The 57,298-nt window shown below is 72.3% G+C and carries 51 protein-coding genes (1 of these 51 cut by a window edge); 32 read left to right on the top strand and 19 right to left on the bottom strand.

Going from position 1 to position 57,298, the window contains the following annotated elements:
* Window positions 1-131: 131 nt before the first annotated feature.
* The 11 genes from IG88_RS0110515 to IG88_RS0110465 all read left to right on the top strand — a co-directional run bounded on the left by IG88_RS0110515 (window position 132) and on the right by IG88_RS0110465 (window position 15,680).
* Window positions 132-5,618, top strand: coding sequence for a HAMP domain-containing protein (locus tag IG88_RS0110515; protein ID WP_031037958.1), 5,487 nt, complete (start codon window positions 132-134; stop codon window positions 5,616-5,618).
* Between the two features lie 426 nt (window positions 5,619-6,044).
* Complete coding sequence (locus tag IG88_RS0110510) at window positions 6,045-6,719, top strand: response regulator (RefSeq protein ID WP_030402665.1); 675 nt, start codon at window positions 6,045-6,047, stop codon at window positions 6,717-6,719.
* A gap of 202 nt (window positions 6,720-6,921) precedes the next feature.
* A complete protein-coding gene (locus IG88_RS0110505) occupies window positions 6,922-9,672 on the top strand; it encodes a DNA translocase FtsK (protein WP_031037955.1) in 2,751 nt (916 codons plus the stop codon).
* A gap of 262 nt (window positions 9,673-9,934) precedes the next feature.
* Window positions 9,935-10,792 carry a helix-turn-helix domain-containing protein gene (locus IG88_RS0110500; RefSeq protein WP_031037952.1) on the top strand — a complete coding sequence of 286 codons (858 nt, stop codon included), beginning with the start codon at window positions 9,935-9,937 and terminating at the stop codon, window positions 10,790-10,792.
* Between the two features lie 91 nt (window positions 10,793-10,883).
* Window positions 10,884-12,365: a 30S ribosomal protein S12 methylthiotransferase RimO gene (rimO, locus tag IG88_RS0110495; RefSeq protein ID WP_031037949.1), complete on the top strand. Its 1,482-nt coding sequence runs from the start codon at window positions 10,884-10,886 to the stop codon at window positions 12,363-12,365.
* Complete coding sequence (pgsA, locus tag IG88_RS0110490; protein ID WP_031037946.1) at window positions 12,362-13,150, top strand: CDP-diacylglycerol--glycerol-3-phosphate 3-phosphatidyltransferase; 789 nt, start codon at window positions 12,362-12,364, stop codon at window positions 13,148-13,150. Before rimO ends, pgsA begins: the two co-directional genes overlap by 4 nt.
* A complete protein-coding gene (locus tag IG88_RS0110485; RefSeq protein ID WP_031037944.1) occupies window positions 13,147-13,683 on the top strand; it encodes a CinA family protein in 537 nt (178 codons plus the stop codon). The genes pgsA and IG88_RS0110485 overlap by 4 nt, the downstream gene beginning before the upstream one ends.
* 109 nt (window positions 13,684-13,792) lie before the next feature.
* The gene (locus IG88_RS0110480) at window positions 13,793-14,173 is read left to right on the top strand and encodes a helix-turn-helix domain-containing protein (RefSeq protein ID WP_031037941.1); all 381 of its coding nucleotides are present in this window, start codon (window positions 13,793-13,795) and stop codon (window positions 14,171-14,173) included.
* Window positions 14,174-14,376: 203 nt separating this feature from the next.
* Window positions 14,377-14,847 carry a Dps family protein gene (locus IG88_RS0110475; RefSeq protein ID WP_031037937.1) on the top strand — a complete coding sequence of 157 codons (471 nt, stop codon included), beginning with the start codon at window positions 14,377-14,379 and terminating at the stop codon, window positions 14,845-14,847.
* Between the two features lie 6 nt (window positions 14,848-14,853).
* Window positions 14,854-15,195 carry a hypothetical protein gene (locus IG88_RS44235; RefSeq protein WP_078861461.1) on the top strand — a complete coding sequence of 114 codons (342 nt, stop codon included), beginning with the start codon at window positions 14,854-14,856 and terminating at the stop codon, window positions 15,193-15,195.
* Window positions 15,192-15,680 (top strand): SRPBCC family protein, encoded by a 489-nt coding sequence (locus tag IG88_RS0110465; protein ID WP_031037929.1) that lies wholly within the window; start codon window positions 15,192-15,194, stop codon window positions 15,678-15,680. Before IG88_RS44235 ends, IG88_RS0110465 begins: the two co-directional genes overlap by 4 nt.
* A gap of 16 nt (window positions 15,681-15,696) precedes the next feature.
* Here the strand turns inward: IG88_RS0110465 and IG88_RS0110460 are convergent, their stop codons facing one another.
* Window positions 15,697-16,539 (bottom strand): Fpg/Nei family DNA glycosylase, encoded by an 843-nt coding sequence (locus tag IG88_RS0110460; RefSeq protein ID WP_031037926.1) that lies wholly within the window; start codon window positions 16,537-16,539, stop codon window positions 15,697-15,699.
* A gap of 18 nt (window positions 16,540-16,557) precedes the next feature.
* Window positions 16,558-21,543, bottom strand: a complete 4,986-nt coding sequence (locus IG88_RS0110455) for an ATP-dependent helicase (RefSeq protein WP_031037924.1) — start codon at window positions 21,541-21,543, stop codon at window positions 16,558-16,560.
* 251 nt (window positions 21,544-21,794) lie between these two features.
* Between IG88_RS0110455 and IG88_RS0110450 the strand changes: the two genes are divergently transcribed.
* From IG88_RS0110450 to IG88_RS0110440, 3 genes are read left to right on the top strand one after another with little or no spacing between them, the layout of a single operon-like run.
* Window positions 21,795-22,661, top strand: coding sequence for an AraC family transcriptional regulator (locus tag IG88_RS0110450; protein ID WP_031037921.1), 867 nt, complete (start codon window positions 21,795-21,797; stop codon window positions 22,659-22,661).
* The gene (locus IG88_RS0110445; RefSeq protein ID WP_031037919.1) at window positions 22,658-23,413 is read left to right on the top strand and encodes an AzlC family ABC transporter permease; all 756 of its coding nucleotides are present in this window, start codon (window positions 22,658-22,660) and stop codon (window positions 23,411-23,413) included. The genes IG88_RS0110450 and IG88_RS0110445 overlap by 4 nt, the downstream gene beginning before the upstream one ends.
* Window positions 23,410-23,718: an AzlD domain-containing protein gene (locus tag IG88_RS0110440; RefSeq protein WP_031037918.1), complete on the top strand. Its 309-nt coding sequence runs from the start codon at window positions 23,410-23,412 to the stop codon at window positions 23,716-23,718. Before IG88_RS0110445 ends, IG88_RS0110440 begins: the two co-directional genes overlap by 4 nt.
* A 19-nt stretch (window positions 23,719-23,737) precedes the next feature.
* Here IG88_RS0110440 and IG88_RS0110435 read toward each other — a convergent pair whose 3' ends face one another.
* On the bottom strand, window positions 23,738-24,706 hold the full coding sequence (locus tag IG88_RS0110435) for a hypothetical protein (RefSeq protein WP_031037916.1): 969 nt from the start codon (window positions 24,704-24,706) through the stop codon (window positions 23,738-23,740).
* 81 nt (window positions 24,707-24,787) lie between these two features.
* On the opposite strand from IG88_RS0110435, the gene IG88_RS0110430 reads away from it, so the two are divergent.
* Together IG88_RS0110430 and IG88_RS0110425 are read left to right on the top strand one after the other, a co-directional pair.
* Window positions 24,788-24,982, top strand: a complete 195-nt coding sequence (locus IG88_RS0110430; protein ID WP_031037914.1) for a DUF3046 domain-containing protein — start codon at window positions 24,788-24,790, stop codon at window positions 24,980-24,982.
* Between the two features lie 60 nt (window positions 24,983-25,042).
* The gene (locus tag IG88_RS0110425; protein WP_199807437.1) at window positions 25,043-26,323 is read left to right on the top strand and encodes an AI-2E family transporter; all 1,281 of its coding nucleotides are present in this window, start codon (window positions 25,043-25,045) and stop codon (window positions 26,321-26,323) included.
* Between the two features lie 67 nt (window positions 26,324-26,390).
* Here the strand turns inward: IG88_RS0110425 and IG88_RS0110420 are convergent, their stop codons facing one another.
* Window positions 26,391-26,828: a VOC family protein gene (locus IG88_RS0110420; protein WP_031037903.1), complete on the bottom strand. Its 438-nt coding sequence runs from the start codon at window positions 26,826-26,828 to the stop codon at window positions 26,391-26,393.
* A 333-nt stretch (window positions 26,829-27,161) separates the two neighbouring features.
* Between IG88_RS0110420 and recA the strand changes: the two genes are divergently transcribed.
* The gene (gene recA / locus IG88_RS0110415) at window positions 27,162-28,286 is read left to right on the top strand and encodes a recombinase RecA (RefSeq protein WP_031037901.1); all 1,125 of its coding nucleotides are present in this window, start codon (window positions 27,162-27,164) and stop codon (window positions 28,284-28,286) included.
* A 3-nt stretch (window positions 28,287-28,289) separates the two neighbouring features.
* Window positions 28,290-29,072, top strand: a complete 783-nt coding sequence (gene recX / locus IG88_RS0110410; RefSeq protein ID WP_031037899.1) for a recombination regulator RecX — start codon at window positions 28,290-28,292, stop codon at window positions 29,070-29,072.
* Between the two features lie 111 nt (window positions 29,073-29,183).
* On the opposite strand, the gene IG88_RS0110405 is transcribed toward recX, so the two are convergent.
* The 8 genes from IG88_RS0110405 to IG88_RS0110375 form a co-directional block, all read right to left on the bottom strand.
* Entirely contained in the window at window positions 29,184-29,582 is a 399-nt protein-coding gene (locus IG88_RS0110405) for a rhodanese-like domain-containing protein (RefSeq protein WP_031037898.1), read from the bottom strand.
* On the bottom strand, window positions 29,579-30,112 hold the full coding sequence (locus IG88_RS0110400) for a cysteine dioxygenase (RefSeq protein ID WP_031037896.1): 534 nt from the start codon (window positions 30,110-30,112) through the stop codon (window positions 29,579-29,581). Before IG88_RS0110400 ends, IG88_RS0110405 begins: the two co-directional genes overlap by 4 nt.
* A 79-nt stretch (window positions 30,113-30,191) precedes the next feature.
* Window positions 30,192-30,263, bottom strand: a complete 72-nt coding sequence (locus tag IG88_RS45110; RefSeq protein ID WP_309544753.1) for a putative leader peptide — start codon at window positions 30,261-30,263, stop codon at window positions 30,192-30,194.
* A gap of 118 nt (window positions 30,264-30,381) precedes the next feature.
* A complete protein-coding gene (locus tag IG88_RS0110395; protein WP_031037894.1) occupies window positions 30,382-31,992 on the bottom strand; it encodes an FAD-dependent monooxygenase in 1,611 nt (536 codons plus the stop codon).
* Between the two features lie 185 nt (window positions 31,993-32,177).
* Window positions 32,178-33,065, bottom strand: a complete 888-nt coding sequence (locus tag IG88_RS0110390) for an amino acid ABC transporter permease (protein ID WP_031037893.1) — start codon at window positions 33,063-33,065, stop codon at window positions 32,178-32,180.
* The gene (locus IG88_RS0110385; RefSeq protein ID WP_030402641.1) at window positions 33,062-33,730 is read right to left on the bottom strand and encodes an amino acid ABC transporter permease; all 669 of its coding nucleotides are present in this window, start codon (window positions 33,728-33,730) and stop codon (window positions 33,062-33,064) included. The genes IG88_RS0110390 and IG88_RS0110385 overlap by 4 nt, the downstream gene beginning before the upstream one ends.
* Window positions 33,731-33,814: 84 nt before the next feature.
* Complete coding sequence (locus IG88_RS0110380; protein WP_031037889.1) at window positions 33,815-34,651, bottom strand: glutamate ABC transporter substrate-binding protein; 837 nt, start codon at window positions 34,649-34,651, stop codon at window positions 33,815-33,817.
* A 123-nt stretch (window positions 34,652-34,774) separates the two neighbouring features.
* Window positions 34,775-35,551 carry an amino acid ABC transporter ATP-binding protein gene (locus IG88_RS0110375; protein WP_030402639.1) on the bottom strand — a complete coding sequence of 259 codons (777 nt, stop codon included), beginning with the start codon at window positions 35,549-35,551 and terminating at the stop codon, window positions 34,775-34,777.
* A gap of 312 nt (window positions 35,552-35,863) precedes the next feature.
* On the opposite strand from IG88_RS0110375, the gene IG88_RS0110370 reads away from it, so the two are divergent.
* Window positions 35,864-36,562, top strand: coding sequence for a response regulator transcription factor (locus tag IG88_RS0110370; RefSeq protein WP_031037884.1), 699 nt, complete (start codon window positions 35,864-35,866; stop codon window positions 36,560-36,562).
* Entirely contained in the window at window positions 36,559-37,983 is a 1,425-nt protein-coding gene (locus tag IG88_RS0110365) for a sensor histidine kinase (protein ID WP_031037879.1), read from the top strand. Before IG88_RS0110370 ends, IG88_RS0110365 begins: the two co-directional genes overlap by 4 nt.
* Window positions 37,984-38,361: 378 nt before the next feature.
* Here IG88_RS0110365 and IG88_RS0110360 read toward each other — a convergent pair whose 3' ends face one another.
* Window positions 38,362-38,679, bottom strand: coding sequence for a hypothetical protein (locus IG88_RS0110360; protein WP_031037877.1), 318 nt, complete (start codon window positions 38,677-38,679; stop codon window positions 38,362-38,364).
* A 94-nt stretch (window positions 38,680-38,773) separates the two neighbouring features.
* On the opposite strand from IG88_RS0110360, the gene IG88_RS0110355 reads away from it, so the two are divergent.
* Both IG88_RS0110355 and IG88_RS0110350 read left to right on the top strand, forming a co-directional pair.
* Window positions 38,774-39,724: a LysR family transcriptional regulator gene (locus IG88_RS0110355; RefSeq protein WP_078861459.1), complete on the top strand. Its 951-nt coding sequence runs from the start codon at window positions 38,774-38,776 to the stop codon at window positions 39,722-39,724.
* A gap of 63 nt (window positions 39,725-39,787) precedes the next feature.
* Window positions 39,788-40,138: a hypothetical protein gene (locus IG88_RS0110350; protein ID WP_031037871.1), complete on the top strand. Its 351-nt coding sequence runs from the start codon at window positions 39,788-39,790 to the stop codon at window positions 40,136-40,138.
* Here the strand turns inward: IG88_RS0110350 and IG88_RS0110345 are convergent.
* The 3 genes from IG88_RS0110345 to IG88_RS0110335 all read right to left on the bottom strand — a co-directional run bounded on the left by IG88_RS0110345 (window position 40,128) and on the right by IG88_RS0110335 (window position 42,998).
* Window positions 40,128-41,123, bottom strand: coding sequence for a TAXI family TRAP transporter solute-binding subunit (locus tag IG88_RS0110345; RefSeq protein ID WP_031037867.1), 996 nt, complete (start codon window positions 41,121-41,123; stop codon window positions 40,128-40,130). The genes IG88_RS0110350 and IG88_RS0110345 overlap by 11 nt on opposite strands.
* A gap of 152 nt (window positions 41,124-41,275) precedes the next feature.
* A complete protein-coding gene (locus IG88_RS0110340) occupies window positions 41,276-42,508 on the bottom strand; it encodes a cation:proton antiporter (protein ID WP_030402635.1) in 1,233 nt (410 codons plus the stop codon).
* Window positions 42,509-42,512: 4 nt separating this feature from the next.
* A complete protein-coding gene (locus IG88_RS0110335) occupies window positions 42,513-42,998 on the bottom strand; it encodes a cation:proton antiporter regulatory subunit (protein ID WP_031037864.1) in 486 nt (161 codons plus the stop codon).
* Window positions 42,999-43,113: 115 nt separating this feature from the next.
* On the opposite strand from IG88_RS0110335, the gene IG88_RS0110330 reads away from it, so the two are divergent.
* Genes IG88_RS0110330 through IG88_RS0110315 form a run of 4 tightly spaced genes read left to right on the top strand, consistent with a single transcriptional unit; the run spans window position 43,114 to window position 47,185 of the window.
* The gene (locus IG88_RS0110330) at window positions 43,114-44,196 is read left to right on the top strand and encodes a HAMP domain-containing sensor histidine kinase (protein ID WP_031037860.1); all 1,083 of its coding nucleotides are present in this window, start codon (window positions 43,114-43,116) and stop codon (window positions 44,194-44,196) included.
* A complete protein-coding gene (locus IG88_RS0110325) occupies window positions 44,196-44,855 on the top strand; it encodes a response regulator (RefSeq protein WP_030402632.1) in 660 nt (219 codons plus the stop codon). Before IG88_RS0110330 ends, IG88_RS0110325 begins: the two co-directional genes overlap by 1 nt.
* A gap of 49 nt (window positions 44,856-44,904) precedes the next feature.
* Complete coding sequence (miaB, locus tag IG88_RS0110320; RefSeq protein WP_031037855.1) at window positions 44,905-46,422, top strand: tRNA (N6-isopentenyl adenosine(37)-C2)-methylthiotransferase MiaB; 1,518 nt, start codon at window positions 44,905-44,907, stop codon at window positions 46,420-46,422.
* A gap of 49 nt (window positions 46,423-46,471) precedes the next feature.
* A complete protein-coding gene (locus IG88_RS0110315) occupies window positions 46,472-47,185 on the top strand; it encodes a class III extradiol dioxygenase subunit B-like domain-containing protein (RefSeq protein WP_031037852.1) in 714 nt (237 codons plus the stop codon).
* Between the two features lie 116 nt (window positions 47,186-47,301).
* Here the strand turns inward: IG88_RS0110315 and IG88_RS0110310 are convergent, their stop codons facing one another.
* On the bottom strand, window positions 47,302-47,580 hold the full coding sequence (locus IG88_RS0110310) for an antitoxin (protein WP_031037849.1): 279 nt from the start codon (window positions 47,578-47,580) through the stop codon (window positions 47,302-47,304).
* A 24-nt stretch (window positions 47,581-47,604) separates the two neighbouring features.
* Window positions 47,605-47,892: a hypothetical protein gene (locus tag IG88_RS0110305; RefSeq protein ID WP_031037847.1), complete on the bottom strand. Its 288-nt coding sequence runs from the start codon at window positions 47,890-47,892 to the stop codon at window positions 47,605-47,607.
* Between the two features lie 182 nt (window positions 47,893-48,074).
* On the opposite strand from IG88_RS0110305, the gene miaA reads away from it, so the two are divergent.
* The 6 genes from miaA (at window position 48,075) to hflX (ending at window position 56,236) form a co-directional block, all read left to right on the top strand.
* A complete protein-coding gene (gene miaA / locus IG88_RS0110300; protein ID WP_031037843.1) occupies window positions 48,075-49,013 on the top strand; it encodes a tRNA (adenosine(37)-N6)-dimethylallyltransferase MiaA in 939 nt (312 codons plus the stop codon).
* Window positions 49,014-49,119: 106 nt separating this feature from the next.
* The gene (locus tag IG88_RS0110295) at window positions 49,120-49,620 is read left to right on the top strand and encodes a membrane protein (protein ID WP_031037841.1); all 501 of its coding nucleotides are present in this window, start codon (window positions 49,120-49,122) and stop codon (window positions 49,618-49,620) included.
* Between the two features lie 61 nt (window positions 49,621-49,681).
* The gene (gene dapF, locus IG88_RS0110290; RefSeq protein WP_031037837.1) at window positions 49,682-50,575 is read left to right on the top strand and encodes a diaminopimelate epimerase; all 894 of its coding nucleotides are present in this window, start codon (window positions 49,682-49,684) and stop codon (window positions 50,573-50,575) included.
* A gap of 261 nt (window positions 50,576-50,836) precedes the next feature.
* A complete protein-coding gene (locus IG88_RS0110285) occupies window positions 50,837-53,008 on the top strand; it encodes a RelA/SpoT family protein (protein WP_031037834.1) in 2,172 nt (723 codons plus the stop codon).
* A gap of 85 nt (window positions 53,009-53,093) precedes the next feature.
* Window positions 53,094-54,596, top strand: a complete 1,503-nt coding sequence (locus IG88_RS0110280; RefSeq protein WP_031037831.1) for a M1 family metallopeptidase — start codon at window positions 53,094-53,096, stop codon at window positions 54,594-54,596.
* 146 nt (window positions 54,597-54,742) lie between these two features.
* Window positions 54,743-56,236 (top strand): GTPase HflX, encoded by a 1,494-nt coding sequence (gene hflX / locus IG88_RS0110275; protein ID WP_031037828.1) that lies wholly within the window; start codon window positions 54,743-54,745, stop codon window positions 56,234-56,236.
* Window positions 56,237-56,323: 87 nt separating this feature from the next.
* Here hflX and IG88_RS0110270 read toward each other — a convergent pair whose 3' ends face one another.
* Window positions 56,324-57,298, bottom strand: the 3' portion of a protein-coding gene (locus IG88_RS0110270; RefSeq protein WP_031037825.1) for a trypsin-like serine peptidase. 240 nt of this gene lie beyond the right edge of the window; the window shows 975 of its 1,215 coding nt (coding positions 241-1,215); its start codon lies off the right edge, out of view; it ends in the stop codon at window positions 56,324-56,326.

Below are 57,298 nucleotides of genomic sequence, written 5' to 3'. Positions count from 1 at the left end.
CCCCTGGAGCGGTCCGGAGCACCGGGCCGCGGAGTGCCCGGCGGTGTCGGGACATGGGCGGCACAAGCCGGTCCGCCGAGTGCTGGCGGCCGGGCACAGCGGTATCGGTCGACCCCCGCGGGAGGGACACAGTGGAGTCTGGCGCAGCGACGCGGGCCACGAAGACGCGCGCGAAAGGCGGACAGTCCCTGAGTAACCAGGGCAAGTCGCGGGGCGGCGGTGCGCGGACCGGCAGTACGACGGTGGACACGGCGGCGCTGAACAGGCTGCTCGCGGCGCTCGTGTCCATGCGGGAGGGCAACTTCCGCAGGCGGCTCACGGTGTCCGGCGACGGCGTGATGTCGGAGATCGCGGCGGTCTTCAACGAGGTGGCCGACCGCAATCTGCACCTCACGGGCGAGCTGGCGCGGGTACGGCGCGTGGTCGGACGTGAGGGAAAGCTCACGGAGCGGCTGGAGACCGGGGCCTGCGAGGGGTCCTGGGCGGCCGCGATCGACCACTCGAACGCGCTGGTGGACGACCTGGTGCGGCCCGTCTCCGAGGTCAGCCGGGTGCTGTCGGCGGTCGCGGACGGTGATCTGTCGCCGCGCATGGAGCTGCGGACGCAGAGCGACGAGGGCACCGGGCAGCCGCTGCGCGGTGAGTTCCTGAAGGTCGGCCGGACCGTGAACAACCTGGTCGACCAGTTGTCGACGTTCACGGACGAGGTCACGCGGGTGGCCAGCGAGGTCGGCACCGAGGGCAAGCTGGGCGGTCAGGCGCGGGTGCGCGGCATGTCGGGTTCGTGGAAGGACCTGACGGACTCCGTCAACACGATGGCGTACCGACTCACCGCGCAGGTGCGGGACATCGCGCTGGTGACGACGGCCGTGGCCAAGGGCGATCTGTCCCGGAAGGTCACCGTGCACGTGGCCGGCGAGATGCTGGAGCTGAAGAACACCGTCAACACGATGGTGGACCAGCTCTCGGCGTTCTCGTCCGAGGTGACGCGCGTCGCACGCGAGGTGGGTACCGAGGGCGCCCTGGGCGGGCAGGCGCGGGTGCCGGGTGTGGCCGGGGTGTGGAAGGAGCTGACGGACTCCGTCAACACCATGGCCGGGAACCTGACGGCGCAGGTGCGGGAGATCTCCCACGTGACGACGGCGGTGGCCAACGGCGACCTGTCGAAGAAGGTGACGGTGCCGGCCCGGGGCGAGGTCGCGCAGCTCGCCGAGACGATCAACCAGATGACCGAGACGCTGCGGATCTTCGCGGACGAGGTCACGCGGGTGGCGAACGAGACCGGCGGCGAGGGACAGCTCGGCGGGCAGGCGAACGTGCCGGGCGCGGCCGGCATCTGGAAGGACCTCACCGACTCGGTCAACACGGTCTTCCGGAACCTGACCACACAGGTGCGCGACATCGCCGCCGTGACGACGGCCGTGGCCAGCGGCGACCTGTCGCAGAAGGTCACCGTGGACGTGGCCGGCGAGATGCTGGAGCTGAAGAACACCGTCAACACGATGGTGGACCAGCTCTCCGCCTTCGGTGCCGAGGTCACGCGGGTGGCGCGCGAGGTCGGCGTCGAGGGCGAGCTGGGCGGTCAGGCGCAGGTGCCGGGGGCCGCGGGGACCTGGAAGGACCTCACCGACTCCGTCAACACCGCGTTCCGCAACCTCACCGGTCAGGTGCGGAACATCGCCCAGGTGACGACGGCGGTGGCCAACGGCGACCTGTCGCAGAAGGTCACGGTGGACGTCTCCGGCGAGATGCTCCAACTGAAGAACACCGTGAACACGATGGTGGACCAGCTCTCCAGCTTCGCCGACCAGGTGACGCGGATGGCCCGGGACGTGGGCACGGAGGGCCGCCTGGGCGGTCAGGCCCGCGTCGACGGCGTCTCGGGGACCTGGAAGGAGCTGACGGACTCCGTCAACTCGATGGCCGGCAATCTCACCTCGCAGGTGCGCAACATCGCGCAGGTGACGACGGCGGTGGCGCGGGGCGACCTGTCGCAGAAGATTGACGTCGACGCGCGCGGCGAGATCCTGGAGCTGAAGAACACCATCAACACGATGGTCGACCAGCTCTCGTCGTTCGCGGAGCAGGTCACGCGGGTGGCCCGCGAGGTGGGTACCGAGGGCCGCCTCGGCGGGCAGGCCCAGGTGCCCGGGGTCGCGGGCGTGTGGCGGGACCTGACGGACTCCGTGAACGGCATGGCCGGCAATCTCACCGCGCAGGTGCGCAACATCGCGCAGGTCGCGACGGCGGTGGCGCGCGGCGACCTGTCGCAGAAGATCACCGTGGACGCGCGCGGGGAGATCCTGGAGCTGAAGAACACCCTGAACACGATGGTGGACCAGCTCTCTTCGTTCGCCCAGGAGGTCACGCGGGTCGCGCGCGAGGTGGGCACCGAGGGCATCCTCGGCGGCCAGGCGGAGGTGCAGGGCGTCTCGGGCACCTGGAAGGACCTCACGCAGTCCGTGAACGGCATGGCCAACAACCTGACCCTGCAGGTGCGCAACATCGCCGAGGTGACGACCGCGGTCGCCAAGGGTGACCTGTCGAAGAAGATCACCGTCGACGCCAAGGGCGAGATCCTCGAGCTGGTCACGACCGTGAACACGATGGTGGACCAGCTCTCGTCGTTCGCCGAGCAGGTCACGCGGGTGGCCCGCGAGGTGGGTACGGAGGGCATCCTCGGCGGCCAGGCGAGCGTGCCCGGCGTCGTGGGCATCTGGAAGGACCTCAACGACAACGTCAACCTGATGGCCAAGAACCTCACGGTCCAGGTGCGGAACATCTCCCAGGTGGCCGCGGCCGTCGCCAACGGCGACCTGACGCGGACGGTGACGATCGAGGCGCGCGGCGAAGTCGCCCAGCTCGCCGACACCTTCAACACCATGGTGCGGACGCTGCGGTCCTTCGCCGACCAGGTGACCAAGGTGGCCCGCGAGGTGGGCACCGACGGCATCCTGGGCGGCCAGGCACAGGTGCCGGGCGTGTCGGGGACGTGGAAGGACCTCACCGAGTCGGTGAACCAGATGGCGTCCAACCTGACCGGCCAGGTGCGCAACATCGCCATGGTGACCACGGCGATCGCGAAGGGCGACCTGACCAAGAAGATCGACATCGACGCGCGCGGCGAGATCCTGGAGCTGAAGACGACCATCAACACGATGGTCGACCAGCTCTCCTCCTTCGCCGAGGAGGTCACCCGCGTCGCCCGTGAGGTGGGCACGGAGGGCCAGCTCGGCGGTCAGGCCCGTGTGCGGGACGTCGACGGCACCTGGCGCGACCTGACGGAGTCGGTGAACGAGATGGCCGGGAACCTCACCCGGCAGGTACGGGCCATCGCGCGCGTGGCGACCGCGGTGACCCGCGGCGACCTGAACCTGAAGATCGACGTGGATGCCTCCGGCGAGATCTCGGAGCTGCAGGACTACATCAACAAGATGATCGCCAACCTGCGCGACACCACGATCGCCAACAAGGAGCAGGACTGGCTCAAGGGCAATCTGGCGCGGATCTCGGGCCTGATGCAGGGCCGCCGGGACCTCCAGGACGTGGCCTCGCTGATCATGAGCGAGCTGACCCCCGTGGTCTCGGCGCAGCACGGGGCGTTCTTCCTCGCCATGCCGCTGGTCGACGGGCAGGAGCAGGCGGGTGCCGAGGGCGACGCGTACGAGCTGCGGATGCTCGGGTCGTACGGCTACTCGATGGGGTCCATGCCGACCTCGTTCCGGCCGGGGGAGGCGCTGGTGGGCACCGCGGCCAAGGAGAAGCGCACGATCCTGGTGGAGAACGCGCCGACCGGCTACCTGAAGATCTCCTCCGGGCTCGGCGAGGCCCCGCCGGCGCAGGTGATCGTGCTGCCGGTGCTGTTCGAGGGGCAGGTGCTCGGTGTCATCGAGCTGGCGTCGTTCACGCCGTTCACGCACATCCAGAAGGACTTCCTCAACCAGATCGCCGAGATGATCGCGACCAGCGTCAACACGATCTCCGTCAACACCAAGACGGAGGTGCTGCTGAAGCAGTCCCAGGAGCTGACCGAGCAACTGCGGGACCGCTCGGAGGAGTTGGAGCAGCGGCAGAAGGCGCTCCAGTCGTCCAACGCCGAACTGGAGGAGAAGGCCGAGCTGCTGGCGCAGCAGAACCGCGACATCGAGGTGAAGAACACCGAGATCGAGGAGGCGCGCCAGGTCCTGGAGGAGCGCGCCGAGCAGCTCGCGGTCTCCATGCGCTACAAGAGCGAGTTCCTGGCCAACATGTCGCACGAGCTGCGTACGCCCCTCAACTCCCTGCTGATCCTGGCCAAGTTGCTCGCCGACAACGCGGACGCGAACCTGACCCCGAAGCAGGTCGAGTTCGCCGAGACGATCCACGGCGCGGGCTCCGACCTGCTCCAGCTGATCAACGACATCCTCGACCTGTCGAAGGTCGACGCGGGGAAGATGGACGTCTCCCCGACGCGCATCGCGCTCGTCCAGCTCGTGGACTACGTGGAGGCCACCTTCCGGCCGCTGAGCGCGGAGAAGGGCCTGGACCTGTCGGTGCGGGTGTCGCCGGGGCTGCCCGCGACGATGCACACCGACGAGCAGCGGCTGCTCCAGGTGCTGCGCAACCTGCTGTCCAACGCGGTGAAGTTCACCGACTCGGGCTCGGTCGAGCTGGTCATCCGGCCGGCCCGGGACGAGGTTCCGCAGGCGATCCGGGAGCAGTTGCTGGAGGCCGGTTCGATGACCGACCCGGACGGCGAGCTGATCGCGTTCTCCGTGAGCGACACGGGCATCGGGATCGCGGCCAGCAAGATGCAGGTGATCTTCGAGGCGTTCAAGCAGGCCGACGGCACCACCAGCCGCAAGTACGGCGGTACGGGGCTCGGGCTGTCCATCTCGCGGGAGATCGCGCAGTTGCTCGGCGGTGAGATCCACGCGCAGAGCGAGCCGGGCCGCGGTTCGACGTTCACGCTCTACCTGCCGCTGCACCCGAGCGAGCTGCCGCCCCACGGGTACCAGCAGCCGCTGCCCTCGGCGGAGGACGGTGAGCCGGCGGCGTCCTCCGGTGCCGCGGCCGAACTCCCGGCTGCGGAGAGCGCGGCGACGGACGAGGCCAAGCCGTACCAGAAGGCACCGAACGGAGCGGCCACGCTGTTCCGGCACCGCCGCCGGCCGGCCGGGGCCGAACAGCCCCCGGGGGCGCGCGAGCGGCAGACGGACGCGGGGCAGGAGCCGGCGCCGCAGTCCAGCCGGGGGATCCGCTTCGGCGGGCAGAAGGTGCTGATCGTGGACGACGACATCCGCAACGTCTTCGCCCTCACCAGCGTCCTGGAACAGCACGGCCTGTCCGTGCTGTACGCCGAGAACGGGCGGGAGGGCATCGAGGTCCTGGAGCAGCACGAGGACGTGGCGGTCGTCCTGATGGACATCATGATGCCCGAGATGGACGGGTACGCCACGACCACGGCGATCCGCCGGATGCCCCAGTTCGCCGGTCTGCCGATCATCGCGCTGACCGCGAAGGCGATGAAGGGCGACCGGGAGAAGGCGATCGAGTCGGGCGCGTCCGACTACGTGACCAAGCCCGTCGACCCCGACCACCTGCTGACGGTGATGCAGCAGTGGATGCACGAGGAGTGAGCACGGCGGAGCCGGCGGGAGCCGCCGGGAAGCGGCCGGTACGTTCGGTCTGCGGGTCCGGAGTACCTTCGGGCACGGTGTCCTCGCACGTTCGGGCACCTTCCGTGCGGCTCGCTCGGACGGTGTGCGAACGTGGAGTGCGTGCCGACGGCGGGAACCTCCGGGCTCACGCGCGGTCGCGGCCCGGCGTGCCCGAAGCCGTGTAGGAACACGGGAAACGGGGAACCTTCTGGTCTCCCGCCGCGTTTCCGCTACGAGCACAGTGACATCACGGTGACAGGGTGTGGCGACAGGCGGGGTGCGGCTACGATGACCGGCACAAGGACGGACGGCGCAAGGGAGCCGTCCCCGGGGGCGGCACCCGCCGGTGCCGTGCCAAGTCCTGTGGACAGGGGAGGCCCCACGCCGGGGCGAGGAGGGCGGGCCATGGTGCAGAAGGCCAAGATCCTCCTGGTCGATGACCGGCCGGAGAATCTGCTGGCGCTGGAGGCGATCCTCTCGGCGCTCGATCAGACGCTGGTGCGGGCATCGTCCGGGGAGGAAGCGCTCAAAGCACTGCTCACGGACGACTTCGCGGTCATTCTGCTGGACGTCCAGATGCCGGGCATGGACGGTTTCGAGACCGCCGCGCACATCAAGCGGCGGGAGCGGACCCGGGACATCCCGATCATCTTCCTCACCGCGATCAACCACGGCCCCCACCACACCTTCCGCGGGTACGCGGCGGGGGCGGTGGACTACATCTCCAAGCCGTTCGATCCCTGGGTGCTGCGCGCCAAGGTCTCGGTCTTCGTCGAGCTGTACATGAAGAACTGCCAACTGCGCGAGCAGGCGGCCCTGCTGCGGCTCCAGCTCGAGGGCAACGGCAAGGCCGAGGCGGGCGAGGCCAAGGAACCTGCCGGGCTGCTCGCCGAACTGTCGGCGCGGCTCGCGGCCGTGGAGGAGCAGGCAGAGGCGCTGTCCAAGCAGCTCGGCGACGAGTCGACGGACGCGGCGGCGGTGGCGACGGCCGCCCACCTGGAACGCAAGCTCACCGGCCTGCGGCGGGCGCTGGACGCCCTGGAGCCGGGCTCCCCCGGAGGCCAGGCCGCCGTCAACTGACGGTCCTCGCCCCCCTGGTGCCGCGCGGGGCTCCGTACGGCGGCCCGCCGGTCCGGCGCAGCCGTCTGCGGGGCCGCCTCGGTGAGGGCTTGTCAGGCGCGGTACCGGAGCCGTCAGTTCTGTCACCGTTCGGGGGCGACACGAACGGGTGAAGCGGTAGGCACACGTGTCGACGGCCGCCTCCCCCGGTAACCTCGGACCCATGGCCTCACGTCCCTCCGCAGCCAAGAAGCAGCCCGCGAAGAAGGCGGCCGCTCCCGCGAAGGGTCCCGCCAAGAAGGCCGCCGCGAAAAAGGCACCCGCGAAGAAGGCGCCCGCCAAGAAGGCCGCGGCGAAGAAGCCCGCGCCCCAACCGGCTCCGAACCCCACCGGAGGCGTCTACCGGCTGGTGCGAGCGCTCTGGCTGGGCCTCGCGCACGGAGTCGGCGCCGTCTTCCGCGGCATAGGGCAGGGCGCCAAGAACCTCGACCCGGCCCACCGCAAGGACGGCGTCGCCCTGCTGCTGCTCGGCGTCGCGCTCATCGTCGCCGCGGGCACCTGGGCCGACCTCAAGGGACCCGTCGGCGACCTCGTCGAGATCCTCGTGACCGGCGCCTTCGGCCGCCTCGACCTGCTCGTGCCGATCCTGCTCGGCGCCGTCGCCGTACGCCTGATCCGGCATCCCGAGAAGCCGGAGGCCAACGGGCGGATCGTGATCGGCCTGTCCGCGCTCGTCGTCGGCGTGCTCGGCCAGGTGCACATCGCCTGCGGCTCACCGGCCCGCAGCGAGGGCATGCAGGCGATAAGGGACGCCGGGGGTCTGATCGGCTGGGGCGCGGCGACCCCGTTGTCGTACACGATGACCGACGTGCTGGCCGTGCCGCTGCTCGTGCTGCTCACGGTCTTCGGGCTGCTCGTCGTCACCGCCACCCCGGTCAACGCGATCCCGCAGCGGCTGCGGCAGCTCGGGGTGCGGCTCGGCGTGGTCCACGACCCGGAGGCCGACGGCTACACGGACGACGACGAGCGCTACGACGAACAGTGGCGCGAGGCGCTGCCCGCCCGGCCCCGCAGGCGCGGGACGCCGGCCGCCGCCGAGCCGTACGACCCGGACGCCGCCGAGCAGGAGGCGCTCAGGCGCCGCGGCAGGCCCCGGCGCTCCGCCGTGCCGCAGCCGGAGATGAACCGGTCGATGGACGCCGTGGACGTCGCCGCCGCGGCCGCCGCCGCGCTCGACGGCGCCGTGCTGCACGGGATGCCGCCCTCGCCGCTGGTCGCCGACCTCACCCAGGGCGTGAGCACGGGGGACCGCGAGTCCACGACGCCGACCCCCACCCCCGTGCCCGCGGCGCGTCCGCAGCCGGGGAAGCTCAAGAAGGACGCCGCCAGGACGCCCGAGGAGGCACCGGCGGGCGGCGGCGTCCCCGACCTGACGAAGACACCGCTGCCCAAGGAGCGCGACCTGCCGCCGCGAGCCGAGCAGCTCCAGCTCTCCGGCGACATCACCTACTCCCTGCCGTCCCTCGACTCCCTCACGCGCGGCGGCCCCGGCAAGGCACGCAGCGCCGCCAACGACGCCATAGTGGACTCGCTGACCACCGTCTTCACCGAGTTCAAGGTCGACGCCCGCGTCACCGGCTTCACCCGCGGACCGACGGTCACGCGCTACGAGGTCGAACTGGGCCCCGCCGTCAAGGTGGAGCGGATCACCGCGCTGACCAAGAACATCGCGTACGCCGTCGCCAGCCCCGACGTGCGGATCATCAGCCCGATCCCGGGCAAGTCCGCGGTCGGCATCGAGATCCCCAACACCGACCGGGAGATGGTCAACCTCGGCGACGTCCTGCGCCTCGCGGAGTCCGCCGAGGACGACGACCCGATGCTGGTCGCCTTCGGCAAGGACGTCGAGGGCGGCTACGTCATGCACTCGCTGGCGAAGATGCCGCACATGCTGGTCGCGGGCGCCACCGGTTCCGGCAAGTCGTCCTGCATCAACTGCCTGATCACCTCGATCATGATGCGGGCCACCCCGGAGGACGTCCGGATGATCCTGGTCGACCCCAAGCGCGTCGAACTGACCGCGTACGAGGGCATCCCGCACCTGATCACGCCGATCATCACCAACCCGAAGCGGGCCGCCGAGGCGCTCCAGTGGGTCGTGCGCGAGATGGACCTGCGCTACGACGACCTCGCCGCCTACGGCTACCGGCACATCGACGACTTCAACCGCGCGGTGCGCGAGGGCAAGGTCAAGCCGCCCGAGGGCAGCGAGCGCGAGCTCCAGCCGTACCCGTACCTGCTGGTGATCGTGGACGAGCTGGCCGACCTGATGATGGTGGCGCCGCGCGACGTCGAGGACGCGATCGTGCGGATCACACAGCTCGCCCGCGCGGCCGGCATCCACCTGGTGCTCGCCACCCAGCGGCCCTCCGTGGACGTCGTCACCGGTCTGATCAAGGCCAACGTGCCCTCGCGGCTCGCCTTCGCCACCTCCTCGCTCGCCGACTCGCGGGTCATCCTCGACCAGCCCGGCGCCGAGAAGCTGATCGGCAAGGGCGACGGCCTCTTCCTGCCGATGGGCGCGAACAAGCCGACCCGTATGCAGGGCGCGTTCGTGACCGAGGAGGAGGTCGCGCTCGTCGTCCAGCACTGCAAGGACCAGATGGCGCCGGTCTTCCGCGACGACGTCACGGTCGGCACCAAGCAGAAGAAGGAGATCGACGAGGACATCGGCGACGACCTCGACCTGCTGTGCCAGGCCGCCGAGCTGGTCGTCTCCACACAGTTCGGGTCGACCTCGATGCTCCAGCGCAAGCTGCGCGTGGGCTTCGCGAAGGCCGGGCGGCTGATGGACCTGATGGAGTCGCGGAGCATCGTCGGACCGAGCGAGGGTTCGAAGGCGCGGGACGTTCTGGTGAAGCCCGACGAGCTGGACGGCGTGCTCGCGGTGATCCGGGGGGAGTCCGAGGGATAGGAGCGGGTAGGAGAAGGGTTCCGCCGACGGAGGGACACGGCGGCCGGGCGGCCGATCGTGACTCACCCGTTAGGGATCATTGAGCAACCGTTTCCCCATGCCCTACGTCAAGTTGAGGGAAGTGACCGACAGATGGGCCACCATCGGGGTTCCGGGCCATTCCGATGGCGTAAAGGTCGTACCGCCCGGTTGCCCCACCCCTTCGCACCCCTCCTAGACTGAACGCCCAGCACAGGCGGCTAAACGCTCGAAAGGCGCCCCCGTGTCCAACGGCATCTCCCCCGAAGACGAGCGTCCGATCGAAGACGTGTCCCACGGCGTCCCCGAAGACGTTTCCGAGGAAGCCCGCCCCTCCGTCGGCCGCGCCCTCAAACAGGCCCGGATCGCCGCCGGGCTGACCGTCGACGACATCACCACCGCCACCCGGGTCCGCATCGCCATCGTGCACGCCATCGAGGCGGACGACTTCGCGCCCTGCGGCGGCGACGTCTACGCGCGCGGTCACATCCGCACCCTCGCCAAGGCCGTCGGGCTCGATCCGGCCGAACTGCTCGCCCAGTTCGACGCCCAGCACGGGGGACGCCCGGCACCGACCCCCGCCGCGCCCCTGTTCGAGGCGGAGCGCATCCGTCCCGAGCGGCGCGGCCCCAACTGGACCGCCGCCATGGTCGCCGCCATCGTCGCCGTGGTCGGCTTCGTGGGCTTCACCTTCGTCAAGGGCGGCGACGACGGCGGCCACGAGGCGAGCGTGGCCGAGGGGGCCCAGCCCTCGTCCGGCCGCTCCGCCTCCTCCAGCGCCGCGCCCAAGAAGCCCGCCGACCCCAAGCCGAGCGACAGCGCCATCGCCGCCGCGCCGGCGGACAAGGTGACCGTCAAGGTCAGCGCCAGCGACGGGCGGAGCTGGATCTCCGCCAAGGACCACAACGGCCGGCTGCTCTTCGACGGACTGCTCGACCAGGGCGACTCCAAGACCTTCCAGGACAACGAGAAGGTCGACCTCGTCCTCGGCGACGCCGGTGCCATAGAGCTGTACGTCAACGGCAAGAAGATCGAGGACGACTTCCAGCCCGGGGCCGTCGAGCGGCTGACGTACACGAAGGGCGATCCGCAGGTCGGATAGCGGATCGCGGCAGCGGGAGATCACGGGGCCGGCAGGGAACGGCCAACCCCGTCGACGTGGGCCGTCGGCGGGACGAAGTAGTCTTGAGCCCATGCCTGAAAGCCGCACCGTCGCACTCGTCACCCTTGGCTGCGCCCGTAACGAGGTGGACTCGGAGGAGCTCGCAGGCCGTCTGGAGGCGGACGGCTGGAAGCTCGTCGAGGACGCCGAGGAAGCGGACGTCGCCGTCGTGAACACGTGCGGCTTCGTCGAGGCCGCCAAGAAGGACTCCGTGGACGCCCTCCTGGAGGCCAACGACCTCAAGGGCCACGGGAGAACGCAGGCCGTGGTGGCCGTGGGCTGCATGGCCGAGCGGTACGGCAAGGAGCTGGCCGACGCCCTCCCGGAGGCCGACGGCGTCCTCGGCTTCGACGACTACGCCGACATCTCCGACCGGCTCCAGACCATCCTGAACGGCGGCATCCACGCCGCCCACACCCCGCGCGACCGGCGCAAGCTGCTGCCGATCAGCCCCGCCGAGCGCCAGGAGGCCGGCGCCGCCGTCGCCCTGCCGGGACACGGCCCGGCCGACCTCCCCGAGGGCGTCGCCCCCGCCTCCGGGCCCCGCGCGCCCCTGCGCCGCCGGCTGGACGGCTCCCCGGTCGCCTCGGTGAAGCTGGCCTCCGGCTGCGACCGGCGCTGCTCCTTCTGCGCCATCCCGTCCTTCCGCGGCTCCTTCATCTCGCGCCGCCCGAGCGACGTGCTCAACGAGACGCGGTGGCTGGCCGAGCAGGGCGTCAAGGAGATCATGCTGGTCTCCGAGAACAACACCTCCTACGGCAAGGACCTCGGCGACATCCGCCTCCTGGAGTCGCTGCTGCCGAACCTCGCCGAGGTCGACGGCATCGAGCGGGTGCGGGTCAGCTACCTCCAGCCCGCCGAGATGCGCCCCGGCCTGATCGACGTGCTGACCTCCACGCCGAAGGTCGTGCCCTACTTCGACCTCTCCTTCCAGCACTCCGCCCCGAACGTGCTGCGCGCGATGCGCCGCTTCGGCGACACCGACCGCTTCCTGGAGCTCCTCGACACCATCCGGGGCAAGGCCCCCGAGGCGGGCGTGCGCTCCAACTTCATCGTCGGCTTCCCCGGCGAGTCCGAGGCCGACCTCGCCGAGCTGGAGCGGTTCCTGAACCACGCCCGGCTCGACGCCATCGGCGTCTTCGGCTACTCCGACGAGGAGGGCACCGAGGCCGCGACCTACGCCGACAAGCTGGACGAGGACGTCGTCGCCGAGCGGCTGGCCCGGGTCTCCCGGCTCGCCGAGGAACTGGTCTCGCAGCGGGCCGACGAGCGTGTCGGAGCGACCGTGCGGGTACTGGTCGAGTCCGTGGACCCGGCCGACGAGGGCGACGGCGTCCGCGGCCGCGCGGAGCACCAGGCGCCCGAGACGGACGGCCAGGTGCTGCTCACGAGCGGCGAGGGCCTGAGTGTGGGTCGTATGGTCGACGCGAAGGTGGTCGGTACGGAGGGTGTCGACCTGGTGGCCGAGCCGCTCCAGGGCTCGCCCGAGTGGAGTGAGGAGGCCGGCAGATGACCGGAGTCCCGGCGTCCGCGGCGGGCGGCTCCTCCCGTGCGAGCAGGACCGGCCCGCGCGGCGGCACGGGGGCGGCACAGGAGCCGGGGGAGTGTACGACTCCGGCGGGCGCCGTGAACCGGGGCAGGGCGGAACGGGGCGCGACCGAGGGCGGAGCGCCCGGACGGGGTGGCAAGATCGCGGCCGCGGCCGTCAACCAGGCGAGCGTCTGGAATGTCGCCAATCTGCTGACGATGCTCCGGCTGCTCCTCGTGCCGGCCTTCGTCGCGCTGATGCTCGGCAACGGCGGGTACGACCCGGCCTGGCGCTCCTTCGCCTGGGCCGCCTTCGCCATCGCCATGATCACCGACCTGTTCGACGGGCATCTGGCGCGCACCTACAACCTCGTCACCGACTTCGGGAAGATCGCCGACCCCATCGCCGACAAGGCGATCATGGGAGCGGCGCTCATCTGCCTGTCCGCGCTGGGCGACCTGCCGTGGTGGGTGACGGCCGTCATCCTCGGCCGGGAACTCGGGATCACCGTCCTGCGTTTCGTGGTCATCCGGTACGGCGTCATCCCCGCCAGCCGGGGCGGCAAGCTGAAGACGCTCACCCAGGGCATCGCCGTCGGCATGTACGTCCTGGCGCTCACGGGGCCCCTGGCCACCCTGAGGTTCTGGGTGATGGCCGCGGCGGTCGTCCTGACCGTGGCGACCGGGCTGGACTATGTGAAGCAGGCCATTGTGCTGCGCCGCCGGGGAATCGCCGAACGCAGAGCGGCGTTGAAGGAGACGGAAGCTTGAGTTCTACGGCCGCCGACGTGGTGCGACTACTCACGGTCAGGGGCGAGACCCTCGCGGTCGCCGAGTCACTGACGGGTGGAATGGTCGCTGCCGCGCTCACGGCGGTCCCCGGGGCCTCCAAGGCCTTCCGGGGTTCCGTCACCGCGTACGCGACGGAACTCAAGCGGGAAGTGCTCGGCGTCGACGGCGGGCTGCTCGCGGCCCGGGGAGCGGTCGACCCGCAGGTCGCGGCCCAGATGGCGGCAGGTGTGCGCACGGCGCTGGGTGCCGACTGGGGGATCGCGACGACGGGCGTGGCCGGCCCGGACCCGCAGGACGGGAAGCCCGTCGGGACGGTCTTCGTGGCCGTGGACGGGGCCGGCGAGGGTTGCGCCGACGGCGGAAAAGTGGAGGCGCTGCGGTTGAACGGCGACCGCGCGGAAATTCGTATGGAGAGTGTACGGAGCGTACTCGCGCTTCTTCTGACGGAGCTTGCGAGCGAACAGACCGGGAATGAGCGGGCACAGGATACGGAACGGAACGGGGGGTTTTGATGTTTGCAGCCCTGAGTGAACACGACATCGCTCCCCGCACGGCCGCGGCGCGAGGCGGTACGGTGGGGCGTGAAGGATGCGGTTACACGGTCCGAGGAGGGAGCCACCGATGATTCTGCTCCGTCGCCTGCTGGGTGACGTGCTGCGTCGGCAGCGCCAACGCCAGGGCCGTACTCTGCGCGAAGTCTCCTCGTCCGCCCGAGTCTCACTCGGCTATCTCTCCGAGGTGGAGCGGGGGCAGAAGGAGGCTTCTTCCGAGCTGCTCTCCGCCATCTGCGACGCGCTGGACGTACGGATGTCCGAGCTCATGCGTGAAGTGAGCGACGAACTCGCCCTCGCCGAGCTGGCCCAGTCCGCTGCGGCGACGCCCAGCGAGACCGTACCGGCACCGGTGCGCCCGATGCTGGGTTCCGTCTCGGTGTCCGGTGTGCCACCGGAACGGGTCACCATCAAGGCGCCCGCCGAGGCAGTGGACGTCGTCGCCGCCTGAGCCCCCGAGAACGTGTGCGTGTGAGGCCCCGGCCGGGGTCGCTCCGGAGGACCGGAGTGACGTGGCCGGGGCTTTCGCACGCCTGGGGGCGTCCTGCGGGCCGTCGCGGGCGCCGTCGAAGCCGCCTGCGCCCGTTTGCCGGTCCGTGCGGGTGCGGTCATCGTGGAGGGAGATGGCCGGGGGACGAACCGACGGAGGCGTGCATGTACGTCGTGAAGAGCCCGTTGTCCGACGCGGACCTGAAGACCGTCTCCGAGGCGCTGCAGGGCGCCCTCGTCGACCTGGTCGACCTGGCCCTGGTGGCGAAGCAGATCCACTGGAACGTGGTCGGTCCGCGCTTTCGCTCCGTACACCTCCAGCTCGACGAACTCGTCGACACCGCCCGGGCGCACTCGGACACCGTGGCGGAGCGCGCGTCGGCGCTCGGCGTGTCCCCGGACGGGCGGGCCGCGACGGTCGCCGTCGGCAGCGGCATCGACGTGACGCCCGAGGGCTGGGTCGACGACACCGCCGCCGTGCAGACCATCGTGGACGCGCTGGGTGCGGTGATCGGGCGGATGCGCGAGCGGATAGCGGCGAGCGGGGAGCCCGATCCCGTGAGCCAGGACATCTTCATCCAGGTCACGGCCGATCTCGAGAAGCAGCATTGGATGTTCCAGGCCGGAAACGGATGACTCGGGATGGCGGCGCGGACGGCCCGCCGAGCGGTCGCGCTGGGTTGCTGCGCGCTGTGGTGGTGGGCCGTGCTGCGGCTGGCGCTGGCGCCCGGCGCCGGGGTGGTCGAAGGGGCGGTCGCGGTCGGCGGGTGGGGGCTGAGCGTGCTGCCGGTGCACTGCGTGCCGCGGCGCCGGGCCGTGGGTGCGCTGGAAGCCGGGCGGTGGCGACGGGCCCTGTGGGGGACGTGGCCGGATGACGGGCCGAACCTGCCGGGGAAAGCGAACCGGCTGGCGGAGGCGAACGGGGTGGCGGAGGCGAACCGGCCGGGGGAAGCGAACGGGCCGACGGAAGGACGGAGCCGATGACTGTCACCAGTGTGGACAAGGACCTCGACCGGCTGACCCTCACCCTGGTCGCCGACTTCGGCGCCCCCGTGGAACGGGTGTGGCGGCTGTGGGCCGATCCACGGCAACTGGAGCGCTGGTGGGGACCCCCGTCCTTCCCGGCGACGGTGGAGGAGCACGACCTGACGCCGGGCGGGGACGTCACGTACTACATGACCGGCCCGCAGGGCGAGAAGTACCGCGGCTGGTGGCGGGTGGCCACGGTCGACGAGCCTCGGTCGCTGGAGTTCACCGACGGGTTCGCCGACGAGCACGGGGTGCCGAACGCCGCGATGCCGACGACCGCGAACCGGGTGACGCTCACCGAGCACGACGGCGGCACCCGCCTGGAGATGCGGGCGGTCTTCGACACCCGGGAGCAGATGGACCAGCTCATGTCGATGGGCATGGACGAGGGCATGCGCGAGGCTGCCGGTCAGATGGACGCCCTCGTCACCGCCGGCTGAGCCTCTCCCGGCCCCCTCAGCCGCCCGTACGGCGCCGAATCCGTGGGGCCGGCGGGCTGCCGGGGCGCGGTGCGGGCCCCGGCTGGCAGGTCGGGCACCAGTACGTGGGGCGCTCGCGGGAGCCGTCGCCCTGGTCGGCCACCCGGACCGACGTGCCGCAGCGCAGGCAGGGGCGGGGCGCCCGGCCGTACACGAAGAGGTCGTGGCCGCGCAGACCCGTTGTGCGGCGGACCGGGCGGTCCCGGTTGGCGTCCAACAGCCTGTGCGCGAGTGCGGGAAGCCGCGCGGCTCGGTCGGCGGACAGCTCCCCGACCGGCAGCCAGGGCGTGACGCCGAGGAGGAAGCAGAGCTCGCACTTGTAGACGTTGCCGATACCGGCCAGATTGCGCTGGTCGAGCAGGGCCTCGCCGAGCGGACGGCCCGGGTCCGCGCGCAGGTTGTCGAGCGCGCGCACCGGGTCCCAGTCGGGGCCGAGCAGGTCCGGGCCCAGATGGCCGACGGCCCGCCGCTCGTCGGCGGTGCGCAGGATTTCCAGCACCGGGAGGCGGTAGCCGACGGCCGTGCGGTCGGCGGTGGCGAGGACGACCCTGATCTGGTGCGCGAGGCCGCCGCTCCAGCGCTGACCGGGCGCGAACACCTTCCAGGAGCCGTCCATGCGCAGGTGCGAGTGCACCGTCAGGCCGCCCTCGACGCGGGTGAGCAGGTGCTTGCCGCGCGGGGTGACGTCCAGGACCGTGCGGCCGGACAGGTCGGCCGTCGCGTACCGGGGGACGCGGAAGTCGCTGCGGGTCAGGACCTTGCCCGCGAGGGCGTCGTGCAGCCGTCGCGCCGCCTGCCAGACCGTGTCTCCTTCGGGCATGGTCCAAGGGTGACAGGGTCACGCCCTGATGCGCAGACCGCGCGGGGTGGCGACGAAGCCCGCTCCCTCCAGCAGGGGGCCGAAGGGGGACGTCAGGGCCGCCGCGCCGTTGATCCGCTCCACCGTGACCGTGCCGAGGGAACCGGCGCGGGCGGACTCGGCGAGCGCCTGGGCGGCGGCTCGCAGGCGGGCGTCCTCGGTGGGCAGCCGGTCGGAGTCGGAGGGCCACAGAAGGAGCGTCTTTCCGCCGCGTTCCATGTAGAGCGCCGGCTCACCCCCGACCAGCACCACCAGGGAGCCCGCCTTGCGACCGGGCTTGTGGGTGGCGCCGGCAGGCGGCTCGGGCCAGCCGAGGGCCGCGCCGTAGGCGTTCGCCGGATCGGCGGCGGCCAGGACGACAGCCCGCGGCCCGGGGGCGGTGCCCTCGCGCCGGCCGGGGAATCCGGTGCCGTACGCCCCGCGCGGGCCGCCGGGGCCGCTGTGCCCGCCGCCCCCGCGCGGGCCGCCGGCGCCCGGCTCGGCGTAGTCGCGCGGCGAGATGTAGTCGCCCCGGGAAGGAGAACGGCCCAGGCGGCCGGGGTCGGCGAAGACGTCGTCGGATGCGTCGAAGTCGTCGGGGGGATGGCTGGACGCGGGGTGCTCGAGGTCGCCGGGGGCAAAGTCGGGGAAGGAGGCGAAGGGGGGCTCGGCTGCGGGTGTGGCGGGGCCGCCCGGGTCGGGGGCGCCGGTCACTGGCATCGCGGGCGGGGGAGCGTCGTCCCCGCGGTCGCGGGCGTTCGCCACCGCGCGCAGCCGGTCCACGGCGCCCTCCATGGCGAACTGTGCCGCGCCCAGCCCCTCGACAACGTAGCCGCGCCGTGCCTGGCCGCTCTCCTCGAAGGCGGCCAGGATCCGGTACACCGCCGAGAAGCCCCCCTCCACGCCCTCGGCGGCGACGGCGCCGCGGGTCACCACACCGTGCCGGTCGAGGAGCGTGCGGGCCAGGGCGTGGGCCCGCACCGTGCCGTCGGCCTCGCGGGCGGGGAGCAGCGACCAGCGTCCCGCGACCGTCGGCGGGCCGGTGCGGGACGCCGGGCGGGCGGCGGCCGTCAGCGAGCCGTACCGCCCCCGGGGCACCGCGCGCTTGGCACGGTGGGCGGTGGACCCCGCGGTGCGTCCGGAGCCCAGCAGGGAGCGCAGGGGCGCGAGGGTGTCGTTCGTCAGCCGTCCGGACCAGGCCAGGTCCCACAGGGCGTCGGCCAACTGCGGATCGGTGGCCTCGGGGTGGGTGGTGGCGCGGACCTGGTCGGCGATCTGCCGGAAGAACAGGCCGTACCCGCCCGAGAGCGTGCTCAGCACGGACTCGTGCAGGGCGGTGGTCTCCAGGGGATGCGGGGGCGGCAGGAGCAGGGGGGCCGCGTCCGCCAGGTAGAGGGAGACCCAGCCGTCCTTGCCGGGCAGCGAACCCGCTCCCGCCCACACCACCTCACCGGCGGCCGTCAGCTCGTCCAGCATCGCCGGGCTGTAGCCCGCCACGCGGGAGGGCAGGACCAGCTTCTCCAGCGCGGAGGCGGGCACGGCGGCGCCCTGTAGCTGCTCCACGGCGCGGACCAGTCCGTCGGTGCCGCGCAGGGTGTGCCCCTTGCCGATGTGCTGCCACTGGGGGAGGAACTGGCCGAGCGCGGCCGGTGCCACCGGCTCCAGCTCGTGCCGGAGCGCGGCCAGGGAACGGCGGCGCAGCCTGCGCAGCACGGTCGCGTCGCACCACTCCTGGCCGATGCCCGCCGGATGGAACTCGCCCTGTACGACCCGTCCCGCCCCGGCGAGCCGCTGCAGGGCGCCCTCGGTGACCGCCACGCCCAGCCCGAAGCGGGCCGCCGCGGTGACCGACGTGAAGGGGCCGTGGGTGCGGGCATGGCGGGCCAGGAGGTCGCCGAGCGGGTCCTTGACCGGCTCGGTGAAGGCCTCGGGCACACCGACGGGCAGCGCCGTGCCCAGCGCGTCGCGCAGCCGGCCCGCGTCCTCGATCGCCGCCCAGTGGTCGGCGCCGGCGATCCGCACCCTGATCGCGCGGCGGGCCGCGGCCAGCTCGGGCGCCCACTGCGGCTCGGCGCCCCGCTCGGCCAGCTCCGCGTCCGTCAGCGGACCGAGCACCCGCAGCAGGTCGGCGACGCCTTCGGAGTCCTTGACCCGGCGGTCCTCGGTGAGCCACTGCAGCTCGCGCTCCAGCTCGGTGAGGACCTCGGCGTCGAGCAGCTCGCGCAGCTCCGCCTGGCCGAGCAGCTCGGCCAGCAGCCGGGAGTCCAGGGACAGGGCGGCGGCCCGGCGCTCGGCGAGCGGTGAGTCGCCCTCGTACAGGAACTGGGCGACGTAGCCGAACAGGAGCGAGCGGGCGAAGGGGGACGGTTCGGGGGTGGTCACCTCGACGAGGCGGACCTTGCGGGTCTCCACGTCGCCCATCAGCTCGACCAGACCGGGCACGTCGAAGACGTCCTGGAGGCACTCGCGGACGGCCTCCAGGACGATCGGGAACGAGCCGTACTCGCTCGCCACCTCCAGCAACTGCGCGGCCCGCTGTCGCTGCTGCCACAGCGGGGTGCGCCTGCCCGGGCTGCGGCGGGGCAGCAGCAGCGCGCGGGCGGCGCACTCACGGAAGCGGGACGCGAACAGCGCCGAGCCGCCCACCTGGTCGGTGACGACCCGGTCCACCTCGCCCTTGTCGAAGACGACGTCGGCCGCGCCCACCGGCGCCTTCTCGGCGTCGTACTCCAGGCCCGGCTTCGCAGGGTCCTGGTCGAGGAAGTCCAGGCCCATCAGGTCGGCGTCCGGCAGGCGCAGCACGATGCCGTCGTCGGCGTGCATGACCTGCGCGTCCATGCCGTAGCGCTCGGTCAGCCGGGCACCCAGGGCGAGGGCCCAGGGGGCGTGGACCTGGGCGCCGAAGGGGGAGTGGACCACGACGCGCCAGTCGCCCAGCTCGTCCCGGAAGCGCTCGACGACGACGGTGCGGTCGTCGGGGACGTGGCCGCAGGCCTCGCGCTGCTCGTCGAGGTACGACAGCACGTTGTCCGCGGCCCAGGCGTCCAGGCCCGCGGCGACCAGGCGCAGCCGGGCGTCCTCCCGCGACAGGGAACCGACCTCGCGCAGGAACGCGCCCAGCGCGCGGCCCAGCTCCAGGGGACGGCCGAGCTGGTCGCCCTTCCAGAACGGCAGCCTGCCCGGCACGCCCGGCGCCGGGGAGACCAGGACCCGGTCGCGCGTGATGTCCTCGATCCGCCAGGAGCTGGTGCCGAGCGTGAAGACGTCCCCCACGCGGGACTCGTACACCATCTCCTCGTCCAGCTCGCCGACCCGCCCGCCGCCCTTCTTCGGATCGGCACCGGCGAGGAACACGCCGAAGAGCCCGCGGTCGGGGATCGTGCCCCCGGACGTCACGGCGAGCCGCTGCGCTCCCGGGCGGCCGGTGACCGTACCGGCGACCCGGTCCCACACCACGCGCGGGCGCAGCTCGGCGAAGGCGTCGGAGGGATAGCGGCCCGCGAGCATGTCCAGGACGGCGGTGAAGGCCGACTCCGGCAGCGAGGCGAAGGGCGCGGCGCGGCGGACCGTGGCGAGGAGGTCGTCGACCTGCCAGGTGTCCAGCGCGGTCATCGCCACCAACTGCTGGGCCAGCACGTCCAGCGGGTTCGCGGGGATTCTCAGCGCCTCGATGGCGCCGCTGCGCATCCGCTCGGTGACCACCGCCGACTGCACCAGATCGCCGCGGTACTTGGGGAAGACGACGCCCGTGGAGACCGCGCCGACCTGGTGTCCCGCGCGGCCGACGCGCTGGAGGCCGGAGGCGACGGAGGGCGGCGACTCGACCTGGACGACCAGGTCGACGGCTCCCATGTCGATGCCCAGCTCCAGGCTGGAGGTCGCGACGACGGCGGGCAGCCGGCCGGCCTTGAGGTCCTCCTCGACCTGGGCGCGCTGCTCCTTGGAGACCGAGCCGTGGTGGGCGCGGGCGATCACGGGCGGCGCGCCCTGGGCGGCGCCCGAGCCGCCCATCAGCTCGGCGGGGGAGTGGTGCTCGTCGAGCGGTTCGCCGGTCGCGCGCTCGTACGCGATCTCGTTGAGCCGGTTGCACAGGCGCTCGGCCAGCCGCCGCGAGTTGGCGAAGACGATCGTGGAGCGGTGCGACTGGACCAGGTCGGTGATCCGTTCCTCGACGTGCGGCCAGATCGACGGGCGCTCCGCGCCGTCATTGCCGTCCGCGACCGGGGAACCGCCCAGCTCGCCGAGGTCCTCGACCGGGACGACGACGGACAGGTCGAACTCCTTGCCCGACTCCGGCTGGACGACCTCCACCCGGCCGCGCGGGGCGAGGAAGCGGGCGACCTCGTCCACCGGGCGGACCGTCGCCGACAGCCCGATGCGGCGGGCCGGCTTGGGCAGCAGCTCGTCCAGCCGCTCCAGGGTGAGCGCGAGATGGGCGCCGCGCTTGGTGCCCGCGACCGCGTGCACCTCGTCCAGGATCACCGTCTCGACGCCGGTCAGTGCCTCGCGCGTGGCCGACGTCAGCATCAGGAAGAGTGACTCCGGGGTGGTGATCAGGATGTCCGGCGGCCGGGTGGCCAGGGCACGGCGCTCGGCGGCCGGGGTGTCGCCGGAGCGGATGCCGACCTTGACCTCGGGTTCGGGCAGGCCGAGGCGCACGGACTCCTGGCGGATGCCGGTCAGCGGGCTGCGGAGGTTGCGCTCGACGTCGACGGCCAGGGCCTTGAGCGGCGAGACGTACAGGACGCGGCAGCGCTTCTTGGGGTCGGCGGGCGGGGGCGTCGAGGTGAGCTGGTCCAGCGCTGCGAGGAAGGCGGCCAGCGTCTTGCCCGACCCGGTGGGGGCGACCACGAGCACGTCCGAACCCTGCGAGATGGCCTGCCACGCGCCCGCCTGGGCGGACGTGGGCGCGGAGAAGGCCCCCGTGAACCAGCCGCGGGTCGCGGGGGAGAAGCCGTCGAGGGCTCGGTGTGCGGAGCTGACCATGGATCCATCGTGCACCCGGCCACTGACAATCGGCCCGAGCCGGGCGGACGGGCCGGTCGGCTCGGGCCGGGCGGACGAGCCGGTCGGACAGCCGGTCGGGGCCGGTCCGGAGGCGGGCGAGCGCCGGGCGGGAGGGGGACCGGGTCGGCTCGCGGCCGGTACGCGGGGCATGCATGGTGGGCGGGTCGGCGCCGTCACGTACACCCGGGCCCTCGCCCGAGGCCCGACCCGGTGGGCGGAGAATGGGGGACATGGCGGGATCGGGTGAGCGGGCACGGCACTGGCGCTACGCGGAGCTGCCCGACGTCGACCTGCTCCGCGCCCAGTACATCCGCAAGACCTTCGTGCGCCACACGCACGAGCACTTCGTCATCGCCGCCATCGCGGACGGCGTGGAGGTCTTCCACCACGGCGGGGGCGACCAGTACGCCGGTGCCGGTTCGCTCGCTCTGGTCAACCCCGACACCCCGCACACCGGTCGGGCGGGCGTGCCGGAGGGGTGGCGGTACGGGGCCGTCTACCCGGCGCCCGAGCTGGTGGCCCGGATAGCGGCGGAGACGACGACGCTGCGCGGTACCCCGGGGTTCGTCCGGCCGGTGCTCGACGACCCGTACGCCGTCGAGCTGGTGCACCGCGTGCTGCGGGCCGCCGACGACGGCAACGCGCTCGCCGCCGACACCCTGCTGCGCGTGGCGGTGACCCGGCTGCTGCGGCTGAACGGCGGGTCGCTGCCCCGGCGCCCGGTGCGTACGGCCGGTGCCGGGACGGCGGCACGCGCGCGTGCCGTGCTGGAGGAGCGGATGGCCGACCCGCCGAGCCTGGAGCGGCTCGCCGGGGAACTCGGGAGCAGCCCGTTCGCCCTGCTGCGCGCCTTCCGGGACGCCTACGGCATGCCGCCCCACGCCTGGCTGACGGACGCCCGGGTGCGCCGGGCGCGCCGGCTGCTGGACACCGGGACGTCCCCGGCCGAGGCGGCCGTCGCCGTGGGTTTCACCGACCAGCCCCACCTGAACCGGCACTTCGCGCGGATCGTCGGCGTACCGCCCGGTGCCTACCAGCGGGAGCGCAAGAACGTACAAGACACGCGGTCGGAGCTGCTCCTACCGTTCGAGGCGTGACAGAACAGACAGCCCTTCCCGACGCACCCGGCGCGGGCGCGGCCCCCGGTGGCAAGCCGGACGCCGCCGTCGTGCGGGACGCCCTCGGAGTCGGAGTCGCCGTCGGACTGTCCGGGTTCGCCTTCGGGGTGACCTCGGCCGGCAGCGGACTCACCCTCGCCCAGACCTGCGCCCTCAGCCTCCTGGTGTTCACCGGCGCGTCCCAGTTCGCACTCGTCGGCGCCCTCGCGGCCGGCGGGAACCCGCTCACCGCGGCGGCGGGGGCGTTCTTCCTGGGCGTGCGCAACGCCTTCTACGGGCTGCGGCTGTCGCAGTTGCTGGCCCTCCCGCGCGCGGTGCGGCCGCTGGCCGCCCAGTGGGTCATCGACGAGACGACGGCCGTGGCCCTCGCCCAGCCCACGCGGCGCGCCGTCCGGATCGGGTTCACCGTCACCGGACTCACCCTGTACGTCCTGTGGAACCTCACCACCCTGCTCGGCGCGCTCGGCGCGGAGGCCATCGGGGACACCGACGCCTGGGGGCTCGACGCGGCCGGTCCCGCGGTCTTCCTGGCGCTGCTCGCGCCGATGCTGAAGACCACGACGGAGCGCGCCGTCGCCGCCCTCGCCGTCCTCCTGGGGCTCGGTCTGCTGCCCGTGCTGCCCGCAGGCGTGCCCGTCCTGGTCGCGGCGCTGGCGGCGCCGCTCGTCCTGTGGGCGCGCGGACGCCGCGCGAGTGACGCCGGAACAGGCCGCGGGGAGGGTCGGCGATGAGCATATGGATCGCGATCGGCGTGACGGCGGTGGGTTGCTACGCCGTCAAGCTCCTGGGGCTGCTGGTGCCCGCCGGCGCGCTGGAGCGGCCCCTGGTCCGGCGCCTCGCCGCGCTGCTGCCCGTCGCCCTCCTGGCGGCGCTCACCGCCCAGCAGACCTTCGCCGACGGACAGGCACTCGTCCTGGACGCGCGGGCCGCGGGCGTCGCCGCGGCAGCCGTCGCGCTGCTGCTGCGCGCGCCCTTCCTGCTCGTCGTCGCGGCCGCCGTGGTCGTCACCGCGGGCGTACGGGCCATGGGCGGCTGACCGCCCGAGGACCGGCGGGTCAGCCAAGGGGACGGCCGTACGCCCGGAGCGTGCGCAGCGCCTCGACCGTCACCCGGCCGCGAGCCTCCAGGGTCGGGGCGGGGGCCCAGCGGGGCCTGCGGACGGGCCAGCCGCCGTCGTCCTCCTGCCCGGCCGCGAGGAGGTCGAGGGAGCGGGCCATCTCGTCGTCGGTGAACCACGCGCGCGCGAGCGAACGCGGATCCCGCGCGTAGTCGTACGGGAAAAGGTGCCCGTCCGGCGCGCAGCCGGGAGCGGCCGGGTAGGCGTCGCGAGCGTCCGGGGCCATGACGACGAGGTGCCGTTCGCGCACCAGTCGGCCCAGCCGGCCGGCCGCGGCCTGCGCGCGCCGCCGGTCCGGAGCGCTGTCCAGGAAGGCCACGGCGGCCTCCGCCTCGTACGGGCAGGAGGGCTCCAGCGACTCGGCCGCCCGCCAGCAGAAGTCGGTGGCGCGGAACAGCCAGGCGTGCCAGACCTCGTTGCGGTGCAGCAGACCGACCACCGGCCCCGTGGCGAGCAGCTCACCGGGAGGGCCCGTCACGAACGGCACGAAGGGCGCGGCCAGACCCGTCTCCCCGCCCGCGCGGACCAGCGGCAGGGCGCCGTCAGGGGTGGACACGGAGGTCAGGTAGCGGCACACGCGCTCGGCCCGCTGCCCGCCGCAGAGACCGACGGCGTCCAGGACGCCCAGGGCGCGGGCGGTGTGCAGCGGCTGACTGAGCGGGCCGCGCAGATCCGGTTCGAGCCCGTGGCCGTACCCGCCGTCCTCGTTCCGGTAGGCGTCCAGGGCGGCCTCCACCGGGCCGCGGTCCCCGCCGCGGAAATGATGGGCGAACAGCCGCTGCTCCAGTACGCGCGCGGTGAGCCACACGAAGCGCTCCGCGCGCGCGAGCGGCGACCGCGGGTCCGGGGTGCGGGGGGCGGCGGGCGGCGGGATCGCGGGGAGCGGAGACGCTCCGGTTTCGGCCATGGGACAGACCGTAGGCCGGAAAGCGGTTCCGTCCGGTGGTCCCGGCCCAAGGCCCACTCTCAGGGGCGGGATACTGGGGGCATGCGGTTGACGGTCTTCTGGGAGCGGATGACGGACCACTTCGGTCCGGGGTACGCCGACACCTTCGCGCGCGATCACGTGATGGCGGAGCTGGGCGGGCGTACGGTGCACGAGGCGCTGGACGCCGGCTGGGACGCCAAGGACGTGTGGCGGGTGGTGTGCACCGTCATGAACGTGCCGCGGGAGAAGCGGTGAACTCTCACGAAGATCGCCGGGCGGGGCCCGCCTGTCAGTCGCGTGGGCGACACTTGCTCCGTGCCATCCACTGACGAGACCGGGCAGGCGACCCGGCACGCATCCCCGGCCGGCTCGACGCCGCCCGCCGGGCCCCCGACCGACGGCGCTCCCGCCGGGCCGGGCGCCCGCATGCCGCGCTGGCTCCCGCGCGCCATGGTGCTGGCCCTCGCGCTCATCGCAGCCTTCCGGTTGGGCAGTTGGGCCTTCCACCAGCTCACCGGGCTGCTGATCAACATCCTCATCGCGTTCTTCCTGGCCCTGGCCATCGAACCGGCGGTGAGCTGGATGTCCGCGCGCGGTCTGCGCCGCGGGTTCGCCACCTTCCTCGTCTTCCTCGCCGTGCTGATCGCCGCCGCGGGGTTCGTGACGCTGCTCGGCTCCATGCTCGCCGGCCAGATCGTGAAGATGGTCGAGGAGTTCCCGGGCTACCTCGACTCCGTCATCAACTGGGTCAACAGCCACTTCCACACCGAGCTGAGACGGGTCGACATCCAGGAGGGGCTGCTGCGCTCCGACTGGCTGCGCAACTACGTGCAGAACAGCGCGACGGGCGTCCTGGACGTGTCGGCCCAGGTCCTCGGCGGTCTCTTCCAGTTGCTGACGATCGTGCTGTTCTCGTTCTACTTCGCCGCCGACGGCCCCCGGCTGCGGCGCGGGCTCTGCTCCGTCCTGCCGCCCGCCCGCCAGGCCGAGGTCCTGCGCGCGTGGGAGATCGCCGTGGACAAGACCGGCGGCTACCTGTACTCACGCGGGCTGATGGCGCTGATCTCCGGCATCGCGCACTACATCCTCCTGGAGATCCTCAAGGTGCCCTACGCCCCCGCGCTCGCCGTGTGGGTCGGCCTGGTGTCGCAGTTCATCCCGACCATCGGCACCTATCTCGCGGGCGCGCTGCCCATGCTGATCGCGTTCACGGTCAATCCCTGGTACGCGCTGTGGGTGCTGGTCTTCGTGGTGGTCTACCAGCAGTTCGAGAACTACATGCTGCAGCCCAAGCTGACGGCGAAGACCGTGGACATCCACCCCGCCGTCGCCTTCGGCTCCGTCATCGCGGGCACCGCCCTGCTCGGTGCCGTCGGCGCGCTGATCGCCATCCCGGCGGTCGCCACGCTGCAGGCGTTCCTGGGGGCCTACGTCAAGCGGTACGACGTCACGGACGACCCGCGTGTGCACGGGCGCCGGATACGCCGGACGGGGCCCGCGCGGCCCGCGCGTCTGCGCAGGCTGTGGGCCCGGGACCCGGAGCAGGACCGTTCGGGGGCGGACGGACCGGAGGAGACGGGGGACGAGGGGTCCTGATGACCGGCAGGTCGGCATGCCGGTCTCCGTGCGGAGCCCGGTGCCGAGCCCGCTTTGGCCGGGGCCGTCAGACCAGACAGAACTCGTTGCCCTCCGGGTCCGCCATCACCACGTGATCCGGTCTGCCCTGCAACAGCTCCTCGCGGACCACGGTCGCGCCCGCGGCGGTCAACCGCTCCACCGCCTCGACCACGCGCGGCCAGCGCACCTCCCACGGTGTCTCACGGCCGCCGCCGACCTGCACATCGAGGTGCAGCCGGTTCTTCACCACCTTCGGCTCCGGCACCTTCAGGAAGGACAGGGCGGGGCCCGCGCCGTCCGGATCCGACAGGTACGCCCCGTCGTCCCACTCGTCCCGCGGCACCTCGTGGTGCGAGAACCACTCCTCCCAGCTCCCGAACCCCGCGGGGGCCGGCTTCTCCGCGTAGCCCAGCGCCAGCGCCCAGAACGCCGCCAGGTCCGCCGGGTGCGCGCAGTCGATCGTCAAGCTCCACTTGGCCGCCATGAGTCCTCCCTGGCCGGAGGAGCGGACTGTACCCCGCCCTGCTGAGCCACGGGCGGAACCGTTGAACCACGGGCGGAACCGAGGACGCGGGCCCCAGGGGCCGGCGGCATGGAGAAGTACGCTCGGAGGTGCCGCGTGGTCGCTTGACACAAAAATCGAACATCCATTCTTATGGAGGCTCCGGCAGGGCACGCGACGGGTGATTCGAGTGGTTTCGGGTGGATATGCACCTGGGTTATCCACAGGCCGGACCCGCATCGGGGCCCATTGTCAGTGGCAGGCATTAGCGTCTTTGACGTGAAGCGATCGAATCAAGCAAACCGGGTGGAACCCATGGCAGGAACCGACCGCGAGAAGGCCCTGGACGCCGCGCTCGCACAGATTGAACGGCAGTTCGGCAAGGGCGCGGTCATGCGCATGGGCGAACGGTCGAGGGAGCCCATCGAGGTCATCTCGACCGGTTCGACGGCGCTCGACGTGGCCCTCGGCGTCGGCGGCATCCCGCGCGGCCGGGTCGTGGAGATCTACGGCCCCGAGTCCTCGGGCAAGACGACCCTGACCCTGCACGCCGTGGCGAACGCGCAGAAGGCCGGCGGCCAGGTCGCGTTCGTGGACGCCGAGCACGCCCTCGACCCCGAGTACGCCAAGAAGCTCGGCGTCGACATCGACAACCTGATCCTCTCCCAGCCGGACAACGGCGAGCAGGCCCTGGAGATCGTGGACATGCTGGTCCGCTCCGGCGCCCTCGACCTCATCGTCATCGACTCCGTCGCCGCGCTCGTCCCGCGCGCGGAGATCGAGGGCGAGATGGGCGACAGCCACGTCGGACTGCAGGCCCGCCTGATGAGCCAGGCCCTGCGGAAGATCACCAGTGCGCTCAACCAGTCCAAGACCACCGCGATCTTCATCAACCAGCTCCGCGAGAAGATCGGCGTGATGTTCGGCTCCCCGGAGACCACGACCGGTGGCCGGGCGCTGAAGTTCTACGCCTCGGTGCGCATCGACATCCGCCGCATCGAGACGCTGAAGGACGGCACGGAGGCGGTCGGCAACCGCACCCGCTGCAAGGTCGTCAAGAACAAGGTCGCGCCGCCCTTCAAGCAGGCCGAGTTCGACATCCTCTACGGCCAGGGCATCAGCCGTGAGGGCGGCCTGATCGACATGGGCGTGGAGCACGGCTTCGTCCGCAAGGCCGGCGCCTGGTACACGTACGAGGGCGACCAGCTCGGCCAGGGCAAGGAGAACGCGCGCAACTTCCTCAAGGACAACCCCGACCTGGCCAACGAGATCGAGAAGAAGATCAAGGAGAAGCTGGGCGTCGGCGTGCGTCCCGAGGAGCCGGCCACCGAGACCGGCACGGACGCCACCCCCGCCGCTCCGGCCGACACCGCACCGGCGGTGCCCGCGCCCACGACCGCCAAGGCCACCAAGTCCAAGGCCGCGGCAGCCAAGAGCTGACCCGTGACCCGACGAACCGACTGGGCCGAGTACACCGACGGCTCCGCCGGACCGGGCGACGGCGCGTACGGGGCGGCTGCGGCCCCGTACGAGACGGACCCCTTCGCCACGGGTGCCCGCGAGGACGACGAGGTGCGCCACGGTGACGGCGGGGCGCGCCGCGCAGGCGGACGGGGCCGGGGGGCGGGCGGCGCACGCGGACGCCGGCGGCGCGAGCGTGCGGAGCCGTCCGCCGAGGACGGAGGTGCCACTTCCTCGTCGAGGGCCGAGAAGGGGGAACCTCCGCGGGACCCGGTCGAGCAGGCACGGGCGCTCTGCCTGCGCCTGCTCACCGGGACCCCGCGCACCCGCAGACAACTGGCCGACGCCCTGCGCAAGCGGGAGATCCCCGACGAGGCCGCGGAGGAGGTGCTGTCCCGGTTCGAGGAGGTCGGCCTGATCAACGACAGTGCCTTCGCGGAGGCCTGGGTGGAGTCCCGGCACCACGGCCGGGGCCTGGCCAGACGGGCTCTCGCCCGGGAGCTGCGCACCAAGGGTGTCGACGGCGAGCTCATCGACGCGGCCGTGTCCCAGCTCGACTCCGAGCAGGAGGAGGAGACCGCACGCGACCTCGTCGACCGCAAGCTGCGAGCCACCCGGGGCCTCGACCGCGACAAGAGACTGCGCCGCCTCGCGGGCATGCTGGCCCGCAAGGGCTACCCCGAGGGCATGGCCCTGCGGGTGGTCCGCCAGGCGTTGGAGGAGGAGGGCGAGGACACGGAGTACCTCGGCGACGAGGGGTTCTGAGCGTCGTCCCTCCCGCCGCGACCTGCCCGCCCCGGCGCGCGCCCGCGGCCGGGCTGCCGGACCGGTCCCCGCAGGGCCGGCGAGAACGCGCAGGCCGACGTGTTCCGCGGGCTATGGCTTCTCGGCGGTCACCGGCAGGCCCGCCGCGCGCCACGCCTGGAAGCCGCCGATCAGATCGGTGGCCCGGTGCAGACCGAGCCGGTGCAGGGACTCCGCCGCCAGAGTGGAGGCGTAGCCCTCGTCGCACACCACGATCACCCGCACGTCGTGGTCCGTGGCCTCCGGGAGGCGGTGGCTGCCCTGCGGATCCAGCCGCCACTCCAGCTCGTTGCGCTCGATCACCAGAGCGCCGGGAAGCACACCGTCCCGCTCGCGCAGGGCCGCGTACCGGATGTCGACGAGCAGTGCCGCACCGGCCTCGGCGGCGTCGTACGCCTCGTCGGGTGCGATCCGCCGGTATCCGGAGCGCACCCGCTCCAGCAGGGCGTCGATGCCGACGGGCCCGGTCACTGCCAGTCCTGCGGGCGCTCGACCTGCTCCAGACGCAGCACCTGTCCGCTGCGGCTGTAGCGGCGGATCTGGGGCAGCGGCGGGTAGTAGGCGTGCACGGAGACCGCGTGGCGGTCGGACGACTCGTTGAGGACCTCGTGCACGTGGTGCCGGCCGAAGGCGCGGCCCTGGCCGGCGACCAGCCGGCGTTCCCGGTCCACGCCGTCGCTGAGTTCGAGGGTCTTCCAGCCGTCGGTGGGCAGGCGGGCGGCGAGCGCGTTCTCCTTGAGTTCGCCCGAGGCCGTGACGAAGGCGCCCACGGAGTTGGCGTGGTCGTGCCAGCCGGTGCCGGTGCCGGGCGGCCAGCCGATCAGCCAGGCCTCGCTGCCGCCGGGCCCGGCCAGCCGCACCCACGTGCGGCCCTCGGGGTCGAGCGGCAGGGAGGTGATCAGCTCGGCGTCGGCGGCCGCACGCCGGACGAAGCCGAGGAGTTCGGCCTGCGTCGGGGCGGCCGTGGAAGCGGAGGCAGGGGAAAGGGAGGGGAGGGACACGGGTACCGTCCTGGGAGTTCGCGAGGGAACGCGCGGCGGCAGGCAGGAGCTGCGGAGGGCGCGGAGAAGGGGATGCGAGTCAGCAGGACGGACGACACACGCAGCCCGCATAGCGGACGAGGTCCATATGGACCCTCCGCCACAGGCGCACACAGGTGTCGGTCACGATCCGGAGTAGACCACGACGGTGCGCACCGGTCAACTCAGCGTCACCATGCGGACAGCACGAGCCGCCGCCCGGTGGCCGGAGGCCCCGTGCGGCGGCCCGCTCAGCGGGACCCGGCTGCCGCCCCCGCCCCCTCCTCGGCCTCCGTGGCAGTGCCGCCCAGCGCGCTCTCCGCGGCGGCGTAGAGGTCGGCGGGGCGCACCCCGTTCAGCGCCGTGACCAGGTGACCGTCGGGCCGCACCAGCAGCACGGTGTGGGCCGCCGCCCCCGGATAGCTCTCGGCGACCAGCAGCTCGGCGCGGTGGGGCAGCGCCGTCACCGCCGCCGCCAGCCGTGGCATGATCCCGGCCGTCACCCAGTGCTTGCGTTCCCACACCCCCGTGCCCGGCGCGATCAGCACCACCAGCAGGGCCCCGCGGCCCAGCCGGTCGCGCAGCCGCACGAAGGTGCCGTCCTCCGCCGTGACCCGCACGTCGGCGACGGGCGCCCCGGGCGGTGTGCCGACGGACACCTCACCGGCGAGGCCCTCGGGTGCCAGCGGCGAGCCGGCGTACGACCCCGGCGCGCCCAGCGTCCCGCGCCCGAGGTGACCGTCGGCCAGCAGCGCGTCGTTGCCGCGGGCCGCGCCGGGGACGTAGGAGCGCAGCCCGCCGCCGCCACGGAGCAGGGGAAGCACCTGGTCGGCGGCGCGCAGCCGCGCGGAGACCGCTGCCCGCCGCTCCGTCTGGTAGCTGTCGAGCAGTGCCTCGCGGGGTCCGTGATGCCAGACCAGGGCCAGTTTCCAGGCGAGGTTGTCGGCGTCCAGCAGCCCCTCCTCCAGGCCCTGGGTGCCGAGCGCGCCCAGCAGGTGGGCCGCGTCCCCGGCGAGCAGCACGCGGCCCACCCGCCAGCGGCGCGCGAGCCGGTGGTGGACCGTGTGGACGCCGGTGTCGAGGAGCTCGTAGGCCGGGGTCGCGCCCTCGGCCCAGCCGGTGAGGGTCTCGCGGACCCGGTTCACCAGGAGCTCCGGCGTGACCAGGTCCTTGCCGGGCGGCAGCAGCCAGTCCAGGCGCCACACGCCGTCCGGCAGCGGGCGGCCGACCACCTCGCCGGCCGACGGCCCGGTCGTCCGCCACGGCGGCATGCGGTGCAGCAGTGCCTCGCCGGTCCACGGGAGTTCGGTGCGCAGGGCGGCGACGGCGTATCGTTCCACCGCCGTACGGCCGGGGAAGCGGATGTCCTGGAGCTTGCGGACGGTGGAGCGGGGCCCGTCGCAGCCGACCAGGTAACTGCCGCGCCACCAGGTGCCGGCGGGGCCGCGGGTGTGGGCCGTGACGCCGGACTTCTCCTGCTCGATGCCGTCCAGCCGGCTGTCCACGGCGACCCTGACCAGCCGTTCACGGGCGAGCGCCGTGCGCAGGACACCGGTCAGCTCGTGCTGGGCGATGTGCAGGGGGGACGGTTCGGCGTCGCCGAACGCGACCTCCCGCGTCACCTGCTTGCGCCGCATCGCCCGCCATCCGGCCCAACGCGACCCCAGCCCCGCCAGCGGTGCGCCGGTCAGCCGTTCGACGAGCGCGACGGCCTCCTCGCGCAGGACGACGGTGCGCGCGGGGCGCGGCTCGTCCTTGCCCGGGCCCTCGTCGAGGACGACACAGGGCACCTCCTGCCGCGCCAGCGCCAGGGCGAGCGTGAGCCCGACGGGCCCCGCTCCGGTGATGATCACCGGGTCCACGGTGCGGCGCCCCCTGCCCGTGTCGGTGTCCCGGGGGACGTGGGTGAACAGGACATTGGAGCAGGGTGCACGGTCACAGAACGTATGCAACCCATTGCCGCTGCCTGCGTCAAGCGACGGAGGCCGTGGCGATCATGCCACGGCCTCCGTTGACGGTCATACGAGATGACTGTGAGTCGGGTGAGTCAGATCTTGCCCACGGTGCCGGCGTCGGCGGTCTCCACGTCGTCCGCGCTCAGCACCGCACCGGTCGACTTCTTCGCCCGCCGCAGCCGGCGCTCCAGCCAGCTCGCGAAGCTCGTGAGGGCGAAGTTGAGCGCGATGTAGATCACGGCGACCACGGTGTAGCTGGCGATGACGTTGGCGCCGTAGTAGCCGCTCATCGTGTTGGCCGAGGCGAGCAGTTCGGGGAAGGTGAGGATCGCGCCGCCGAGCGCGGTGTCCTTGAGGATCACGACGAGCTGGCTGACGATGGCCGGCAGCATCGCCGTGACCGCCTGCGGCAGCAGGATGAGCCGCATGACCTGGCCCTTGCGCAGGCCGATCGCCATCGCGCCCTCCGCCTGGCCCTTGGGCAGGGACAGGATGCCGGAGCGGACGATCTCGGCGAGGACCGAGGCGTTGTACAGCACCAGGCCGGTGACGACGGCGTAGAGCGGGCGGTCGTCCGAGCTGACGTTGGTGTACTCGGCGAACAGCGCCAGACCGAAGATCATCAGGACCAGCACGGGGATGGACCGGAAGAACTCGACCACGATCGCGGCCGGCACCCGGACCCACCGGTGGTCGGAGAGCCGGGCGATGCCCAGCGCCGCGCCGAGGGGCAGCGCGATGACCACGGCGAGGACCGCGGCCTTCAGCGTGTTCTGCAGGCCCGGCCAGATGTACGTGGACCACGCCTCGGTGCCGGTGAAGAACGGCTTCCACAGGGCCCACTCCAACTGGCCCTTGTCGTTGAGGGTGCTGATCACCCACCACAGCAGGGCGGCGAGGGCGACCAGGAAGACGACCGTGAGGAGGACGTTGCGCCGCTTGGCGCGGGGGCCCTGGGCGTCGTAGAGAACGGAACTCATCGCTTCACCGCCACCTTCTTGCCCACCCAGCCCAGGATCAGGCCGGTCGGCAGCGTCAACACCACGAACACGAGAGCGATGACGGCGGAGATGAGCAGCAACTGCGCCTCGTTCTCGATCATCTCCTTCATCAGCAGCGCCGTTTCCGCCACACCGATGGCGGCGGCGACCGTGGTGTTCTTGATCAGCGCGATCAGCACGTTCGCCAGCGGGACGACGGACGAGCGGAACGCCTGCGGCAGCACCACCAGCCGGAGCACCTGGCCGAAGCTCAGGCCGAGGGCCCGGGCGGCCTCCGCCTGGCCGACCGGCACCGTGTTGATGCCGGAGCGCAGGGCCTCGCACACGAACGACGACGTGTAGAGGATCAGGCCGAGGACCGCGAGCCGGAAGTTGATCGTCTCGAAGTCGTTGCCTCCGCCGAGGGTGACCCCCAGCGTCTGGCTCAGTCCCAGTGACGCGAACAGGATGATCACGGTCAGCGGGATGTTCCGCACGATGTTCACATACGCGGTTCCGAAAGCGCGCATCAACGGAACCGGGCCGACCCGCATGGCGGCCAGCATGGTGCCCCAGATCAGGGAACCGACGGCCGAGAGCACAGCGAGCTGCACTGTCGTCCAGACGGCACCCGCCAGGTCGTAATCCTGAAGAAAGTCGAACACGATCTCCCGCGCTTCCGGGTGTAGGGATGCCCGCCCCGGTGCGCCGCCCCTGCGGTGGGGCGGCGCACCTCGTCAGGCCCGGCCTCAGCTCTTGATGTCGCCGATCTTGGGCGCCGGCTCGTTGTTGTAGTTGGCCGGGCCGAAGTTGTCCTTGACGGCCTTGTCCCAGGACTTGTCCGCGACCATCTCCTCAAGGGCCTTGTTGATCTTGTCCTTGAGGTCGCTGCCCTTCTTGACGCCGATGCCGTAGTTCTCGTTCGTCAGCTTGAAGCCGCCGAGCTTGAACTTGCCCTTGAACTGCGACTGGGAGGCGTAACCGGCGAGGATCGAGTCGTCGGTGGTCAGCGCGTCGATGGCGCCGTTCTGCAGGCCGGGCAGGCAGGCCGAGTACGTCGGGTACGGCTGGAGCTGGGCCTTGGGGGCCAGCTTGTCCTTGATGTTCTGGGCCGAGGTGGAGCCGGTGACCGAGCAGAGCTTGGCGTTGTTCAGGTCCTCCGGCGACTTGATCTTGTTGTCGTCGGCGCGGATCAGCACGTCCTGGTGGGCGAGCAGGTAGGGGCCGGCGAAGTCGACCTTCTCCTGGCGCTGCGGGGTGATCGAGTAGGTGGCGGCGATGAAGTCGACGTCGCCGCGCTGCAGCATGGTCTCGCGGTCGGCGCTCTTCGACTCCTTCCACTCGATCTGGTCCTCGGTGTAGCCGAGCTTCTTCGCGACGTACGTGGCGATGTCCACGTCGAAGCCCGCGTAGCCGTCCGGGGTCTTCTGGCCGAGGCCCGGCTGGTCGAACTTGATGCCGATGGTGATCTTCTTGCTGTCGCCGCCGGACGAACCGCTGTCCTTGTCGTCGCCGCCGCACGCGGTGGCGGTCAGGGCGAGGGCGAGCACGGCGGCCGAGGCGGCGGAGACCTTGCGAAGCTTCATGGTGAACATCCTTTGGCTGTGATCGAGCTGTGATCGGACGATCAGAGGATCAGGCGATCAGATGCGGCCGTCGGTGCGGGCCGCCACGGCGGGCGACGCGGGACCCGGGGCCGCCCCGGGAAATCAGTGGTGCAGGATCTTCGACAGGAAGTCCTTGGCACGGTCGCTGCGCGGGTTGCTGAAGAACTGGTCCGGAGCGGCCTCCTCGACGATGCGGCCGTCCGCCATGAACACCACGCGGTTGGCCGCCGAGCGGGCGAAGCCCATCTCGTGCGTGACCACGATCATGGTCATGCCGTCCTCGGCGAGCTGCTTCATGACCTCGAGGACCTCGTTGATCATCTCGGGGTCGAGGGCCGACGTCGGCTCGTCGAAGAGCATGACCTTCGGGTCCATGGCCAGCGCACGCGCGATGGCGACGCGCTGCTGCTGGCCGCCGGAGAGCTGCGCCGGGTACTTGTCCGCCTGGGCCCCCACGCCGACCCGGTCGAGCAGGGCGCGGGCCTTCTCCTCGGCCTTCTTGGCGTCGACCTTGCGGACCTTGACCTGGCCCAGGGTCACGTTCTCGAGCACCGTCTTGTGCGCGAAGAGGTTGAACGACTGGAAGACCATGCCGACATCGGCCCGCAGCCGGGCCAGCTCCTTGCCCTCGGCGGGCAGCGGCTTGCCGTCGATCGTGATCGAACCGGCGTCGATGGTCTCCAGACGGTTGATGGTGCGGCACAGAGTGGACTTGCCGGACCCCGAGGGTCCGATGACCACGACGACCTCGCCGCGGTGAATGGTCAGGTCGATGTCCTGGAGCACGTGCAACGCGCCGAAGTGCTTGTTGACACTGTCCAGGACGACCAGATCGCCGGTCGCAGCCTTGTCTTCCTTGGCCACCGATACTTCGGTCATCGCTCTCGGGCTCCGTCCTCCTGGGTTTCGCAGGACAGTAGTGACCCGGGACACGTCACGTCTCTACATCTGAGCGAGATCTGAGCATCACGATCCGATAGCAATCGGACACGAGTCGTAGCACTGGTGAGCTGGGCGCATATCGGCCGGATAACTTCGAGCGGCCGCACCCGGCAGCCTCTTGACGCCGCCCCCCTGCATCGGCGTCACTGCACAGGACGCACGCGCGCGTGCTCGCAGTTCCGACCTGCCCGAACCCACCCGATTCCTACCCGCGCCGAGCGAACGGCCGATGAACCGAAGGGAGCCCGGATGAGACTGCTGCTCGTCGAGGACGACAACCACGTGGCCGCCGCCCTGTCCGCGATCCTGACACGGCACGGTTTCGACGTCACCCACGCGCGCAGCGGCGAGGAGGCGCTCCAGGCGCTCGTCCCCGAGGTCGACGGCTTCGGCGTCGTCCTGCTCGACCTGGGCCTGCCCGACCAGGACGGCTACGAGGTCTGCGGCAAGATCCGCAAGCGCACGAGCACCCCGGTCATCATGGTCACCGCGCGCTCCGACGTCCGTTCCCGCATCCACGGCCTCAACCTCGGCGCCGACGACTACGTGGTCAAGCCGTACGACACCGGGGAACTGCTCGCCCGGATCCACGCCGTCAGCCGGCGCACCGCCCACGAGGAGGCCACCGGCGCCGTCGAGACCGTGGTCCGCCTCGGCGCGGTCCGCATCGAGCTGCCGACCCGCCAGGTGAGCGTGGAGGGCTCGCCGGTCCAGCTCACCCGCAAGGAGTTCGACCTGCTCGCCCTCCTCGCCCAGCGCCCCGGCGTGGTCTTCCGCCGGGAGCAGATCATCAGCGAGGTCTGGCGCACCAGTTGGGAGGGGACCGGGCGCACCCTGGAGGTGCACGTCGCGTCCCTGCGCTCCAAGCTGCACATGCCCACGCTGATCGAGACCGTCCGCGGCGTCGGCTACCGCCTCGTCGCCCCCACCGCCCGAGGGGCCGGGTGAGCACACGCCTGCTGCCGCTGCTCATCGTCCTGATGGCGGCCGTACTGCTCGCGCTCGGTGTGCCGCTCGGCGTCAGCGTCGCCCGCGCGGAGCAGCAGAAGGTCGTCATCGACCGCATCGACGACACGGCACGCTTCGCCGCGCTCGCCCAGTTCGTCACCGAGGACGGCTCGGGAGGCTCACGCCGGACGGACACCGACGAGCGCCTGGAGACCCTGCAGACGGAGCTGACCAGCTACTACGAGGTCTACGGCATCAAGGCCGGGGTCTTCTACCGCAACCACATCCCGATGGCCAACGCGCCGACGACCTGGTTCCTCCCCCAGGACGGCGAGGTCCGCGACTCCTTCGACGAGGCGCTGCTCAGCCGTCGCAGCCACGACCCCGAGCAGGTGTGGCCGTGGCAGGACGGCCGGCTGGTGGTGGCCTCGCCGGTCATCCGGGACGGCGACGTGGTCGCGGTCGTGGTCACCGAGTCGCCGACCGACTCGATGCGGTCGAGCACCCTGCGCGGCTGGCTGGTCATCGGCGCCGGGGAGTTCGCCGCGATGCTCCTCGCCGTCGGCGCGGCCCTGCGGCTGACCGGCTGGGTGCTCAGGCCGGTGCGGGTGCTCGACGCCACCACCCACGACATCGCCACCGGGCGGCTCAAGTCCCGGGTCGCGCCGTCCGGGGGGCCGCCGGAGCTGAGACGGCTGGCCAGGTCCTTCAACGAGATGGCGGACCACGTGGAGGACGTGCTGGAGCAGCAGCGCGCCTTCGTCGCCGACGCCTCGCACCAACTGCGCAACCCGCTCGCCGCGCTCCTGCTCCGCATCGAACTGCTCGCCCTCGAACTGCCCGAGGGCAACGAGGAGATCGCCTCCGTCCGGACCGAGGGCAAGCGCCTCGCCCAGGTCCTGGACGACCTGCTCGACCTGGCCCTGGCCGAGCACAGCCAGGCCGAACTCCAGCTCACCGACATCGGCGCGCTGAGCGCCGAGCGGGTGGCGGCCTGGGCTCCGACGGCCGAGGCCAAGGGCGTACGGCTGGTCGGCGACTGTCCGCCGACCACGGGCTGGGCCGACCCGGTGGCCCTGTCCAGCGCCCTGGACGCGGTCATCGACAACGCGGTGAAGTTCACGCCCCCCGACGAGACCGTCCGGGTCGAGGTCGCCTCCGCGGGGGACACCGCCACCGTCGTCGTCACCGACAACGGTCCCGGGCTCACCGACGAGGAACTCGCGCGCGTGGGCGACCGCTTCTGGCGCAGCGGGCGGCACCAGAACATCAAGGGCTCCGGGCTGGGCCTGTCCATCTGCCGGGCGCTGCTCGCGGCGGGCGACGGCTCGATCTCCTTCGGCCACCACGAGCCGCACGGCCTCGAGGTCACGGTCCGCGTACCCAGGAACGGCACGGCGCCCGCGCGGCCGCGCGGCTAGGGGGTGTTGTTCGGATCAGGCCGGCTCCGGGCGACGGTGCCCCGTGGGCCGGCCCACGGGGTCCGGCGCGTGCGGCTGCAAGGCGGAGGAGGGCGACAGGGCGGAGCCCCGGCAACCGACGACAACGCCGCCCAGCCCGACGAACCCGGCCGGACCGCCGCAGAAGTCCGGATCACCCGCACGACACCGCCGGCACTGCCCGACCGGCAACCGCCCGCGCCGCCTGCACCGAAACTGCCGGACCTTCCGGCCTACCAGCAGGTCCTGGCGGTGTCACCGAACGTCCACAACGTCCGCAGGCACAGCCAGGTGCGGCGGCGCGCCCGATCCCGCTGCCGGCGGCGGTGACCAGACCGGCGTCAAGGCGGCGTAGCTGTCTCACTCCAGCGGTTCGTGGTTGACCCAGACCGCCTTGTACGGGTGGCGGCGCTGCCAGCGCTTGATGAGGTCGGCCGCCCCGGGCATGGTGAAGGTCGCGTTCAAGGCATCGAGGTCGCGCACGCGCAGTTGCAGGACGGCGCTGGCGACAGCCACCGGGGCGTGGTCGTCGCCCGGGACGCGGATGTGAGGGCGGGTCGTGACCGACTCGACCGGATCGAATCCCTGCGCGAGTTCCTCGAACTCCTTGAGGTACTGGTCCAGCTCGCTCGCGGGAATCGGCTGGTCGAACGCCACGATCATCGTGTGGTGAATCATGCCTCCAAGGAACAGGAGTTTTCCGGGTCCGTCCAAGATCTGTCCGTTCACGTTCCATGCCTGCCAGGAATGGAACGGCCGATAGTCTTGCGTCATGGCCGAGCTGGAAACCCGCGAACTGGAGTACTTCGTCGCCGTCGCCGAGGAACTGCACTTCGGCCGTGCCGCGGCCCGCCTGGCGATCGCGCAGCCGGCCCTGTCCAAAGCGATCCGGCGCGTGGAATCCCGGCTCGGCGTGACGCTGCTGGAGCGCTCCAGCAGGCACGTCGCCCTCACCCCCGCCGGCGAAGCACTGCTGCACCATGGCCGGCACGCCCTGAACGCCGTCGGCGCCGCTGCCGAGAAGGCACGCCGGGCCGGTGATCAGCAAGCCCGTCTTCGCCTGGTGATCAAACCAGGCGGTGACGCGAACCTCCTGTCCGGCATCCTGGCCGCCTACGCCGGTCGGCCCGGCGCCCGCCAGGTGGACATCCTCTTCGGCGGAGCCACCGACCGCGCCGATCACGTCCGCGACGGCCGCGCCGATCTCGCCCTGCTGTACGCGCCGTTCGACGACCTGACGGGCCTGGACCACGAAACCCTGATGGTCGAAGGACGCGTCGCGATCCTGCCGCCGGACCACCGGCTCGCCTCCCGCTCGGAGATCACTCTCGCCGACCTCGCCCAGGAGACACTGCCCCGCTGGAAAGGCGTGCGCTGGACGGGGGCACCCGAGGCCAGGCCGGGGCCCGAGGTCACGGACGCGGTCGAAGCCCTGCAGATGATCAGGCTGGGACGCGCCGTCGCGATCCTGCCGCGCTCGCTGGCCCAGCCCATGCAGCCGGACCTCGTCCACCGGCCCGTCACCGATGCCCCCACCAGTGCACTCGTCCTCGCGTGGTCCCAGGAGGACCGCCGCAGCATGGTCGCCTCCTTCGTCGCTGCCGCCGTGGATGCCGCTGCAGATGCCGAGGGGGCGACTCGAGGCCCGTCCACGGCGGGGGACGCCGGGTCGGCCGGGCCCGCTGCCTTGACCGAACAGCCGGTCCCCCCTTCGAACCCGTAGAGCGACCTGGAGCACCACAGTCCCGGCACCGGAAGGCACCCCGGCGGACACCGCGTCAGCAACGTGCCGAGCAGGACCTCACTGCTTGTCACCGGAGCCGCGGGTTTCACCGGTTCGCACTTCACCGGGTACTGGGCCGAGCACCACCTCGAGGTCTCCGTGGTGAACTTCGCCGCCGAGTCGCACAACAGCCTCGCCGTGCTGGATCCGGGACGGTTCTTCCGCACCAACGCCTCCAAGGCGGGCGCGGACCACGCCGTACGCGCGGACCACGAGACCTTCGGGCTGCCGGTGACCCTCGCCAACTGCGCCGACAACTACGGGTCCCACCGGTTCCCGGGGAAGGTGCTGCCGCCGTTCGCCACCCGGCGGTCAACGGGCAGCCCCCGCCGGCCGCGAACCGCTAGGGCTTGACCGACCGGTAGTAGCGCCGGGCGCCCTCGTGGAGTTCCAGCGGGTCGGTGTATATCGCGGTGCGCAGGTCGACGAGTTGCGCGGAGTGCACGTGCGCACCGATGCCGTCGCGGCTGTCGAGCACGGTGCGGGTCAGCCACTCGGTGAGCCGCGGATCGACGTCCGCGCGGGTCACCAACAGGTTGGACACGGCCATCGTCGGCACCACCGCGCCGTTCTGGACCGTGGGGTAGGCCGACTCCGGCATGTTGGTGGTGCGGTAGTAGCGGGTCGCGCCGCCCGTCTCGTGCATCTTGGCGACCAGGTCGTCGCCGATCGGCACGAACCGGAACGCGGAGTTCTCCGCGATCTTCCTGAGCCCGTCCGTCGGCACCCCGCCGGACCAGAAGAACGCGTCCAGCTCGTCGCCGAGGCGTCCGGGCCCGGTGTCGATCCCGTCCGCCCGGGGCGTGATGTCCGTCTCCGGGTCGATGCCCACGGCCGTCAGCAGCCGGGTGGCGATCAGCCGCACCCCCGAGTTGGGCAGTCCTATGGCCACCCGCTTGCCGCGCAGGTCGGCCACCGACTGGATGTCCGAGCCGGTCGGCACGACGAGCTGCACGTAGTCGTCGTAGAGCCGGGTGACCCCGCGCAGCTTGTCGGCGCCCGGGCCGCCGGCCAGCTTGTACGTCTCGACCGCGTCGGCCGCCGCGATCGTGAAGTCGGCCTCGCCGGACCCCACCCGCTCGACGTTCTCCTGCGAGCCCGCGCTGGTCATCAGCCGCACGTCCAGGCCCGGCATGTCCTTGTGCAGCTCGGCGCGCAGCAGCTCGCCGTACTTCTGGTAGACGCCCGCGCGGGTGCCCGTGCTGAACGTGATCGTCCCGCTCGGCGGCTTCTCGCCCAGCGGCAGCAGCCACCACAGCAGCAGCCCGAGCACGACGGCCCCGGCGACCGCGCCCTGGAGGGCACGGCGCCTGCCGATACGGGAGAGCAGGGTGGGCATGGAGGCGATCCTGCCAGCCCGCACCCGCTCTGAACAGGGCCGGGCTCACACGCCGCCGCCCCGCCCGCCGGTCCGGGCCGCGCCGGGCCCGGCACGCGACGACCCCGGCACACCGGTGCCGGGGTCGTCGTACGGAGCGGGGACGCGTCGCGTCAGTCGCCCACCGAGGCCTCCGCCTCCGCCGCCCGGGGCGTCCCCTCGGCGGGGCCGTCGGGACGGTCGGGGTTGTCGCGGCGCCGGAAGAGGCGCATCGCCAGCGGCTCGGTGAAGCGCGCGGTGAGGGGGCCGAGGACGACCAGGATGAGGACGTAGGCCGTGGCCAGTGGGCCCAGCGACGGCTCGATGCCGGCCGAGACCGCGAGGCCCGCGATGACGATGGAGAACTCGCCGCGCGCCACCAGCGCGCCGCCCGCCCGCCAGCGGCCCTTGACGGAGATCCCGGCCCGCCGCGCCGCTATGTACCCGGTGGCGATCTTCGTCACGGCGGTCAGCAGCGCGAGCGCCAGCGCGGGCAGCAGGACCGGCGGAATGCTGGCCGGGTCGGTGTGCAGCCCGAAGAAGACGAAGAAGACCGCCGCGAACAGGTCCCGCAGCGGGCTCAGCAGCGTGTGCGCGCCCTCCGCCACCTCGCCGGACAGCGCGATGCCCACCAGGAACGCGCCCACCGCGGCCGAGACCTGGAGCTGCTGCGCGACACCGGCGACGAGGATCGTCAGGCCCAGCACCACCAGGAGCAGCTTCTCGGGGTCGTCGCTGGAGACGAAGCGGGAGATGAGCCTGCCGTAGCGCACCGCGACGAAGAGCACGAGGCCCGCCGCGCCCAGCGCGATCGCCAGGGTGATGCTCCCGGTCATCAGACCGGCGCCGGCGACCAGGGCCGTGACGATCGGCAGGTACACCGCCATCGCCAGGTCCTCCAGGACAAGCACGCTGAGGATCACCGGCGTCTCGCGGTTGCCGACCCGGCCCAGGTCGCCGAGGACCTTCGCGATCACACCGGACGACGAGATCCACGTCACGCCGGCGAGGACGACGGCGGCCACCGGGCCCCAGCCCATCAGCAGCGCGGCCACCGCGCCCGGCACGGCGTTGAACGCGCAGTCGACGAGGCCCGCCGGGTAGTGGGACTTGAGGTTGGTGACCAGGTCGCTGGCCGTGTACTCCAGGCCCAGCATCAGCAGCAGGAGGATGACGCCGATCTCGGCGCCGGTCGCTACGAACTCCTCGCTCGCGCCGAGCGGCAGCAGGCCGCCCTCGCCGAAGGCCAGACCGGCCAGCAGGTACAGCGGGATGGGGGAGAGCTGGTAGCGGCCGGCGAACCGGCCGAGCAGCCCGAGCCCCAGGATGATGGAACCGAACTCGATCAGAAGGACCGCGGAGTGCACGGGATCACTCCTGCCCGAGGATCGCCGCGGCGGCGTCGACGCCCTCACGGGTGCCGATGACGATCAAGGTGTCACCACCCACGAGCCGGAAGTCCGGCGCCGGGGACGGAATCGCCTCGGCCCGCCGCAGCACCGCCACGATCGAGGCGCCCGTGTCGGTCCGCATTTTGGTGTCGCCCAGCAGGCGCCCGTTCCACCGGGAGGTCGCGGCCACCTCGATCCGCTCGGCGACCAGACCCAGGTCGGTGGTGTAGAGCAGGCTCGCACTGTGGTGGGACGGCTTCAGCGCGTCTATCAGCGCACCCGCCTCGGACCCCGTCAGCCGCAGGGAGTGGGCGCAGGAGTCGGGGTCGTCGGTCCGGTACACGTTCACCGTGCGGGTGCCGTCGCGGTGGGCCACCACCGACAGGTGGCGGTGCTCGCGGGTCACCAGGTCGTACTGGACCCCGATACCCGGGAGCGGCGTGGCCCTCAGGCGTGGAGCTGACACGTGCTATCCCCTCATTCGTCCTGCGTTGCCTGCCGCGTCTCCAGCCGGGGCTTCGTGCACGTCGGTGACGTGCTCGCGACCTCGCCATGCTGCCATCCGCACGTACGGTGGCGATATGGGTGTCGTGACGGATGTACGCGGCCGGCCGCGGTCGGCGAAGCTGGCAGCGGGGGTGTCGTGCGACGAGGCCGGGAGGAGCGGAAAGAGGAACGTGTCGCTGTTCTGGCGGATCTTCTCGCTCAACGCCGCCGGCCTGGTCGTCGCCACCGCACTGCTGCTGGGACCGGTCACCGTGTCGACCCCCGTGCTGGCCGGGGAGGCCCTCGTCCTGCTGGGCGGTCTCGCGGCCCTGCTCGCCGGCAACGCGGTCGTGCTGCGCATCGGACTCACCCCGCTGCACCGGCTGGGCCGGGCCATGTCCACCGCCGACCTGCTGGGACCGGGCACCCGTCCCGAGGTCAGCGGACCGGCCGAGGCGGCGCAGCTGATCGAGACGTACAACACGATGCTCGACCGGCTCCAGGCCGAACGCGCCGCCGGGGCGGGCCGCGCCCTGCAGGCCCAGGAACGCGAACGGCACCGCATCGCCCGCGAACTCCACGACGAGGTGGGCCAGACCCTCACCGCCGTCCTCCTCCAGCTCAAGCGCGTCGCCGACCGGGTCCCCGGCGAACTGCGCGAGGAGGTGACCCTCGCCCAGGAGGCCACCCGGGCCGGCCTCGACGAGATCCGCCGCATCGCCCGCCGGCTGCGCCCCGGCGTCCTGGAGGAACTCGGCCTGGCCAGCGCCCTGCGCTCGCTCGCCACCGAGTTCACCCACCACGGACTGACCGTCCAGCAGCACATCCCCGGCGACCTCCCCCCGCTCGCCCCGGAGGCCGAACTCGTGCTCTACCGGGTCGCCCAGGAGGGCCTGACCAACACCGCCCGCCACGCCGCCGCCGACCGCGCCGCGCTCACCCTGCGCCCGCTGCCCCCGCCCGAGGGCGGAGGTGTCGAACTGCTCGTCCGGGACAACGGCACCGGCCTCGGCACGGCCGCCGAGGGCGCCGGAATCCGCGGGATGCGGGAGCGGGCCCTGCTGATAGGAGCCGACATCCACCTCGAAACCGCCCCCGGAGGGGGCACCGACGTACGCCTGCGTGTCCCCGCGCCGCCCGGGGACCGTTCCGCAGACCGAACCGGAGACAGCCCCTGATGCCGGCACGGCCCCCGATCCGCGTCCTGCTCGCCGACGACCACACCCTCGTACGCCGCGGAGTCCGCCTCATCCTGGACGGCGAACCCGACCTCACGGTGGTCGCCGAGGCCGGTGACGGTGCCGAAGCGGTCGCCGCCGCGCGGGCCACCGAGGTCGACCTGGCCGTCCTGGACGTCGCCATGCCCCGCATGACCGGCCTCCAGGCGGCCCGCGAACTCTCCCGCCGCCTGCCCGAGCTGCGCATCCTGATCCTGACCATGTACGACAACGAGCAGTACTTCTTCGAGGCCCTCAAGGCCGGGGCCTGCGGATACGTCCTGAAGTCCGTCGCCGACCGCGACCTGGTCGAGGCGTGCCGCGCCGCCGTGCGCGACGAGCCGTTCATCTACCCCGGCGCCGAACGGGCCCTCGTCCGCTCCTACCTCGACCGCATGCAGGGCGGCGGCGGCCTGCCCGAGCGGCCGATCACGGAACGCGAGGAGGAGATCCTCAAGCTCGTCGCCGAGGGCCACACCTCCAAGGAGATCGGCGAGCTGCTGTTCATCAGCGCCAAGACGGTCGAACGCCACCGCGCGAACCTGCTGCAGAAGCTCGGAGTGCGCGACCGCCTGGAACTCACCCGGTACGCGATCCGCGCGGGGCTCATCGAGCCCTGAGCCGCACGCCCGGCGTCCGGTGTCACCGCGACCGCCTACCCTTGTGGCCATGAGCAGCATCGACCGGAGCCAGTCAGCGGGCGGCACACGCACCTACGAAGTACGCACCTACGGGTGCCAGATGAACGTCCACGACTCCGAGCGATTGTCCGGTCTGCTGGAGGACGCCGGTTACGTCCGCGCCCCCGAGGGCGCCGACGGCGACGCCGACGTCGTCGTCTTCAACACCTGCGCCGTACGGGAGAACGCCGACAACAAGCTGTACGGCAACCTCGGCCACCTCGCCCCGAAGAAGGCGAGCCGCCCCGGCATGCAGATCGCGGTCGGCGGCTGCCTGGCGCAGAAGGACCGCGACACCATCGTGAAGCGGGCCCCCTGGGTGGACGTCGTCTTCGGCACCCACAACATCGGCAAGCTCCCGGTGCTGCTGGAGCGCGCCCGCGTGCAGGAGGAGGCGCAGGTCGAGATCGCCGAGTCCCTGGAGGCGTTCCCGTCCACGCTGCCCACCCGGCGCGAGAGCGCCTACGCGGCGTGGGTCTCCATCTCCGTCGGCTGCAACAACACCTGCACCTTCTGCATCGTCCCGGCGCTGCGCGGCAAGGAGAAGGACCGCCGCCCCGGCGACATCCTCGCCGAGGTGGAGGCGCTGGTCGCCGAGGGCGTCAGCGAGATCACCCTGCTCGGCCAGAACGTCAACGCCTACGGCTCCGACATCGGCGACCGCGAGGCGTTCAGCAAGCTGCTGCGTGCCTGCGGGAACATCGACGGCCTGGAGCGCGTCCGCTTCACCTCCCCGCACCCGCGCGACTTCACCGACGACGTCATCGCCGCCATGGCCGAGACGCCGAACGTGATGCCGCAGCTGCACATGCCGCTCCAGTCCGGCTCCGACCCGGTGCTCAAGGCGATGCGCCGCTCCTACCGGCAGGAGCGCTACCTGGGGATCATCGAGAAGGTCCGCGCCGCCATCCCGCACGCGGCGATCACCACGGACATCATCGTGGGCTTCCCCGGCGAGACCGAGGAGGACTTCGAGCAGACCCTGCACGTGGTGCGCGAGGCGCGCTTCGCCCAGGCCTTCACCTTCCAGTACTCCAAGCGCCCCGGCACCCCGGCCGCCGAGATGGACGGCCAGATCCCCAAGGCGGTCGTCCAGGAGCGCTACGAGCGCCTGGTGGCCCTCCAGGAGGAGATCTCCTGGGAGGAGAACAAGAAGCAGGTCGGCCGCACCCTGGAGCTGATGGTCGCGGAGGGCGAGGGCCGCAAGGACGGCACCACCCACCGCCTGTCCGGCCGTGCGCCCGACAACCGCCTGGTGCACTTCACCAAGCCGGACCAGGAGGTCCGTCCCGGCGACGTGGTGACGGTCGGGATCACCTATGCCGCCCCGCACCACCTCCTCGCCGAGGGCGCGGTGCTCGACATGCGCCGCACGCGCGCGGGCGACGCCTGGGAGAAGCGCAACACGGCCGAGCAGGCCAAGCCCGCCGGTGTGCTGCTCGGCCTGCCGAAGATCGGCGTCCCCGAGCCCCAGCCGGCGGTGGCGAGCGGCTGCGGCTGCGACTGACCGCAGGGGGTGCCGTCCGGGGCGGCGGCACGGGGATACGCTGCCGGTCATGCTTGTCGCCGCCGCCGTCTGCCCCTGCCCGCCGCTCCTCGTACCGGAGGTCGCCGCGGGCGCCGCGCCCGAGCTGGACGCCGCACGCGCCGCGTGCGCGGACGCGCTCGGCGTGCTCGCCGCGTCCCGGCCCGAGCGGCTCGTGGTCGTCGGACCCGCGGACACCGCCGGGCCCGGGATCCATCCGCAGGGCGCGCGGGGCTCCTTCCGCGGCTTCGGTGTGGACATGGACGTGTACCTGGGCGCCGACACCGGCGACGCGCACGGCCCGGACCTGCCCCACGGACTGGCGGTGGGCGCCTGGCTGCTCGGGCGGGCCGGGTGGACCGACGCCCCGGTCGACGGCATCGGCGTGGGGGAGGAGCTGTCCGCGGAGCGCTGTGCCGCCGTCGGCCGGGACATCGCCGCCCGGAGCGGGCGGACCGCGCTGCTGGTGCTGGGCGACGCGAGCGCGTGCCGCACGCTGAAGGCGCCGGGCTACCTCGACGAGCGGGCGGCGCCCTTCGACGCGGAGGCGGGCCGTGCCCTGGGAACGGCCGACGTGGCCGCCCTCGCGGCCCTGGACGTGGCACTGGCCCGCGAGCTCAAGGTGTCCGGGCGGGCACCCTGGCAGGTCCTGGCGGGCGCGGCCGAGGGCGCCGGCCTCGCCGGCACGCTGCTGTACGAGGACGCGCCGTACGGGGTCGGCTACGTCGCGGCCGCCTGGTCGTAGCGGACGGCACCCGGAGCGGACGGCACCGCCGGAGCGGGCGCACGCGTGCACGGACGGCCCGGAGCCGGTCCACTTGAGCCGGCTCCGGGCCGTCCGAGCGGCGTACCGGAAGGGGGTCAGGATGCCGGAGGGGTGCCGCCGGGCGTTCCGCCGGGGGTGCCGCCGCCTTCCTCTCCGCCCTTGCCGTCCTTGTGGGCCAGGCGTTCCATGGCGTCCTTGGCCTTGCCCGTGCCCGTCTGGATTCGGTCGCTGTACTTGCCCTTGGTCCGCTCGTCGACGGTCCGCGCCATCTTGTCGAGACCGCGGTCGATCTTGTCTCCGTGCTGCTGGGCGAGGTCGGAGACCTTGCCCTTCGCCGGTTCCAGTCTGGCCTTCAAGTTGTCCAGGAGACCCATGGTTCGCCTTCCCTCACGGGGCAGTCAGGTGCGGGCGCCCTTGTCGGCCTCGTTGTCGACGGCCTCCCCCGCCGACTGCTGCTTGGGGATGCCGACGCCCTCCGAGTCGCCGCCCTCGGCGACGGCCGGGGTCCCGGTGGCTTCGCCGGCCTCCGCCGTGGTCCCGGGACCTGCGTCTCCCGTCCCCGCGGTCTCGGCCTCGGCCGTGCCTCCGGCCGCGCCCCCGGTGTCCGGGGTGCCGGTCCCCGTCTCGCCGGACGACGCCTCCTCGGTGCTCTTCGACCTCCGGAAGAGCCGTGCAAAAACGCCCATCTCAACTCCATACGTTACTCGTGCGGGCGACATCCCGCGGCGTCCGGTGCGTCCGTTTGCGTGGCCGGGGCCATGACCCGGTGGTCCGGGGAGCGGGAACCTCGCAACGGGCAACGACCCCGGTCGCGGATCGTCACGTAACTCGTTCGAGGGCCGGCCGAGAGGTTTGCGAGACTGGTCCGGTGAGCAGCGCACCCCCCGCCCCCCGCGTCATCGCCGTAGTCGGACCCACCGCGGCCGGAAAGTCCGATCTGGGCGTCTTCCTGGCCGAGCGGCTCGGCGGCGAGGTCGTCAACGCCGACTCCATGCAGCTCTACCGAGGGATGGACATCGGTACCGCCAAGCTGACGCCCGAGGAGCGCGGCGGCGTCCCGCACCACCTGCTGGACATCTGGGACATCACGGTCACGGCGTCCGTCGCCGAGTACCAGCGCCTCGCGCGGGAGCGGATCGACGCGCTGCTCGCCCGGGGCCGCTGGCCGGTCCTCGTCGGCGGTTCCGGCCTCTACGTCCGGGGGGCCGTCGACAACCTGGAGTTCCCCGGCACCGACCCCGGGATCCGGGCCCGGCTCGAGGAGGAACTCGAACGGCACGGCCCGGGTGCGCTGCACGCCCGCCTGGCCGCCGCCGACCCGGAGGCGGCGCGGGCCATCCTGCCCAGCAACGGCCGCCGGATCGTGCGCGCCCTCGAAGTGATCGAGATCACCGGCAGGCCCTTCACCGCCAACCTCCCCGGCCACGACTCCGTCTACGACACCGTGCAGATCGGCGTCGACGTGGCCCGCCCGGAGCTGGACGAGCGCATCGCCCTGCGCGTCGACCGGATGTGGGAGGCCGGTCTCGTCGACGAGGTGCGCGCACTGGAGGCGCAGGGGTTGCGCGAGGGGCGTACGGCGTCGCGCGCGCTCGGCTACCAGCAGGTCCTCGCGGCGCTCGCCGGCGAGTGCACGCTGGACGAGGCGCGTGCGGAGACCGTCCGTGCCACCAAGCGCTTCGCGCGCCGTCAGGATTCGTGGTTCAGGCGCGACCCGCGGGTGCACTGGCTCAGTGGAGGTGTGGCGGACCGCACGGAACTTCCGCGGCTCGCCCTGTCGTTGGTCGAACGACCGGTTACAGCCTGATCACGTGATGGCATCGGGACGCCCCGGCCGTCATCCGGGCCTCCGGCGCCGTGCCATCATCGAGCTCGATCGACCGAGTGAGTCCTAGTTGGGAGGGCGCGTGGCGATGGAGGCCGGCCCTCGTGACACCGCACCGAGCACCGAGCACACCACCGCCCGCCGCGGCGGGCCGGAGCCGGACGGCGGCGCCCTGAGCCCCGACGGCCCCGACGACTCTCCGGAGGGCGTCGCAGCCGACGGCCCCGGGCCCGACGAGATGTACGGGGACGAGGTCGAGGTCGAGCTGCGGCCCCAGCGCCGGCTGCGGATCTGGCAGCTCGCGCCCATCGTGTGCCTGGCCGTGCTCGGCTCGCTGATGTTCGCCTTCCCGCTCGCCTTCGACTTCGGCGACAGCGGCGCCGTGATCGCGATGCTGGGCCTGCTCATCTGCTCCTGCGCGGCCGGCTGGGGCATGATGGCCGCCCGCCGGGTCGGCTACACCTGGCCGGGACTGCCCCAGCGGGACTCGGAACGCCGTGCCGACTGGCGCACGATCCTCGTGTACGCCCTGGCGGTCGCCGCGGTCGTCTCCCTTGCCGTGTGGCGGGTCGCCCGCCTGCGAAGCTGACGCGGACCCCGCCGCCCGCTCCCCTCGACCTCACCCCGTGCCCACCCCGTACGATCGAGGAATGAGCACGCGGATCGCCTTCCTCAAGGGTCACGGCACCGAGAACGACTTCGTGATCGTCCCCGACCCGGAGAACGCCCTCGACCTGTCCCCGGCCGCCGTCGCCGCTCTGTGCGACCGCCGCGCGGGTCTCGGCGGGGACGGACTGCTCCACGTGGTGCGCTCCGCGGCACACCCCGAGGCCCGCGGCATGGCCGCCGAGGCCGAATGGTTCATGGACTACCGCAACGGCGACGGCTCGGTCGCCGAGATGTGCGGCAACGGCGTGCGGGTCTTCGCCCGCTACCTCCAGCGCGCCGGGCACGTCGCCGAGGGCGACCTCGCCGTCGCCACGCGCGGGGGCGTCAAGCGCGTGCACATCGCCAAGGTCGCGTCCGACAGCGGCCCCGCCGCGGGCGACGTCACCGTCGGCATGGGCCGCGCCCTGCTTCCCGAGGGCGAGGTCGAGGTGCGCGTGGGGGAGCGCCGCTGGCCCGCGCGGAACGTGAACATGGGCAACCCCCACGCGGTCGCCTTCGTCGCCGACCTGGCCCACGCCGGCGACCTGTACGCCCCGCCGCCCTTCGAGCCCGCCGGCGCCTACCCGGACGGGGTCAACGTCGAGTTCGTGGTCGACCAGGGCCCCGGGCACGTCGCGATGCGCGTGCACGAGCGCGGCTCGGGGGAGACCCGCTCCTGCGGCACCGGTGCCTGCGCCGTCGCCGTCGCCACCGCCCGCCGGGACGGCGTCGACCCCTCGGTCACCGGCACCCCGGCCACCTACACCGTCGACGTGCCCGGCGGCACCCTGGTGATCACCGAGCGCCCCGACGGCGAGATCGAGATGACGGGGCCCGCCGTGATCGTCGCGGAGGGCGAGTTCGACTCCGCCTGGCTGGAAGGGGTACTCGCCTGAACCAGAACCCGGTGAACCACCGCCCCCGGACCACGACCGCGGTGAACCACCGCCCGGCCCATGACACTCAGTGCGAAAACCCAAACCCTCGGACCATCGCTCGAATGGGTGATCCGTTTCACGCTCGGCGAGAGGCGGTCAGCCGCACGTGATGGGCTCGATAGCATCAAGCACCGGCCCGGACGGGGGACCGACACCATCCCCTGAGCCGTGTCCGCCCTGGGATTCCCCGTCCGCCGGTCCGCGCAGCCGGAGGTGCCCATGAATGCGGAGGCCGTGAATCCAACGACCCCGGGCCCCGTGCCGCCCGCGGCCGACGGTGCCGCCGCGCCGGCGCCCCGCAGGAAGGCCCGCCCCCGGATCGACCTGCGCCGGCTGGGCCGCGCCGCCCTGCTCGGCTCCGCCACCCGCAGCCGCGCCCTGCCCGACGCCATCGGCCACGTCGTCGAGGCGCACCGCGCCCACCACCCCGACGCCGACCTCGACCCGCTGCGCCGCGCCTACGTCCTGGCCGAGTCCTCGCACCGCGGCCAGATGCGCAAGAGCGGCGAGCCGTACATCACCCACCCCCTCGCCGTCACCCTGATCCTGGCCGAACTCGGCGCCGAGACCACCACCCTGACCGCCTCCCTCCTCCACGACACCGTCGAGGACACCGAGGTGACGCTCGACCAGGTCGGCGACCAGTTCGGCGCCGAGGTCCGCTACCTCGTGGACGGCGTCACCAAGCTGGAGAAGGTCGACTACGGCGCCGCCGCCGAGCCCGAGACCTTCCGCAAGATGCTCCTCGCCACCGGCAACGACGTCCGCGTGATGTCGATCAAACTCGCCGACCGGCTGCACAACATGCGCACCCTCGGCGTGATGCGCCGCGAGAAGCAGGAACGCATCGCCAAGGTCACCCGCGACGTCCTCATCCCGCTCGCCGAACGACTCGGCGTCCAGGCCCTCAAGTCCGAGCTGGAGGACCTCGTCTTCGCGGTCATGCACCCCGAGGAGTACGCGCACACGCGCGAGCTGGTCCAGGAGAACGCCGCCCGTGCGGACGACCCGCTCGCGGCGGTCGCCGACGAGGTGCGCGGTGTGCTGCGCGAGGCCGACATCCAGGCCGAAGTCCTCATCCGCCCGCGCCACTTCGTCTCCGTGCACCGCGTCTCGCGCAAGCGCGGCACACTCCGCGGCGCGGACTTCGGCCGCCTCCTCGTGCTCGTCCAGGAGGACGCCGACTGCTACGCCGTCCTCGGCGAACTGCACACCTGCATGACGCCCGTCGTCTCGGAGTTCAAGGACTTCATCGCCGTTCCCAAGTTCAACCTCTACCAGTCGCTGCACACGGCCGTGGCCCGCGCGGAGGACGGCCAGGTCGTCGAGGTCCTCATCCGCACCCACCAGATGCACAAGGTCGCCGAGGCCGGTGTGGTCGCGCTCGGCAACCCGTACGCCCAGCCGTCCGAGGAACAGGGCGCGGGCGACGGCGAGCGCGCCGACCCCACGCGTCCCGGCTGGCTCTCCCGGCTGCTCGACTGGCAGCGCGGCGCGCCCGACCCCGACACGTTCTGGTCCACCCTGCGCGAGGACCTCGCCCAGGACCGCGAGATCACCGTCTTCCGCCCCGACGGCGGCACCCTCGGCCTCCCCGAGGGCGCGACCTGCGTCGACGCCGCCTACGCCCAGTACGGCGAGGACGCGCACGCGACCATCGGCGCCCGGGTCAACGGCCGGCTGGCGACCATGAGCACGGTGCTGCGGGACGGCGACACCGTGCAGCTCCTGATGGGCCAGGACCCCGCCTCCGAGCCGTCGAAACAGTGGCTGGAGCACGCCCACACGCCCGCCGCGCGGATCGCCATCCAGCGCCGGCTCGCCGCCCACCCCGAGCCGGCTCCCGAAGCGGCGCAGCCGTCCCGCGGCCCCGCCACGCCCGACGTCCCTCCCGCCGCCCCTCGTCCGGCCGCGGACGCGCCGCCCGCCCGCACCGCCGCCGCCGACGTTCTCGTCGACCGGCCGGGCGCGACCGTGCGGCTGGCGGGCTGCTGCACCCCGGTACCGCCGGACGAGATCACCGGCTTCGCCGTGCGCGGCGGAGTGGTGACCGTGCACCGCGCGGAGTGCGCCGTGGTGGCGCGCATGAAGAGCGCCGGCCGGGCGGAGGTCGGGGTGCGCTGGGGGGAGAGCACCGGCTGCCGGGTCACCCTGCTCGCCGAATCGTTCGGCCGCCCGCACCTCCTGGCCGACCTGACCGAGGCCATGGCCCTCGAAGGTGCCGAGATCGTCTCCGCGACCGTCGAGCCCCCGGACCGCCAGCGCGTCCGGCACAGCTACACCGTCGTCCTCCCGGACGCGGCCCGGCTGCCCGCGCTCATGCGCGCCATGCGCGACGTCGCCGGCGTCTACGACGTCAGCCGGGCCCAGCCGCAGCCCGCCGGCGCCTGATCCGGCACCGGGCCCCGGTACCCGTTCGGGTGCTCCGGTCGCGCGCCGTCGCCGTACGGCACGCGCGCGCTGATAGCCGTGGGGGATGCTGCACACCCCTCACGCCCCGACTCCGCGACCCCGCGCACGCTCCCGGCGCCGGCTCAGGGCCGCGGCGCTGCTCGCCTCCGCCGTCTCCGTCTGCCTGGTCGCCGCGAGCGCGCCGCCCACCCCGCTGGGCGTCGGCGACCGCCTCTTCCCGCAGCTCGGCAACCCCGGCTACGACGTGACGGCGTACGACCTGGCCTTCACCTACTCCGGGGACAACAGCAAGCCGCTGAAGGCCGTCACCACGATCGACGCCCGGACCACGGCCGACCTCGACCGGATCAACCTCGACTTCGCGCACGGGAAGGTCGACTCCGTCGAGGTCGACGGCGAGCCCGCCGGCTTCGCCACCGCCGGCGAGGACCTCGTCGTCACGCCCGAGGACGGGCTGGAGGCGGGCGAGCGGACGCGGATCACCGTGCGGCACAGCAGCGACCCCGTGTACCCCGACGACCGGCAGGGAGGCTGGGTGCGCACCGCCGACGGCCTCGCCATGGCCAACCAGGCAGACGTCGCCCACCTGGTGTTCCCCTGCAACGACCACCCTTCCGACAAGGCGCGTTTCACCTTCCGCATCACGGCCCCCGACGGGCTCACCGCCGTCGCCAACGGCCTGCCGACGGGCGCCGTCCGCAGCGGCGGATCGACGACCTGGACCTACCGGACCGGACACCCCATGGCCACCGAGCTGGCCCAGGTGTCCATCGGCCGCTCCACGGTGCTGCACCGCGCGGGACCCCACGGACTGCCCGTGCGCGACGTCGTGCCGACCGAGCACCGCGCGGCGCTCGAACCGTGGCTGGCCAAGACCCCCGGCCAGATCGCGTGGATGGAGGAGAAGGCCGGGCCCTACCCCTTCGAGACCTACGGCCTGCTCATGGCCGACGCCACCACCGGCTTCGAACTCGAGACCCAGACGCTCTCCCTCTTCGAACGGGAGCTGTTCACCGAGCCCGCCTACCCGAAGTGGTACGTCGAGTCGCTCATGGTCCACGAGCTGGCCCACCAGTGGTTCGGCAACAGCGTCAGCCCGGGCACCTGGTCCGACCTGTGGCTCAACGAGGGACACGCCACCTGGTACGAGGCGCTGTACGCGGAGGAGACCGCGGACAAGCCCCTGGCGGCCCGGATGAAGGCCGCCTACGGCGCCTCCGACCGCTGGCGCACCGCGGGCGGACCGCCCGCCGCGCCGAAGCCGCCGAAGAACGGCAGCAAGATCGGCATCTTCCGCTCCAACGTCTACGACGGCGCCGCGCTCGTGCTCTACGCCCTGCGCCAGGAGATCGGCCGCCCCGCCTTCGAACGCGTCGAGCGCGCGTGGGTCGCGCGCAACCAGGACGGCACGGGGACGACCGCCGGGTTCGTCCGGCTCGCCTCCGAGATCTCCGGCCGCGACCTGGGCGACTTCTTCCAGGCCTGGCTCTACGGGGAGAAGACCCCGCCGATGCCCGGCCACCCGGACTGGAAGCAGAACCCCGCCGGGAAGGCCCGGGGCGAATAAGCCGGTGACGAGACGGCCCGTGCCGTGCGACCATCTTCGGGACGGCGCGCCACGGGCCCCGGGAATCTCCCCGGCGGTTCGCACGTTGTACCCGATGTCGCGGTGCGTGCGCCGCGTCCACCCACTCCCAGCTACGTAAGGATCCAATGACCTCCTCTTCTTCTCCCTCCCAGGACACCAAGCGTCTCGCGCAGACCTACCCCGAGGGCCTTCGGGCCGATGCCCTGATGGAAGAGGACGTCGCCTGGAGTCACGGCATCGATTCGGAGTGGGACGGCGAGCAGTTCGACCGCTCCGACCGCGCGGCCCTGCGCCGGGTGGCGGGCCTTTCCACCGAGCTCGAGGACGTCACCGAGGTCGAGTACCGCCAGCTCCGCCTGGAGCGGGTCGTCCTCGTCGGCGTGTGGACCTCGGGCACCGTGCAGGACGCGGAGAACTCCCTCGCGGAGCTCGCCGCCCTCGCCGAGACCGCGGGCGCCCTCGTGCTCGACGGCGTGATCCAGCGCCGCGACAAGCCCGACGCCGCCACCTACATCGGCTCCGGCAAGGCCCAGGAGCTGCGGGACGTCGTCCTCGAAACGGGCGCGGACACCGTCATCTGCGACGGTGAGCTGAGCCCGGGCCAGCTGATCCACCTCGAGGACGTCGTCAAGGTCAAGGTCATCGACCGCACGGCCCTGATCCTCGACATCTTCGCCCAGCACGCCAAGTCCCGCGAGGGCAAGGCGCAGGTGGCGCTCGCGCAGATGCAGTACATGCTGCCCAGGCTGCGCGGCTGGGGCCAGTCGCTGTCCCGGCAGATGGGCGGCGGCAAGGGCGGCGGCCTGGCCACCCGCGGTCCCGGTGAGACCAAGATCGAGACGGACCGGCGCCGGATCCGCGAGAAGATGGCGAAGATGCGCCGGGAGATCGCGGAGATGAAGACCGGCCGCGAGATCAAGCGCCAGGAGCGCAAGCGCCACAAGGTGCCCTCGGTCGCCATCGCGGGCTACACCAACGCCGGCAAGTCCTCGCTGCTCAACCGCCTCACGGGCGCGGGCGTGCTGGTGGAGAACGCGCTGTTCGCCACGCTCGACCCCACCGTGCGCCGCGCGGAGACGCCGAGCGGCCGCCTGTACACCCTGGCGGACACCGTCGGCTTCGTCCGGCACCTGCCGCACCACCTGGTCGAGGCGTTCCGCTCCACCATGGAGGAGGTCGGCGACTCCGACCTGATCCTGCACGTGGTCGACGGTTCGCACCCCGTCCCGGAGGAGCAGCTTGCCGCCGTGCGCGAGGTGATCCGGGACGTCGGCGCCACCGGCGTACCCGAGATCGTCGTCGTCAACAAGGCCGACATGGCGGACCCGCTGGTGCTCCAGCGGCTGCTGCGGGTCGAGAAGCGGGCCATCGCGGTCTCGGCGCGCACCGGTCAGAACATCGACGAGCTGCTCGCCCTGATCGACAACGAGCTGCCGCGTCCCTCGGTCGAGATCGAGGCGCTCGTGCCGTACACCCACGGCAAGCTGGTCGCCCGCGCCCACGACGAGGGCGAGGTGATCTCCGAGGAGCACACCCCGGAGGGCACCCTGCTCAAGGTCCGGGTGCACGAGGAGCTGGCGGCGGAGCTGACGCCGTACGTCCCTGCAGCGCTCGCCTGAGACACACACGTCCGTCCTCCAGGCGGACGACGACCGGGGCCCGCCCCCTGCCGCGGCAGGAGGCGGGCCCCGGTCCTCACGTGCGGCTCACTGACCGCCGTAGGTCCTGCTCATGTTCTGGTACATCGCCTCGGCCGACCGGCCGAGCTGCGGGCCCGCCAGCCAGCCGGTCGTCACCGGGCCGATCGAGGTGTTCGAGACCAGCTTGGTCTCCCCGTCCACCACCCGGAACCAGCCGCCGCCGGACGAACCGCCGGTCATGGTGCAGCCGATGCGGTACATCGTCGGCAGCGACGGGCTCAGCGACAGCCGTCCCGGCCGGTCGACGCACTTGAACATCTCCAGGCCGTTGTACGGCGGTGCCGCCGGGTAGCCCCAGGCCCCCATGCTGGACACCTCCGTCGCCGAAGGGGCGGAGAAGTCCACCTCCAGCGCGGCGCCGACCGTCTCCTCCAGCGACTTGCTGCCCTGCTCGGGCTTCACGTGCAGCACCGAGTAGTCGTACGCGGCCCCGTCGCCGCCGCTCTGCGAGCCTCCCTGGATCCACTGGTCCGAGGTCGCGGCCCAGTCGGCCCACCAGGTGCCGTACGGAGCCATCTCGGTGGCCGTCGCGTTCGCCAGCTCCGTCTCGGACTTGCCGTAGTCGTTGTACGACGGGACGAAGGCGATGTTGCGGTACCAGCCGCCGCTGCCGCCCGCGTGCACGCAGTGGCCCGCCGTCCACACCAGGTTCGACTTGCCGGGGTGGTTCACGTCCTTGACCACCGTGCCCGAGCAGACCATCGAGCCCTCGGGGGAGTCGAAGAAGACCTTGCCCACCGGAGCGGCGTTGTCGTGGTACGGCTTCTTCTCGGCCACGGCCTCGACGGGCGCCGGCTCCGGGTCGGTGGCGCCCTGGTCGGCGGACGCGTCCTTGGTGGAGACGGTCTTGTCGGCCTCCTGCGCGGACTTCATCCGGTCCGGCTGCCACAGGCCCTCGATCACGGGGTTGACGAAGTCCTTGGCCTCACTGAGCCACTTGTCCTTGTCCCAGTTCTTCCAGCCGCCGTCCTTCCACTGGTC

This window comes from Streptomyces sp. NRRL F-5650, assembly GCF_000721365.1.
Lineage (GTDB): Bacteria > Actinomycetota > Actinomycetes > Streptomycetales > Streptomycetaceae > Streptomyces > Streptomyces ardesiacus.
This window is presented reverse-complemented; position numbering and strand designations above follow the sequence as displayed.

Coding starts and splice junctions, on each gene's coding strand:
- IG88_RS0110510 (WP_030402665.1), top strand. CDS start 6,045: ATGGTGCAGAAGGCCAAGATCCTCCTGGTCGATGACCGGCCGGAGAAT.
- IG88_RS0110505 (WP_031037955.1), top strand. CDS start 6,922: ATGGCCTCACGTCCCTCCGCAGCCAAGAAGCAGCCCGCGAAGAAGGCG.
- rimO (WP_031037949.1), top strand. CDS start 10,884: ATGCCTGAAAGCCGCACCGTCGCACTCGTCACCCTTGGCTGCGCCCGT.
- pgsA (WP_031037946.1), top strand. CDS start 12,362: ATGACCGGAGTCCCGGCGTCCGCGGCGGGCGGCTCCTCCCGTGCGAGC.
- IG88_RS0110480 (WP_031037941.1), top strand. CDS start 13,793: ATGATTCTGCTCCGTCGCCTGCTGGGTGACGTGCTGCGTCGGCAGCGC.
- IG88_RS0110475 (WP_031037937.1), top strand. CDS start 14,377: ATGTACGTCGTGAAGAGCCCGTTGTCCGACGCGGACCTGAAGACCGTC.
- IG88_RS44235 (WP_078861461.1), top strand. CDS start 14,854: ATGGCGGCGCGGACGGCCCGCCGAGCGGTCGCGCTGGGTTGCTGCGCG.
- IG88_RS0110465 (WP_031037929.1), top strand. CDS start 15,192: ATGACTGTCACCAGTGTGGACAAGGACCTCGACCGGCTGACCCTCACC.
- IG88_RS0110460 (WP_031037926.1), bottom strand. CDS start 16,539: ATGCCCGAAGGAGACACGGTCTGGCAGGCGGCGCGACGGCTGCACGAC.
- IG88_RS0110455 (WP_031037924.1), bottom strand. CDS start 21,543: ATGGTCAGCTCCGCACACCGAGCCCTCGACGGCTTCTCCCCCGCGACC.
- IG88_RS0110450 (WP_031037921.1), top strand. CDS start 21,795: ATGGCGGGATCGGGTGAGCGGGCACGGCACTGGCGCTACGCGGAGCTG.
- IG88_RS0110440 (WP_031037918.1), top strand. CDS start 23,410: ATGAGCATATGGATCGCGATCGGCGTGACGGCGGTGGGTTGCTACGCC.
- IG88_RS0110435 (WP_031037916.1), bottom strand. CDS start 24,706: ATGGCCGAAACCGGAGCGTCTCCGCTCCCCGCGATCCCGCCGCCCGCC.
- IG88_RS0110430 (WP_031037914.1), top strand. CDS start 24,788: ATGCGGTTGACGGTCTTCTGGGAGCGGATGACGGACCACTTCGGTCCG.
- IG88_RS0110420 (WP_031037903.1), bottom strand. CDS start 26,828: ATGGCGGCCAAGTGGAGCTTGACGATCGACTGCGCGCACCCGGCGGAC.
- recA (WP_031037901.1), top strand. CDS start 27,162: ATGGCAGGAACCGACCGCGAGAAGGCCCTGGACGCCGCGCTCGCACAG.
- IG88_RS0110390 (WP_031037893.1), bottom strand. CDS start 33,065: ATGAGTTCCGTTCTCTACGACGCCCAGGGCCCCCGCGCCAAGCGGCGC.
- IG88_RS0110380 (WP_031037889.1), bottom strand. CDS start 34,651: ATGAAGCTTCGCAAGGTCTCCGCCGCCTCGGCCGCCGTGCTCGCCCTC.
- IG88_RS0110375 (WP_030402639.1), bottom strand. CDS start 35,551: ATGACCGAAGTATCGGTGGCCAAGGAAGACAAGGCTGCGACCGGCGAT.
- IG88_RS0110370 (WP_031037884.1), top strand. CDS start 35,864: ATGAGACTGCTGCTCGTCGAGGACGACAACCACGTGGCCGCCGCCCTG.
- IG88_RS0110360 (WP_031037877.1), bottom strand. CDS start 38,679: ATGATTCACCACACGATGATCGTGGCGTTCGACCAGCCGATTCCCGCG.
- IG88_RS0110355 (WP_078861459.1), top strand. CDS start 38,774: ATGGCCGAGCTGGAAACCCGCGAACTGGAGTACTTCGTCGCCGTCGCC.
- IG88_RS0110345 (WP_031037867.1), bottom strand. CDS start 41,123: ATGCCCACCCTGCTCTCCCGTATCGGCAGGCGCCGTGCCCTCCAGGGC.
- IG88_RS0110330 (WP_031037860.1), top strand. CDS start 43,114: ATGGGTGTCGTGACGGATGTACGCGGCCGGCCGCGGTCGGCGAAGCTG.
- IG88_RS0110325 (WP_030402632.1), top strand. CDS start 44,196: ATGCCGGCACGGCCCCCGATCCGCGTCCTGCTCGCCGACGACCACACC.
- miaB (WP_031037855.1), top strand. CDS start 44,905: ATGAGCAGCATCGACCGGAGCCAGTCAGCGGGCGGCACACGCACCTAC.
- IG88_RS0110315 (WP_031037852.1), top strand. CDS start 46,472: ATGCTTGTCGCCGCCGCCGTCTGCCCCTGCCCGCCGCTCCTCGTACCG.
- IG88_RS0110310 (WP_031037849.1), bottom strand. CDS start 47,580: ATGGGTCTCCTGGACAACTTGAAGGCCAGACTGGAACCGGCGAAGGGC.
- IG88_RS0110305 (WP_031037847.1), bottom strand. CDS start 47,892: ATGGGCGTTTTTGCACGGCTCTTCCGGAGGTCGAAGAGCACCGAGGAG.
- IG88_RS0110295 (WP_031037841.1), top strand. CDS start 49,120: ATGGAGGCCGGCCCTCGTGACACCGCACCGAGCACCGAGCACACCACC.
- dapF (WP_031037837.1), top strand. CDS start 49,682: ATGAGCACGCGGATCGCCTTCCTCAAGGGTCACGGCACCGAGAACGAC.
- IG88_RS0110285 (WP_031037834.1), top strand. CDS start 50,837: ATGAATGCGGAGGCCGTGAATCCAACGACCCCGGGCCCCGTGCCGCCC.
- IG88_RS0110280 (WP_031037831.1), top strand. CDS start 53,094: ATGCTGCACACCCCTCACGCCCCGACTCCGCGACCCCGCGCACGCTCC.
- hflX (WP_031037828.1), top strand. CDS start 54,743: ATGACCTCCTCTTCTTCTCCCTCCCAGGACACCAAGCGTCTCGCGCAG.